The organism is Nitrospinota bacterium (assembly GCA_016208975.1).
In the GTDB taxonomy this organism is placed as follows: Bacteria; Nitrospinota_A; UBA7883; order UBA7883; family JACRLM01; genus JACQXA01.
The window spans coordinates 1,757,306-1,814,496 of record JACQXA010000004.1; the positions used below are offsets into that span (position 1 = coordinate 1,757,306).

Below are 57,191 nucleotides of genomic sequence, written 5' to 3' on the forward strand. Positions count from 1 at the left end.
CGTGCGGAGCAATTTCAGCTACGCTTCGTTCAGGAAAAAGCTGGAAGAAGCCTATAAACACATCCGGTAACGCGCCGGGGTAAACAATTGGAGGGGGCCGGTTAAAGGCCCCCTGTTTTTTTAGTTGCATGGCCCTTTTCACGCAAGCGATAAACCTGGCCCGGTTCAAACTGGGCGCAACACGCCCCATCTGCGGCCCAATGAAGGCTCAGTGGGAGCTGACGTACCATTGCAACCTGAAATGCCTCCATTGCCAGATATGGAAAATACCTTATTCCCAGATACGGCAGAACACCCTGTCGCTGGAACAACAGAAAAGGATACTTGACGACCTGGCCGCCAACGGCGTACGGCACGTTTCGTTCTCCGGCGGGGAGATGTTCCTGCAAAAAACCGTTTACGAGCTTATCGCCCACGCCAAATCCCGGGGAATGAAAGTGGGAGGCAACTCCAACGCGTTCCTGATAAATCCCATGATCGCCGGGAAAATCGCCGATAGCGGGCTGGATATGCTTTATATCTCCATGGATGGCGACAACGCGGCCACTCACGACCATATCCGGGGCGTTCCCGGCGCGTTCGGCCGGGTTTTCGAGGCGGTCAAGAACCTTAAAAGCGCCAAGCCGGGCATAAAAGTTTTTTTCAACACCACCATAAACGCCATGAACGTGGGCCAGCTTACGGGCATAGCCAGGCTGGCCAGGAAAGCCGGGGTGAACGGGCTGACCATCGAGATGACCAACACGTTCGACAAATATTCCCCCAACCGGGAGCTTATATTGCCCGATGAAAAACTGCCGCTTCTAAAGAGCCAGATAAAGGAGCTGTTCGGGAATTACCGGGAACTGCTTCCCCATCCCCCCGGCTATTTCGACGAGTTTGAGACCTATCTGCACAACCCGGACGAGTTGTATAAATACCGTTGCGTCGCCGGGTACACCACGGCGCAGATACACCCGAACGGCGATCTGTACCCGTGCCCTGTGGCGTTCAAAAAGATAGGCAACCTGGCGGAGAAACCTTTCAAGGAGCTGTGGTTTTCCAGGGAAGCCGATGAAATACGGCTGGACATAAAGGAAAACCGGCACCCTATCTGCTGGGTGACCTGCGTAAGTCCTTTGAACCAGTATCTAAGCTATCTGTCGCCAACCAGGTTCCACAAGCTTCTGCGGCCCGAAACGGTGGCGCACATACTAAAAAAGATATAATCATGAAAACCTTCATGGGCGCGGTGGAAAGCCTCGGGCGGGTATATCTTTCATACATCCGCCGGGCCGAGCGCGTAAACCAGCTTCCCACCCGGGTATGGATAGAGCCCACCGCCGCGTGCAACTTCTCGTGCGGCCATTGCCCCCACGGGACCGGCGCCGACATACCCAAGGGGCTCATGAAAATGGAGCTATTCACCCGGATAATAGACGAGCTTGCCGGCTCGCTGAACGACGTTAACCTTTTCCACCGGGGGGAGTCGCTCATCCATCCGCGCCTTGCGGACATGGTGGAGTATTGCTCGGCCCGGGGGCTTCACACCAGGCTTCACACCAACGCGGGGCTTCTTACGGAGGAGCGGGCCATGGCCCTCATCGAGGCGGGGCTTTCATACATCTCCTTCTCGGTGGACGGATACAGCCGGGATGTTTACAACAAGAACCGAATCGGCGGCGATTTTGACGAGACCGTGGCCAACATCCGGCGGCTTCTGGAACTGAAGAAGGAAAAGGGGCGGGGCCCGTTCACCATAGTGCAGGTGATGGAGATAGGGGAAGACGAGCCTGGCAAGGAGGAACGCCGCGAGGATTTCGTCAAGAATTTCGCGGGGCTGGGGCTGGACCGGTTCGTGGTGCGCACGCCCCATAACTGGGCGGGTGATTTTGAACAGTTCGGCCATGGCCTTAACGGGCGTAGCGCCCGGTTCACACCATGCACGTTCCTCTGGTATTCGATGACAATAATGTTTGACGGGCTGGTGGCGGCGTGCCCGCAGGATTTCTTCCGCAAGATAGAAGTGGGCTCCGTGGCGGACAAGTCCGTGGCCGAGGTGTGGAACAACGAGGTCCTGCGCGGCCTTCGCCGCCGGATGGGCCAGCGGAACGTGGCGGGCCTTTCCCCTTGCGACCAGTGCGACATGCTCACACGCAAAACTTTCATGGGCGCGCCTGTCAATTATCTGTCAACGTTCCTCCGGGACAACCTGCTGGTGCGCCAGAGGTGAGTGGCCAGGAGGATTCCTGCCCGGTGGGAAAGCCGCTCTCCGATGAGCAGGCCTTGCGGCGGATGCCACGGGATCCGGCGGACCGCGTTGTTATCACCGGCGCCACCGGATTCGTTGGGAAACGGTTAGCTAAAGCCCTCCATCAACGAGGCTATAAACTGCGTGTGCTGGCCCGGAGTAGCAAGGATGACGCTTACTTCCAGTCGCTGGGCGCCCAGATATATCACGGTGACATTAAAGACCCGGCGGTTCCCGGTTGGCTTATGGACGGCGCCTGCGGGCTTTTTCACCTGGCCTCTATAGTCCAACAGGCCGGTCTGCCCGACGAAGAGTTTTGGGATGTGCATGTCCACGCAGTCAAACGGCTGATGGAAGAGTCCGCCAGACATGGGGTAAAACGGATTGTCCACTGCTCCACAACGGGCGTGTTGGGGGATATCACAAACCCGCCGGCGGACGAAACTTTTCCTTACAGCGCCAAAGATATTTATCAGGTCACCAAGGCGGAGGGGGAAAAGACAGCGTTAGCTTTCAACGGAGTGGACGGGCTGGAGGTAACGGTAATTCGCCCTGCCATGGTGTATGGCCCAGGCGATACGCGGCTATTAAAACTGTTCAGGCTCATCGCCAGCGGGTCGTTCCGCATGATAGGCGCCGGTAGTGCGCTGGCCCACCCGGTTTATGTGGATGATTTAGTTGATGGGATGATACTGGCCTACGAGTCCCCCAAAGCGCCCGGCTCCGTTTATATTCTGGGTGGTGACAGGTATGTGACACTGTGGGAATGGGCTAAAACCATCGCAACCGCCTCGGGCGTGAGCCTATCCGGCAGATCGATACCCTATTTGCCCGTAATGATAGCCGCTGTCTTGTGCGAAGGCATATGCAAACCATTCGGCATAGAGCCGCCCCTTTTCCGCAGAAGGGTGGATTTCTTTGTGAAGAACCGGGCTTTTTCCATAGACCGGGCTAGGCGGGAATTGGGTTACAGCCCGAAAACCGGCTTGCCGGAAGGCGCGGCGGCCACCATAAGGTGGTACAGGGAGAACGGGTTAATAAGGTGACGGGACCTTCAGGTTACATGCTATTTCCCTTGAAAACTTCCCCGCCCCGTTTATATACTTCCTTCACCGGTATGGGTTCCCCCTTCCGGGGGGATAATAGGGAAGGCCGTTAAAACCGGCCGCGGTCCCCGCCGCTGTATGTGGGTACGAAAACTTCATTTAGCCACTTTCCCTTTTCAAAAAGGGATGGGAAGGCGAAGCCAGTAGGGCGATCCACGAGCCAGAAGACCTGCCCAGCCGAAAGCGCGAAACGTTCCGCGGTTATGAACATCAGGCGCAAAGCTGGGCGGCCAAGCTAAACTGGGTGCAGTCCCCCGCATTCCTATCACATTAAGCGGAGACTGTGTTTATGCCCGATTTTCTTTCGATGCCTGTTCTTGCGGTACGCATTCAACATTCCTCAACCTCTTTACGCTCAGGAGCCGTGTTATGGACGGAATTGTAATCCTTGTCCGTCATGGGGCCACAGCGGCCACCGAAGAAGGAAAATTTTGTGGAAGGAGGGACCTCCCACTTTCAAACGAAGGGGAACACCAGGCCAAATCCATCGCCGGAATGATGGCGTTAGAGCGCCCCGGCAGGATTCTTTCCAGCCCCCTGGCAAGGGCGAGGCAGACCGCCGGCATCACCGCCCAGGGATTAGGGCTTCCGGTAGAGCTTGCGCCGGAGCTTTTCGAAGCGGATTTCGGAGAGTGGGACGGCCTTTCTTTTGATGAGGTCCAGAAACGTTACCCCGGCGAATATGGCCGGTTCCGCTCGCTTGACATTGGATTCGCATTTCCTGGCGGTGAACCTCTGGCCGATTTTTGTGACAGGGTCCGTTCCGCGGCGGAAATCATCCGGGGCGCGCTGGGCCCGAAACCTGTGGCCGTGTTCTCCCATGGTGGCGTTATCCGGCATCTTATCTGCGAGTTTATGGGACTGGATTTTTCCAAAAGCTCATCGTTTTATATTCCACCCGCCGGAGTGGCCCGGATAGTCATTTCCGGGTCTAAGGGCGCTTTAATGTCCTTGGGCCGCGCGGGAGACCATATATGAGTGGCGTAATTCTTGTCACCGGCGGGTGCCGGAGCGGTAAAAGCGCTTTTGCCAGGGGGCTTGCGGAGGCGAAGTCCGGCCAGAGATTTTTCATAGCCACCGGCGAGGCGCTGGATGACGAAATGAAACACCGTGTGGAGCTTCATAGAAAAGAGCGGGAGGGGAAAGGCTGGGCCACAATCGAAGAGCCTATCGAACTGGCCGGGGCCATCACGTCCGCACCGGGCGGAGCCGTGGCGCTGGTGGATTGTCTTTCAATGTGGGTAAGCAACCTGATGCATAAATCCCCCTCCATTACGGAGGATGATATATCCGCGCTTGTCACTCAAACGGTGGACTGCGCCCGGGAGACGGGGGCGTTTTCCATATTCGTCACCAGCGAGGTGGGCATGGGAGTGGTTCCCGAAACGCCCATGGGGCGAAGATACCGTGACCTTTTGGGGCGGGTTAACCAGACATTGGCCGCCGGGGCCGACGAGGTGTACCTGGTGGTGAGCGGGATCCATATGGCGTTGAAGAAAGGAAAAGTGTAGATGGGACTGTTGGAGGAGACGATACAAAAAATCAACCCCGCCAGCGCGGAAGGCAGAAGGCTGGCCCGGGAACGCATCGCAACCCTTACCATGCCCTATTGGGCTCTGGGCAGGGTGCTGGACCTGGCCGAATCTCTGGCGGGGATGGCTGGCGGGTTGTCGTTCAGCGTTAGCCGAAAAACCGTTGTGGTTATGGCCGGTGATCACGGAGTGTGCGCCGAAGGGGTTAGCAAATACCCGAAAGATGTTACCCCCCAGATGGTGGCCAATTTCATTCAAGGCGGCGCAGGGGTGAACGCCATCGCAAAGGTGAGCGGCGCCCGGGTTGTGGTGGTGGATATGGGAGTGGACGCGGATCTTGCCCCCATGGCAGAAGACGGGAAGCTGATAATAAAAAAGATCAGGAGGGGCACGTCCAACATCGCCACAGGTCCGGCTATGAGCCGGGAAGAGGCTGTGGCCAGCATCGAGGCGGGCATAGAAGTGGCCCGGTCGCTGGCCGGTTCCACCGACGTGTTCGGCACGGGGGACATGGGCATAGGCAACACCACGCCTAGCTCCGCCATTGTGTCGGCCATAACCGGCAGGAAACCGTCCGAAATAACCGGCCGGGGCACCGGCATTGATGACTCCCAGTTGCGTCACAAGGTTTCCGTGGTGGAGCGCGCCCTGGCCGTGAACCGGCCGGATCCGGCGGACGGGGTGGATGTGCTGGCCAAGGTGGGCGGCTTTGAGATAGGCGGGATAGCCGGGCTTATCCTTGGCGCGGCCTCCATGCGAAAGCCGGTGGTGATAGACGGGTTCATATCCACCGCCGGGGCGCTCATCGCCAAGGCCATAAAAAAGGAATCCTCCGATTACATGATAGCCGCCCACTTGAGCGTGGAACCGGGTCATCGCGCCATGCTGGAGCATCTTGGCGCAAAAGCGCATCTTGATCTGGACATGCGTTTGGGCGAGGGTAGCGGCGCGGCGCTGGCCATGTGCATCGTGGAGGCGGCGCAAAGGGTTCTTACCGAAATGGCCACTTTCGATTCGGCGGGAGTGTCCCAATCGGACGAATGAAAGCCTTTTTCGAATCCCTCGAGTTTCTAACCGTTATCCCCATCCCTTCTTCGTTGCGCGGAGGGGAGGGGGGATTGGGCCGGCTCGCGCCATGGTTCCCGCTAACGGGGCTTTTCATCGGGCTGATGGCTGTGGCGCTTAATTACGGCGCCACAAGCTTCCTGCCCCTTCTGCCCTCGGTGGCGATAACGGTTCTCTTCCTTTCGTGGATTTCCGGAGGACTGCACATGGACGGGCTGTCCGACACCGCCGACGGATTTTTAAGCGGAGCCGGGCGTGAACGGATAGTGGAAATAATGAAAGACAGCCGCGCCGGGGCCATGGGCGTTTTCGCCGTGGCCAGCGTGGTTCTGCTGAAAACCTGCGCGCTGGCTTCCGTTGCTCCGGCGCATGGGGCCGTGGCGGTGTTGTTGACACCGGTGGCTGGGCGTTGCGCCATGCTTTACGCGGTTGCCACCCAGCCGTATGTGTCCGGCCCAGGCGGGTTGGGGCACGCGTTGAACGCCGGCTATGGGAAAAGCCGCGCGCTGTGGGCCGTGGCCGCTCTGGCCGTAGCAGGACTTGCTGGTGTTGGATTATGGGGGCTCAGCTGGGCGGTGACTGTGTTAGTTGTGGTTTTATTGTTCGCAAGGTGGTGCGCAAAAAAGATCGGTGGCATGACCGGCGACAATTACGGCGCCCTGTGCGAGATATCGGAGACCGTATCCCTGCTTTTCTTCTCCGCGATGGTGTAGGAAAATGGTGAACAGCTCTTTCGGCCATGGCGGCGACATCAACAGGTACTCGCAGGAGTCCGGCCTGCGTCCATCGGAGATTCTGGATTTTTCCGCCAGCATAAACCCGCTGGGTCCGCCCCATTGGTTTAAAAACGTTATCGAAGAAACATTGCCGGAATTGTCCAGGTATCCCGATCCGTTCTGTTCGGTCTTTATCCGGGCGGCGGGGGAGGCGTTGGAGGTTCCTGAAAGCCAGGTTGTTCCCGGGAACGGCGCCACCGAGCTACTGCGCGCCATACCCATGGCCATTGCCGCGAAGCGGGGGGTGGTCCCCGTTCCCGCCTATACCGATTATGAGAGGGCGTTGTCTCTGGCCCGGCTTCACGTGGAGATGGTTCCCTGCGACATGGGAAACGGATTCTCCCTGAACGTTGATGTACTGCGGAAGGTTATCAAGCCTGGCGACATGGTTTACATCGGCAGGCCCAACAACCCTACAGGCCACGCGCCAGATGGCGACATCATAAGGGAAGTGGCGATGGAATGCCCGGAGGCCGTGTTCGTGGTGGACGAGTCTTTCGGCGGGTTTGTGGATGGGTTCGACACCCTGATAAACCGCAGGCCGGACAACGTGATTGTGGTGGTGTCGCTCACCAAACTTTTCGCCGTGCCAGGGTTGAGGATAGGTTACCTTGTGGCCGGTGAGGCCATGGCTAAAAAGATAAGGGATTATGTTCCACCATGGTCGGTAAATTCCCTGGCCCAGGCAGTGGGCGCCAAGGCCATGAAAGACTTCGATTATATGGAGCGGTCCCGAAAATTTGTCCGTGAAAATCGTGAAAAGCTGGCGGGCGCGCTTTCGCGCATCCGGAGTCTTTATATTTATCCAGCCGCCGCCAATTTCCTGCTGGGCCGCGTGGAAAAAGAGGGCGTTAACGCTACGGGTCTATATGCAAAACTTTTGCGGCGCGGAATCGCCATCCGAGTGTGCGGGGATTTCAAGCGGCTTGATGATCGCCATTTCCGTGTGGCCGTGCGGGATGAGGCGGAAAATAGAAGGCTGGTCGCGGATCTTGGCGAGGCGTTGAGATGAAACAAGGGCTGTACATCGCCGCCGCCCTGGCCATGGACGCGGCGTTGGGAGATCCCCGATGGGCGCCTCACCCGGTAAGGATCATCGGCAATCTGGCGGCAAAGCTGGAGGGGGCTACCCGCAAAGCAATCGGAAATCAAAAAACAGCCGGTGCGGTTACGGCCATCGCTATTGTTGGCGGCGCATGGTTTTTGTCGTGGGCTGTGGTGGCTGGGGCAAACAAGCTCTCTGTCTATATTGGCGCCGTAGCGTCGGTGTTCGTTATCTACACCACCATCGCCCTGCGGGACCTTTCGGATCACGCCATGAGGGTTTACAAGGCCCTTTGCGCCGGGGATATGGAGAAGGCCAGGGGCGCAGTGGCCATGATCGTGGGGAGGGACACCGCCGATCTCAGCGAGGAAGACGTGGCCCGGGCGTGCGTGGAAAGCGTGGCCGAAAGCATGGTGGACGGCGTCACCGCCCCTATATTCTACGCGGCGCTGGGGGGCGCTCCGCTGGCGATGGCTTACAGGGCCGTGAACACGCTGGATTCCATTTTTGGCCACAAGGACGAAAAATACATCCGTTTCGGATGGGCCTCCGCCCGGCTGGACGACGCGGCCAATTACATCCCGTCAAGGCTTACGGCGCCCTTGGTGGCGCTGGCGGCCCTGATTTTGAGGATGGACGCTTCCGGCGCCATGAGAACATGGCGGAGAGATGCGCGTAAACACGAAAGCCCCAACTCGGGCCATGCCGAATCGGCGGTGGCCGGGGCGCTGGGTTTGCGGTTGGGAGGGACGCGAAGCTACGATGGTGTTGAAGCCCGCTCACCGTTTATCGGCGAAGCTATAAATCCGCTAACAAGGGAAAGCATCCCAATGGTGTTGAAACTGGTTAACGCCACATCAGTTCTTTTCGCGGCCATGGTGATTGTTGTTTCAGTTTTAGCGGCGCGGCTACTGTTCTAAATACAGCGCGTTCAAACTTTCAAGCGCAACCGGCTATAAATTCAGGGGTTGCCTGAAAGCTCCAAAATCATGTTGAAAACAGGCCGCTGGTGGTTATACATTTAGCCTGTTAGCCGGTGGCCCTTTAGGGGCCGCTAAAAGGGAAGACGGTTAAAATCCGTCGCGGGTCCGCCGCTGTGACCGGGGACGAAAGCCCGAAAAAAAGCCACTGTTCGAGAGGACGGGAAGGCAGGGTGATTAGGACGAACCGGAAGCCAGAATACCTGCCGGCGAAGTTTGGGCAAGTTCAACCCTCGTGAATCAAGGGAGGCTGTCGGTGGATTTACGTCCGTCCTGTTTCTTTGGCGCCATTGGGCCGCGGAAAGCGGTTCCATCATTTTCCACGGCGCTGTCATCATGAGCCACCGTTTTCCTGTTGAATGGCGCGAAGGCGTTTACCAGGCTATTGAAAGCAGGCGCGACATGCGCCATTTCAAGGGCGACGCCGTGGACGCCAACGCCCTGGCCAGGATTCTATCCGCCGCGCATCACGCCGGTTCCGTGGGGTTTATGCAACCGTGGAACTTCATAATCATCGAAGACATTTCCATCCGTGGCGCCGTGCGCGCCCACGTGGAAAAAGAGCGGATACGCGCCGCCTCGGCCTTTGAAGGCGCCCGCAAGGAAACCTACCTGGGGTTAAAGTTGGAGGGAATACTGGACGCGGCGGTGAACATCTGCGTCACTTGCGACCGGGAGCGCTCCGGCCCGGCGGTGCTTGGCAGGAACACCATCCGCGACACCGACCTTTACAGCGTTTGCGCCGCCGTGCAGAACCTTTGGCTTGCGGCCCGCGCCGAGGGGCTGGGGGTGGGTTGGGTGAGCATACTTGAACCGGACGCTCTACGGGCGATTCTGGGCATACCGGAAAATATCCTGCCGGTGGCCTATCTGTGCGTGGGGCATGTGGAAAGCTTCCCGGAACGGCCAACGCTGGAAACATCGGGCTGGGCGCCAAGGATTCCGCTGGAGGAACTGGTGTTCAGCGACGTGTGGGGCCGCCCTTCCAACGGTGAGATGACAAACGCGTTGCGTCATTCGTGGAAGGAGCCGCGCCATGAATAACGGATTTGCCGCGTTGCTTGTGGCGGGAACCAATAGCGGGGTGGGGAAGACCACCATATCCCTGGCCCTCACATCCTTGCTTTGCAGGCGGGGTATAAAGACGCGGACGTTCAAGGTGGGGCCGGATTTTCTGGATCCCACGTACCTTTCATTGGCGTCTGGACAGCCATGTTACAACCTGGACGGATGGATGGCCGGGGAGGATTACACCCGGCGGCTGTTCGCGGAGAAATGCGAAGGGTTCGACGCGGCGGTGATAGAAGGTGTGATGGGGCTGTACGACGGCGCCTCGCCCGTTTCCATTGAAGGCGGTACGGCCCATACAGCGGCCATCACCGGGGCGCCGGTGGCGCTGGTGATGGACGCCAAGGGGATGGGCGGCAGTGTGGCGGCGCTGGTGAAAGGTTATTGCGGGTTCACTCCCGGTGTGAACGTTGCGGCGGTGATAGCCAACAATTGCGGGTCAACGCGGCATGGGGAGGTTTTAAGAGAAGCCCTGATGGCCGCTAACCTGCCGCCATTGGCCGGAGCCATACCCAGGGGGGCTTTCCCGCAGTTCTCCAGCAGGCATTTGGGGCTGGTAAGCGCCGACGGACGCGCCATTAACCGGGAAACGCTCGACCACATGGCCTCCGCCATCGAACAATATTGCGACGTGGAGCTTTTATTAAACCTGGGGCGGATGGCGCGGCCAAAGGTGGATGCGGATAAAAACCGGAAGCCGCCATTAATCCGCAAAACCCGCATTGGCGTGGCGTTCGACGAGGCGTTTCATTTCTATTACGCCGACACCCTTGAAGGGCTGGAACAGCGCGGTTGCGAGATCGTAAAGTTCTCACCCGTGACGGACGCTCACCTGCCGGAGGGGCTAAGCGGGATTTATATCGGCGGGGGATACCCGGAAGAGTACGCTGAACGCCTTTCCTCAAACCGGCCGATGCTGGAGGGTATCCGGGGTTTTAATGGGCCTATCTACGCCGAATGCGGGGGGCTGATGTACCTTTCGCGGGGAATTGTGGCGCTGGATGATAAACGGTATCCCATGGCTGGTCTTTTGCCTGCAGGCACGCGGATGAGGCAAGGCCGGAAGTCGCTGGGCTATGTGGAGGCGGAGCTGGCGGCGGACTCCGTTTTGGGCCGGGCCGGAGATGTTTTACGCGGCCACAGGTTCCACTATTCGGAACTGGATGGAGAAACGGCGCTGGATGACAACTGGATCCCGGCATATTCCATCCGCGCCCGGGCGGGCCGGGCCGCAGAGACTGAAGGGTTTTCCCGCCCTGGTTTAATGGCAAGTTATGTCCACGCTCATCTGGCGTCCCATCCTTCCGTGATGGACTCTTTTATTAAGACATGTTCGGGGGAACAAAAATGATTCAAGAAAACACCACCGGCGCCAGGAAAAAACGCGCGCTGATACACGCCTTGTACGAGTCGCCCATAGGCCCGGAAGAGATAGAGGCCATGTCTTTCGCCGCCATAGACCGGGAGGCTCCGAGCCATAATTTCCCGCCGGATGAATGGCTGATAGCGCGGCGTATGATTCATACCACCGCCAACTTCACCCTCGCCGGGGCGCTCCGTTTTTCGAAGGACGCCATATGTTCGGCTGTTAAGGCGTTGCGGGCCGGGGCGGCGATATACTCCGACTCCAACATGATAAAAAGCGGCGTGTCGGTGGCGCGGCTTCAATCGGTGAACGCAAATTACACGAAAGAAAAAATAGTTTGCCACGTGGCGGACGCGGACGTGGCGGCGGAGTCGAAAAATACAGGCCTGCCCCGCTCCCTTTTCGCCGCGCGCAAGGCGAAGGATATATTGAACGGCGGCGTGGCTCTTTTTGGGAACGCGCCGGTGGCGCTGATGGAGCTAAACAGGCTGATCCTGGAGGAAGGGGTAAGGCCCGCGCTGGTGGTGGCCATGCCCGTGGGGTTTGTGCACGTGGTGGAGAGCAAGGAAGAGCTTATGTCGCTGGGCGTTCCATATATTGCCCTGGAAGGTAGATTGGGGGGGAGCCCGCTGGCGGTGAGCGTAATCCACTCCCTATGCGCGCTGGCGGTGGCTGATAAGGAGGTGGCAAATTGAACGCGAATAATAAACAGGCGGTGATACTGATGGGGCATGGAAGCCGGGTGCCCGGCGCCGCCAACGGCATGGAGAAGGTCGCCCAGGCGTTAACCCAAAGCGGCGCCTACCACATGGTGGAGACCTGCTACATGTCCCGGCTTGGGCCACATTTCCCCGAAACGGTGGAAAAATGCGTGACAGGCGGAGCCAAGGTTGTTTCGCTTATCCCCTATTTCCTGCACATGGGTCTGCATACGCGGCTGGACATCCCGGAGATGATGAAGACGGAAGCGGCCAGGTATCCCGGCGTGAAGATAATCTTCGGCGAATGCATAGGGTTCGACGAGCTGATGATAGAGATAGTGAAAAAACGGGTGGAAGCCTCGTGGAAGCTTGCCGATGTGCGCGACATGGTTTTGGAGCCGCGCGAAAAATTCCCCCTTCCGCCAGGAGACTTGGAGTTTGTGCCCATGACCCCGGAGATGGCAGAAAAATTCCGGGAAGGAGGGCGTTGCGGCCATGACCATCATCACTAAAAGAGTTACAGCCATCGCGGGGATTGCGGCGCTGATAGTGGCCGCCGCGCCGGATCCCGCCTATGCCATGCACATTTCCGACGGCGTACTGCCCGCCGGATGGGCGGTTTTCTGGTGGGCGCTGGCGGCGCCTCTGGTGGCGTGGAGCGCCAAGGCGCTGGAGGCGAAAAACGGCGGCGTTTCGGAAAAACCTTTCGTGGGCCTGGTGGGATCTGCGGTTTTCATCATTTCGCTGATGCCTATCCCCGTGCCGGTGGCCGGTTCCTGTTCGCATCCTTGCGGCGTCGGCCTTGCGGCGTTGTTGATCGGGCCCAGGCGCGTTGTCGCTATCTCGGCGGTGGCGCTCGCCCTGCAAGCGGTTTTTCTGGCCCACGGGGGGTTGACCACCCTTGGGGCCAATATCATGTCCATGGGCGTGGCTGGGGCTTTGGCCGGATACGCCACGTTCACGGTGGCGCGGAAACTTGGCGCGCCAGCGGTTGCGGGAGCGTTCATGGCTGGGCTTGTTTCAGATTGGGCCACTTACTCCTTCACATCGCTGGAGCTGGCGTCGGGGCTGACTATTGACGGCTCCATCCTGCCCATGTTCGGGGCCATCATGGCGGCGTTTTCTCCCACGCAAATACCCCTCGGGATTTTAGAGGGGTTTGTAACCGCCGGAGCGTACCGGTTTGTCATGGAGCGGAGGCCGGAGTTGCTACCGGCCATGAGAGGCGCGGGAGAGCGGGCATGAAAACACTTATGGAACCCTATCTTTCCATGGCGATGGCCAATACATGGGAAGGGGTGGACAAAACCGTAGTCGAAAAATTCGCCGCCCAGTCTGGCAGGGAGCCCTTTGTCATATTCTCCTGGGTGGATGGCGACATATTACTGCTGATGTTCCTTCTTGCCGGCGTTACCGCCGGATTCATATCCGGTTACTATTACCGGGAACTGTTCCCGGCGAAAAAAAGCGAGACATCCCGTGACGCATGACATGTGGCGGGAAGGGGGCGCGGAACCCGAGGCATCCAGCAAGGTTGATCCCCGCGTGGGCCTGCTTCTTTCAGCCATCGCCATTTTCAGCGTCACCGCTTCGGCATCCGCGGCGTTCCCCCTGGCCTGCATGGCCATGTCGTGGGCGGCTCTCATATACATGGGCGCCAGGGTGAAAAAAACGCTCGCCGTAATGGCGGGCCCGCTGGCAATGGGAGCTATGGCGTTAGCGCTTCAATCGTTCATGTCCGGCTCAACGCCGCTATGGGGTATGGAGATTTCCGGTTTGCCGCTTACAATTAAGGCCGAAGGGGTCCGGGCGGGAGTCTTGACCGCCTCACGCATAGCCGGAGGCGTTTCGGTTTTCGCGCTACTTTGCCACGCCGCGCCAGCGCGGAAAATATTGGCCGCATGCCGCTGGCTTGGAGCCCCCCAGGCGCTGGTGGAGCTGGCCAACACAATGGTAAGGCAGGTTTTCAGCCTGCTGGACATGGCGAGGGACATGGCCATGGCGCAGAAAGCGCGGCTGGGCTACGCGGGCAGGCGCAGGGCTTTGACGTCCGCCGGGGCGTTGAGCGGCGCGGTATTGTTAAGGGCCGTGACCCGGGCGGAAAACGCCCACCTGGCGATGATGGCAAGGGGCTATAACGGCAGTATGCCGCTACCAGCTCTCAATCCGCTGGGCGCGAGGCAATGGATAACCTTGGCGTCGGGTGTTGCGGCCATCGCGGTTTCCTTCATATTGCTGGGAGGCGTGGCTTGAAAAGCGGAGCGGCAATGCAAGCCATAGGGCTTGGGTTCTCTTACGGCGACGGGCCGGACATCCTTCAAGGGCTGGATTTCCATCTGCCCCACGGAGGATTTACCGCCGTGCTGGGCGCCAACGGCTCGGGGAAAACCACTCTGTTGAAACTGCTGTCGGGGCTTGTCAGCCCCAAGAGCGGGGAAATAATGTTGCGCGGCCAGCCCATGGGCTCCATATCCCATGAAAAAAGATACACCTCGGTGGGGCTGGTGTTCCAGAACCCGGACGACCAGCTTTTCGCCCTTACCGTTGAGGAGGATGTGGCTTTCGGCCCCAGAAACATGGGGCTGGATGAATCCATGGCGCGGAAAAAAACCGTCGAGGCGTTGTGTCTTGTTGGCGCCGCGCATCTTGCGGACAGGCCGGTTTACGAGCTTAGCTTCGGGCAGAAAAAAAGAGTGGCCATAGCCGGGGCGCTGGCCATGGGCCCTTCCATCCTTTTGCTGGACGAACCCACCGCCGGGCTGGATCCTGCCGGGGAGCTGAACCTTATGCGCCTGCTGGGCGAACTTCACCGGGACCGGGGCGTGACGATAGTCATGGCCACCCATTCGGTGGACCTGCTTCCGCTTTTCGCCGACCGGATTATGATCCTCGAAGAGGGACGGTTGATGAAAGACGCCCCAATAAAAAACGCGCTGGCGGACGGGGGGCTCCTGGAACAGGCTGGTCTGCGCCTGCCGTATGTAACCCACCTGATGCGGGAACTTGAAACTAAAGACGGGCTGGAGATGGGAAGCCTGCCCCTTACCGTGGGGGAAGCCCGGCTCCGGATTCTGGATATCCTTGCCGGGAACGCTTCGAGCATAAAGGCGGTGGCGGACCGATGAGCGGAAAACTCAGGGAAGGTTACACCACCGGCGCCTGCGCGGCGGCTTCGGCCAAGGCGGCTGTGACGCTGTTGTTAGGCTCGCCCCCTCTAAGGGAGGTGGACATACCGATGCCCGGCGGTGGAAGAGTGGTTCTGCCGCTGGAATTGGCGGAGACCCGGGGCGCCAGCGCCATGGCCGCCGTCCGCAAAGACGCCGGGGACGACCCGGACATAACCAACGGCGCTCTTGTTATGGCCAGCGTTTCATTGGAAAACGGGGAGGATGTGACCTTCAGCGCCGGTGAAGGGGTGGGGGTGGTGACGAAGAAAGGGTTGCAGATCCCTCCGGGGGAGCCCGCCATAAATCCCGGCCCAAGGCAGATGATAACCAACGCCGTCCGGGAAGTGACCTCGAAAGGGGTGCGGGTGACCATATCCATCCCCGGCGGCCGGGAACTGGCGCAAAAAACCTTCAACCCCAGGCTGGGGGTGGAAGGGGGGCTTTCCATACTCGGCTCCACGGGCATTGTGAGGCCTTACAGCCATCCGGCGTTGCGCGAGTCGCTCAAATGCGCGCTGGAGGTGGCCTTGGCCGGCGGAAACGAGTTTTTGGTTTTCACCGCCGGTAACATAGGCTCTAAAACGGCGCTGGCGTTGCTGGATGTGAAACCCGAGGCCGTGGTGGAGGTGAGCAACGAATGGGGCTTCATGCTGGACACGGTGAGGGGAAAACCGGTAAAAGCCTTGCTGGTGGCTGGCCATCCGGGGAAACTGGCCAAGCTGGCCGGAGGTTATTGGGACACCCATTCGTCCCGTTCCGGTTCCGCCGTTCCAATTGTGTCGGCGCTGGCGTCGAAAACCCTGGGCGTCTCCATGGAGGGGCATTCCACGGTGGAAGGGATTTTTGAGACGCTTACGGGCGCTGAAATTAACACGGTGGCCTCTGCGCTGGCGGAGCGTGTGCGACAGGCTGTATTGGCGAAGGTGGAACAAAAATTCCCCGTGGCGGTGGCGTTGGTGGACATGAAAGGAAGGATTCTCGGAGACTCCGGGGATATGGGCCCATGGCCGAAAAAAGGATAACCATAATCGGCTTTGGTCCCGGTGGGGAGGATTATGTTTCCCCCGTGGCCCGGCGCAAGGCTTTGGAGGCGGATTGCGTCATAGGCTCACCGAGGCTGTTAAAGCTCCTGCCGGACAGTGGACAGGAAAAAATACCCTACGGGGCTGACACCCAAAAAGCGCTGGAGGCCATAGCCGAAAGGATTCCCTCCCGCCGTGTGGCGGTGCTGGTGAGCGGCGACCCGGGCATAAGTAGCCTGGCCACGCCGGTGATAAAAAAGTTCGGCTCCGGTATGTGCGAGGTGATACCCGGCGTAAGCTCGGTGCAGTGCGCATTTGCGGCGGTGGGGCTGGGCTGGGCGGACGCCCGGGTGGTTACGGCCCACGCCAGCGTTCCGGACTCGTTGCTACCATCGCTGATGGAAGAGCCGAAAATAGCGTTTTTGGCCGGTTCGGACGAGGCGGTAAGGTGGATAGCCGGGATGGCTGTGAAAGCGGGGGCAGGGCGCAGGCTGTTCGTTTGCGAGAACCTCACCCTGCCGGAGGAGCGGGTGAGGGAGTTTGGGCCGGAGGAATTGATGACTTACAAGGCGCCGTCCATGACGGTGGTTCTGCTTATAAGGAAGGAGTGTTTCAAATGACCTACGGCACACTGTACGGCATCGGCGTGGGGCCGGGCGACCCGGAGCTTGTCACCGTGAAGGGGGCGAGGCTTCTGGGGGAGTGCAAAAAACTTTTCGTGCCCAAGGCGCGGATAAAGGCCGAAAGCGTGGCGCTTGCCATCATCGAACGGTACGTGAACCCCCAGGCCGTCATTGAGGAACTGGTCTTCCCCATGGTGATGGACAAAAACGAGTTGGAACGGCAGTGGGCGGAGTCCGCCTCGAAAATAGCCTCGTGGCTTGCCACCGGGCAGGACGCATGTTTCGTTACCCTGGGGGATTCGTTGCTCTACTCCACATACATCTATCTTGTGCGGGCGCTGAAGAAAGCGGCGCCGGAGGCCAGGGTGTCCACCGTGCCGGGAGTAACGGCGTTTTCCGCCGCCGCGGCTCTCACGGATTTTCCGGTGGGGGAGGCCAAGGAGCCGGTGACCATCATTCCCGCCGCCGACGATCTGGGCTCTGTGCGGCAGGCCGTCCGGGGGGAAGGGACCGTGATACTGATGAAAGTGGGTAAAAGGCTTCACGGCATCCTGGACGCTCTGGAGGAGGCGGAGGTTATAGACAGCGCGGTGTTCACCGCCTACGCCGGGCTTGAGGGGGAGCGGGTAGAGACGAACCTGAGGAACCTGAAGAACGAGGATCCGCAGATTGGCTATCTTTCCACCATCCTCGTGCATTGCGGGAAGAGGAAGGAGGCGTGATGAAAGTCTATTTCGTGGGGGGCGGCCCCGGAGATCCGAAACTTCTCACCGTGCGGGCGAAAGAGTTGCTGGAGAACTGCAAATGTTGCGTGTACGCCGGGTCGCTGGTAAGCGACGAGGTGCTGGCGCTGATACCGGCGGAGGCCGAGAAATACGATTCGGCGGAGATGGACTTGGCTCAAACCGTGGCAGTGGCCGTGAAATGCGCCGCTAAAAATGTGGACATGGTGCGGTTACATTCGGGCGACCCGTCCATATTCGGCGCCATCAGGGAGCAGATGAACGAGTTGGACAGCCACGGGATAGCATATGAAGTGGTTCCTGGCGTAAGCTCGTTCCAGGCCGCCGCCGCCGCGCTGAACCTGGAGCTTACGGCGCCGGAAGTGGCGCAGGCGGTTATACTGGCCAGAACAGCGGGCCGAACGCCGGTTCCGGACGAGCAAGGCATTGACGAGCTGGGAAGGACTCGCTCCACCTTGTGCCTGTTCCTCTCCGTAGGCGACCTGGAGAACACCGCCACGCGCCTTTCAATCCATTATGGTGAAGACTGCCCCGCCGCCGTGGTAAGCCGGGCCTCATGGCCCGACCAGATGATTCTCACCGGAACACTGGCCGACATCGCCGGTAAAACCAAAGATGCGGGGATAAAGAAAACGGCCATGGTCATCGTGGGTTGGGCGCTTTCGCGGGACATTCCCGCCTCCCGGCTTTACGCCAGCGATTTTTCCCATGGATACCGTCAGGCCAGGTGACGCCGCCTGGGTGGCGGTGATAACCCTGTCGCCGGAAGGGGGGAAACTGGCCGGAGCGCTGTTAAACCGGCTTCCCGGCTCCCGGGGTTACATCCATGAAAAAGCCGCATACGGGGACGGAAGGTTTGAAAAATTTTCGAGGGTGGTGGACCTTACCGCCGAAATATTCGGGAAGGTTCGTGGGCTTGTGTACATCGCCCCCTGCGGAGCGGTGGTGCGCGCCATAGCGCCGCACCTGAGCGGGAAGAAGACCGACCCTGCGGTTGTGCAGGTGGACATCGGCGGGCGTTACGCCGTAAGCCTTCTGAGCGGCCACGAGGGGGGCGCCAACGACCTTGCCATGGAGGTGGCCAACGCCATCGGGGCCGAGCCGGTCATCTCCACATCCACGGAAGCGGCAAAAAATATAATTGTCGGTGTGGGATGCAGGAAAGGAAAATCCGCCGGGTCCATCAAGGCCGCCATCATGGACTCGCTGGAAATAACCGGGGTGTCGCTTGCAAAAGTACGTTTAATAGCCTCGGCGGACGTGAAGGAGAACGAGCCGGGGTTGATCGAGGCGGCCCGGGAGCTTGGATTGCCGGTGAGGTTCATCCCGTCGGAAGACATCCGCCGGGCGGACCTGCCGGTGGAGCGGTCTGATTTCGTTCAAGAAAAAGTTAACCTGCCAGCGGTCGCCGAACCTGCGGCCCTGCTGGCTGGAAGGAGGACATCATTAATACTGAAGAAACTCAAGCGCGACGGAGTGACGGTGGCGCTGGCAAAGGAAAACTGTTCGTCGTTGGAATAGGCCCCGGAGGGCCGCTGGACCGCACAAGACGGGCCGAGGCGGCCATCGCCCAGTGCTCGGTGGTGGCGGGGTATAAAAGGTATCTGGAAAACGTGGCGGACCTCACCGCCGGGAAGGAGCTGATCTCCTCCGGCATGACACAGGAGACCGAGCGGTGCCGTCAGGCTTTGGCCAAGGCGGCCGAGGGGCATACCGTGGCGCTCATCTCATCCGGCGACGCCGGGGTGTACGGGATGTCCGGCCTGGCCCTGGAGCTGATGGAAGAGGACAAGGTGGACGTGGCCGTGGAAATAATCCCCGGCGTGTCCGCCGCCAACGCCGCAGGAGCCAGGCTAGGGGCGCCGCTGATGCTGGATTACGCCACCATAAGCTTGAGCGACCTGCTGGTTCCATGGGAGTCCATAAAGATCCGGCTGGAGGCCGTGGCGGCGGCGGATATGGTTACGGCCCTGTACAACCCAAGAAGCAAGAAACGGGTGGAACAGCTGGCGGAGGCGGCGGAGATATTTAAACGCTACCGGCTTAACAGCACCCCTGTTGGCGTGTGCGACAGCGTGGGTTACGATGGGGAGGAGCGGATCATATTGACCGATCTTGATAACTTCCTGTCGGAAGATATAGGCATGATGTCTATCGTCATCATCGGCAACAGCCAGTCCCGCCGGATGGGGGAATGGTTCGTGACACCCCGCGGATACCGGGGAAAAAGGTTTTAGATGAAGGTACTGCTTCTGGGCGGCGCCAGCGAAACCATGCCCCTAGCCATGGCCCTGGCCACGCGAGGGCTGGAAGTAATAGCCTCCACCGCCACGGATAACGAGCTGGATGTGGGCGGCCACCCGAAGATCAAAAGGAGAATCGGGCGGCTCACCGCCGAAGAGATGGCGGCGTTCATCCGTGAAGAGGGGATAGGCGCTGTCCTGGACGCCACGCACCCTTTCGCCGTGGAAGCCCAAAAAAACGCCATGAGCGCCGCGAATACGGCTGGCTTGCCGTATCTGCGTTTTGAGCGCCCCGGGCTTACGATGGACTATGAACGGGTTCATTGGGCGGACGATCACGAGGAGGCGGCGCAAATCGCATTTTCATTCGGCAAGGCCGCGCTGTTGACCACAGGGTCCCGGAATCTTGCCCCATACGTCCGGCAATCTGTTGAAACCGGTGTCCCGTTGGTTGCCAGGGTTTTGCCCCATCCGGAATCGGAAGAGGCATGCCGGAAGAACGGGCTGGATTTCAGTTCCGTTATTTTCGCGCGCGGGCCGTTCTCGGTGGAGGAAAATCTTGAGACCATCAATAAATACTCCATAGGCGTCATGGTCACCAAGGAAAGCGGCCAGGCGGGCGGCGTTATGGAAAAGGTGGAATCGTGCCGGTTATCGGGCATTCCCCTTGTGGTGGTGCGAAGGCCCCGGGAAGAGGCGGGAGATTCTTTCGCCGATATGGAAAAGATAACGCAGGCGGTTATGGTTATCGCCGGAGGGAATGGCGCCAATGGGTAAGCCCGCCCGTTGCCTGGCGGTGTTCGGCTCCGGCTCCGACGTGGGTAAAAGCGTTACGGCGGCGGCATTGTGCCGTATATTTTACGGAATGGGCCTGCGGGTGGCGCCGTTCAAGGCCCAGAACATGTCCAACAACTCCAGCGTCACCATGGACGGCGGCGAGATAGGCCGCGCCCAAGCCGTGCAGGCCGAGTGTTGCGGCGTGGAGCCCTCGGTGCACATGAACCCGCTTCTGCTCAAACCCTCGGCGGAAAACAGGTCGCAGATGGTGCTATTGGGTAAAGTGGCCGGGGAAATGACCTCCGGCGATTTCAGGAAAGATAAAACCTGGCTGTTTTCCAGAACACAGGAGAGCCTAGACAAACTGCGCGCCGCGAACGACCTGGTGATAATCGAGGGCGCCGGGTCCTGCGCGGAGGTGAACCTGAGGGAGTTCGACCTGGCGAATTTCCGCACGGCAATATCTTGTGGCGCGCCGGTCCTGCTGGTGGCGGACATAGACCGGGGCGGGGTTTTCGCCCAGGTTATAGGAACATTGGAGCTTCTAACGCCGCAGGAGAGGGCGATGGTAAGGGGAATCATCATCAACCGGTTCCGAGGCGACCCGTCGCTTTTTACCGAAGGAGTTGGATTTATTGAGCGCCGGACGGGCCTGCCGGTGCTGGGGGTGATACCCCAATTCACCCATATAACCATAGACCACGAAGACAGCGTGTCGCTGGAAAAACTTACCGACCCTCAAACCGTCGCCTTGCCGGACAAGATAAACATCGCGGTGGTGAAACTCCCCCGCATATCGAATTTCACCGATTTCGCGCCGCTGGCGGCGGAGCCTTCGGCGAAGGTTTCGTATCTTTCCAAACCCCGGGCGCTGGATGGCATGGATCTTCTGCTGATACCCGGAAGCAAAGCCACCATAGCGGATCTGCGGTGGCTCAAGGAAACCGGCTGGGCGGATATCATAAAAACCTACGCCGCTGGTGGCGGCAGAGTGGGCGGTATCTGCGGCGGCTACCAGATGATGGGGTTGAAAATGGAGGACCCTCACGGGGTGGAGGGCGTTCCGGGCGAAGAGGAGGAGGGGCTTGGTCTGTTGGAAGCCAGAACGGTAATGGGGGCCGAAAAAAGAGTTGCCAGGGTAATGGGCCGGTGGGTTGACGGTGGACACAGGCTGAGCGGGTACGAGATACACATGGGAATCACCATCACCGGGAACGGAGTTTTAAAACCTCTTGAGATGATGGATGAAGATGGCGCATATAGGCCGGAGGGCGCCATGTCCCATGGCGGAAAGGTTTGGGGGGGCTATGTGCATGGCCTGTTCGACGAACCCTCTTTCCGCGTCCCGTTCCTGAAGGGCCTCAAATCGATGGATATGGCTGGCGCCTTCGATTCCGGGCCATCAAGGCAGGGGCAGTATGATCTGCTGGCGGAGCATTTCAAACGGCATCTGGATATGGATAAATTGCTGGAGATAGCTGGCGTGGCCGCATATCAGCCCCCGGAGGAGAGATAAGATGGACAAACAGGAAACGCGCGGCCTAACGGTGATATTCACCGGCGACGGCAAGGGTAAAACCTCCGCCATGCTGGGGGCGGTCATGCGGGCGCTGGGGCATGGCATGAAATGCAAGGTTATCCAGTTCATCAAGGCCAACAGCGCCACGGGGGAGCTTGAGACGGCGAAAAGGCTGGCTCCCCAGCTTGAGATAGTCCAGGCCGGGCTTGGCTTCACTTGGCTCCCCGGCCACGGTATTGATGAACATGAGAAAGCCGCTCAAGCTGGATTGGCTTTGGCAATGGAAGCCCTTGCCTCCGCCGATTACGGGCTGGTGGCGATGGACGAGGCGCTTTACGCCTTGAAAAAGGGGCTTGTATCGCTGGATCAGTTAAAACAGGCTGTACTCGCCAAACCGGCCCACACCCACCTCATTCTCACGGGGCGGGGCGCGCCCCAGGAGCTTGTGGAACTGGCCGATATGGTGACCAGTATGGAATCTGTTAAACATCCCATGAGCAAAGGCATCCCCGCCCAGCCAGGGCTGGATTATTGATTAGATAATCAACCCTCCCTTTACGCGCGAATGGCGTGATATCCCCTTTTCGGAATACGGCTTTTTACATCCATTATTAAAGCCCCGATCTCTTTCCACTGCCATGTGGAACGTAATGTTCCTTATTTGTTCTTTTAGTATCATTTAGATGTCATTAAAAAATAAAAGCTTATAAGCATAATTGTTGGGCGCATAAATAAAATTTATATGGACTGATTCGTCCCACAATGGTATAAAATGCCCGTTGAATGCCTCTAATTCATTCATTCTAGTTTTAAACCTCAGTCCGGAAATTGTAATGGGTCTTGATGATAGCGAGCTGTTAAACGAAATAATCCTGGAGTCCAAGGAGCATCTTTCCAGAATAGAGCCGGACCTGCTCAGCCTGGAAAAAAACCTTGGCGATATTTCGGCGGACCTGGTGAACCGGCTTTTCCGCACCATGCACAGCATCAAGGGCGGTTTTGCGTTCATGGGCCTGCTCAACATTTCAAGCCTCGCCCATTCCATGGAGAACGCCCTGGCCCGTCTGCGCGACGGCCAGATACAGCCCACGCCGGAATTGGTGGACGCGTTGCTGGCCGGTGTGGACAAGACCTCCGAGCTACTGGACAACGCCACAGAGTCGGAATCCATATCCACTGAAGAGATAAAACGCAAGCTTGCGCCGTTCACGGAAGGGATGGGGGAGGAAACTTCCCACATCGAGATTCCGTCCGCCCAGGCCGCCACGCAAGTGACCCCGCCGGTAGCGGCCCCTGCGGCGGTGGCCCTGGAGGAAACCGCTGTGCCACTGCAGGCAGGCCAGGCTGGCGACGGATCCGCCAAGGACAAGCCGGGCCAGTCTAAAGCCCAGGACGCGGTGCGGGTGAAGGTTAGCGTGCTGGACCGGCTTATGAACCTGGCGGCGGAAATGGTGTTCGCCCGGAACCAGATGATGAGCGCGCTGAACATAAAAACCCTGGAAGCGCTCGACAGGGGCCGGACCATGGAGATCATCGACTGCTCCATGGACGAGGCCAGAAGGAACATGATGACGGCCTTTTCAAAGCTGGGCGGCGGTCTTGTGGACAATGGCGCCGCGCGGGATACGCTGGGGCAGATAGTGGGAAAAGAGCTGGACAAGCTCAAGCAAAAGTTCCTTGCCGCAGTGTCGGCCCCCTTGAATGAATCGCCCCATGTAAAAAAGGCGGCCCGGCAGGTTAATTTTGTCACATCCGAACTGCAAGAGAGCGTGATGGGCACCCGGCTCCAGCCGGTGGGCGCGGTGTTCGGCAAACTTCCCCGCATAATCCGGGACCTTACCCGTTCCCTGAAAAAAGAGATAAATATCGAAGTGGTGGGTGAAGAGGTGGAGCTGGACAAATCCATCATCGAAGCGCTGTCCGACCCGTTGACCCACATCATCCGCAACTGCGCCGACCATGGGATCGAAATGCCCGAGGCCCGGGAAAAGGCCGGTAAGAATCCCGCAGGGCACGTGCGCGTGGCGGCCTATCACGAGGGTGGCCAGGTTTATATAGAAATAGAGGATGACGGCAAGGGGATAGACCCCGGCGTGGTGAAACGCAAAGCCCTGGAAAAGGGGTTGATAACCCCTGAGCAGGCTGGCGCCATGAGCGACACCGAGGCGCAACGGCTTATATTCGCCCCCGGTTTCTCCACCGCCCAGGCCGTTACGGACGTGTCGGGCAGAGGGGTTGGGATGGACGTGGTAAGAACCAACATAGAAGACCTCGGCGGCTCTGTGGAGCTTGGCTCTTCTCCTGGACGCGGCACGAAACTCATATTGAAACTGCCCCTAACCATGGCCATAATGCCGGCGCTTATCGTGGTGTCCGAGGGGAGGCGGTACGCCATTCCCCAGGCCAATATAGACGAGCTTGTGAGGGTTCGCGGGGTGGACTCGGCCCGCGTGATAGAAAAACTGGGGGACGCGGCGGTGATCCGCAGACAGGGGAGGTTGCTACCGCTGGTATATCTAACAGACCTGTTCGGCCTTAAGAGGACCTTTCCGGATTACAGGGAACACGCGAGAAAAGACGACCGCCGGGCCACGCTGGTGGACCGCCGGAAAAAGCCCCTTTCCATAGACGAGTTTGCCGGGGAGTTTGATGAAACGGACGTGGACGGGGATGTTTCCATGGAGCTAAGGAAGCAGGAGATGGAGCGCCGGGCGGAACGGGACAGGCGCAAGAGCCTTTATAACGCCCTTCAGATAATCGTGTTGAAGGTGGAGAGCCACCGGTTCGGCCTGATAGTGGACAGCCTGCTGGACACCGAGGAGATCGTGGTTAAGCCCCTCTCCGCTTACCTGAAAGGATGCGGGTGCTATTCTGGCGCCACCATCATGGGGGACGGCAAGGTTGTGATGATACTGGACCCTTCCGGAATAGCGGCCCACACCAAAATGAAGTTCGACGCGGTGGACATGGCCCACGAGGCGGCTCAGAAAGCCAGGAAAACGCTTGTAGCGGCCGAGAAACAGAGCCTCCTGCTTTTCAGGGCGGGGCGCGAAGAGGTGTTCGCCATAAATATCGACCTTGTGGGCAGGATAGAGGAGATTTCCGCAGGCAAGATAAAATCAGTCGGCGACAAGGAGTTCCTCAATTACGCGGACCACTCCATGCGAATCCTCAGGCTGGAGAATTTCCTGCCCATCAACAGGCCGCAGAGCGCGCCGGAGAAGTTTTCCGTGATCATTCCCAAACTGGTCAGGAGCCCCATGGGCATTGTCGCCTCCGAGATCCTGGACGTGGTGAAAAGCGACGCCAGGATTGACCGGGACAAGGTGAAGGGTATTGGAATATTCGGCTCCGGGGTCATAGACGAACGGCTGGTGATATTCATGGACATTTATTCCCTGTACGAAACGGCGGAGCCTGAAATTTACAAAAACCTCGCATCGCACGGGAAGCTTACGGGCAAGAAAATACTTCTGGCGGAGGACACCGCCTTTTTCCGCATGGTAACCACAAAATATCTGGAGGAGCAGGGGCTTGTGGTGAAAGCCGTAACCGACGGGCAATACGCATGGGAAACCCTTTGCGCCGGAGAGCGGTTCGACCTGCTGATAACCGACGTGAACATGCCCAGGATGAACGGCATAGAGCTTACAAGGAAAGTCCGTTCCTCCGGCAAGTTCGCGGACATGCCCATAGTGGCCCTCACATCCATGGGGCTGGACCGCGACAAGAAAACAGGGCTGGACGCCGGGGTGGATTATTACGAGCTGAAGCTGGACAAGGAGCGGCTCCTTCACGCCCTGCGGAAGGTCTTCGGAGAGGAGAGGTAGAAAATGGCGAACAGATTGCTTCTTTCCTTCCGGCTGGGCGCAAACCTTTTCGGGATAGATGTGCTTCTGGTGCGGGAAGTTATCCACCAGTTCGACCAGACGCCGGTGGAGCACGCCCCGGAGTTCGTGCGCGGCCTTATAAATCTCCGCGGCCAGATCGTTACATTGCTGGACCTGGGGGAGCGCATCTGCTCCCAGAAGCGCGAAGGGGCCGGTTACACCCATTGCATAATCCTCAAAACCGCCGGGGAGATAGCCGGCAAACATGACGGTGGCCCGGGAACGTGGCTTCCGGAAGAGACGGTTGGCCTTGTGGTGGACGGTATTGGCGACGTGGTGGAAGCGCCCTTGGAAGGCGTCACTCCCCCTCCCGCCAATTTGAGGGGAGTAAATGAAGAATACGTCGAGGGCGTTGTGGCGCTGGAAGGCGATTTGATGATGCTTGTTGACCCGGAAAACGCGTTGCGGCTGGAATGAAAACATTCATGGGTAAAGGACAAAGGTGAAACCATGGCGCTTATAGAATGGGAAGAGAAGTACAGCGTTGACGTAAAAGAGTTCGACGACCAGCATAAAAGGCTTTTTGACATCATAAACGAGCTTCACGCCGCCATGAAGGCGGGGCAGAGCGTTGAAGGTCTTAATGTCATCCTTGGCGAATTGCTGGAGTACACCCAGTCTCATTTCAAGGAGGAGGAGACGAAAATGTCCTCCCGGGGGTATCCTGATTTCCAGCGGCACAAGGGGGAGCACGAGAAGCTCATCGCCGACGCCGTGGCTTTCGCCACCCGGTTCAAGGAGGGGCATGTCTCCGTGGGGGTGGAGCTTATGAATTTCCTCGTGGACTGGCTCCAGAACCACATAATGCAGACGGACAAGAGATACTCCTCTTTCTTCAACGAAGGCGTGGCCAAACCGGCCCCCCAACAGGCCGCATCCGCCGGTACAGACCCGGGCGCGCCGCAGGCCGCCAGGTTATCCAAGGCTCCTGAAGCGTCTGGTGGTGGATGGACCATCCGCAAGAAGATGATGGTCAACTGCGCGCTGGTTTCGGCCTTGATGGTGTTCGTGGCCGTGGCCGGGTTCTGGATGACATCACGCATAAAAAGCTTCGCCAGCGCGGACATAGTCAATGCCTGGAAAGCCGCCGACGGCGCCATGGAAAGCAGGATCAATTTTCTTACCATCGTTTGGGGCGTGCTTTCGTCCACCACGGATGTTTCAGATGAAGGGCGCAAGGCGTCCATGGATAGGTTTGAGAAAGGGGCCTCTGGTCTTGCGGAGTCCCTGAAGGACCTGAAGGAAAGCGGCGTGGCCAATCCTGCGGCGGTGGAAAAAGTGTCGGCCAAGCTGGAAGCGGTTAAAGCCAAGGGTAAGGAGATAATAGAAATCTCCGGCCATGTGTTTGAGCTGATGAACAAGACAGACTCCGCCGTGGGAAGCCTTGCTGGCAATGGCGGCCTTTCGGGGATCCAGACAAACCTGGTATGGAGCGCGGCCATGGCCGCCAACGATTACGCCTCGTATGGAGACGACGGCGCCAGGGAGGAGTTCGAGAAACTGTACGGCAGGGTTGAGGGCTCAATCCCGGCCTCCGCCGGCAAGGCGGAGTTCTTGAAAAACTCCAGGGAGCTTGTGGACCTGGCCGTGAAGAGGGTTTCCCTGCGGACGGAGCTTAACAAGGATGTTAAGGAGATAGACAGCGAGCTTGTCCGCATTGAGGATGGGGGCGAGGGTGTGGACGGCACCGACGGCCACACCGCCAAACTGTTGGAGGGCTTGATGGGAATGGCCACCCTGGCCCAGGTTGTCACGGTGTCGGTACTGCTAATTGGCGCCATCGTGTCGGTAGTGTTCAGCCTGAGGATGACCAAGAGCATCACCGGGAACATAAACCAGACCGTGGCGGCCCTAAGAGACCTTTCAGAGGGCAGGGGAGACCTGACCGCCCGCCTGGACGTGACTTCCCATGATGAGCTGGGGGATATGGCCAGGTGGGTAAACTCTTTCATCGCCAAACTGCAGTCCCTCATCCGCGACGTTTCCAAATCTTCGGAGTCTCTTTCAGGCTCCGCCAACGCCATGACCTCCGTGTCAACCCAGCTTGCCAAGGGGGCGGACCAGATGTCCACCAAGTCCGGCAGTGTGGCCGCCGCCATGGAGCAGATGACCGCCAACATAGGCGCCATCAACGTTTCGGCGGAGAGCATGTCCTCCTCGGTGAACACCGTGGCCGCGGCCATAGAGGAAATGAACTCCTCCCTGTCCGAGGTGGCCAAGAACTGCTCGCAGGCGTCCAATATCGCCTCCAACGCCGACAACAAGGCCAAGCTGGCCTCCGAAACCATGCGCGACCTGGACGTTTCGTCGGAGGAGATCGGCAAGGTGCTGGAGACCATCAAGGATATCGCCGACCAAACGAAGCTGTTGGCCCTCAACGCCACCATAGAAGCCGCCAGCGCCGGCGAGGCTGGCAAGGGCTTCGCCGTGGTTGCCGACGAGGTTAAGGAACTGGCAAAGCAGACAGCCGTGGCCACAGAGGAGATAGAGCGGCAGGTGGAGATGATCCAGGGCAAGACCTCCGGGGCCGTGCAGTCCATTTCCCATATCGCGTCGGTGATAGAGGAGATGAACTCCATTTCAAGGATGATAGCCAACGCGGTTGACCAGCAGTCGGAAACGGTGAGGGAGATAGCCAGGAGCGTTGTGGGCGCTTCCCACTCGGCCAAAGAGATAGCGGGGAACATCCACGAGTTGTCCACCGGCGCGGGGGACGTGTCCGGCTCCATAAAGGAAGTAAGCAAGGCGGCGCAGGACACGGCTTCCGGCGCGGCCAAGTCCAACGCCGCCGCCATGGAGCTTGCCCAGCTGGCGTCACGGTTGCAGGCGATAGTCAGGCAGTTCAGGGTTTAAGGTTTTTCCGGAGTGTTGCAGATGAAGCTAAAAGCGCGTTTGATATTGTTTGCGGCGGTTCCCACGGCGGCCCTGCTTGCGGTAGTGGCCGTGGGCATGTCCGTTTCGGCGCCTGGCGCCGCCGGATGGGTTGGAATTGCCGGGGCGCTGGGCCTTGCGGCGGGCGTAGGATGTTCGTTTTACGCGGCGTATTACGGCGGCCAGCTTTCCGCCCGGCTGGAAGGGGTGAACAGGATAGTCACCAGTTTCGCCAGCGGCGACCTGACCGAGCGTGTGAACCTGGGGCCGCTGACCGATGAGATAGACCACAACGCCCACGGGGTGAACAGCCTGGGCTCCGGGCTGGCCGAGATCGTCGCCGGGATAAACCGGGAAAGCGACGCCATAGCCAACTCTTCATCGCAGTTCTGCCATGTGTCCACCCAGCTTATAAGCCGGGTGGAGGACATCAACAAGCGCTCCATGAACATAGCCGCCGCCAGCGAACAGCTCTCCAGCAACGTCAATACCATCGCGTCGGCGTCCAAGGGTGTGTCCGAGTCCGTCACGTCGGTGGCGGCTTCCATCGAAGAGATGAGCGCCTCGCTTGCCGATGTGGCCAAAAACTGCCAGCGGGAATCCCGGATCGCCGCCGAGGCTAACGACCAGTCCCGCAGGATACACGAGATAATGAACCGTCTCCTGTTATCCTCCAGGGAAATAGGAAAAGTGCTGGACGTGGTTATGGACATCGCCAGCCAGACCAATCTTTTGGCGCTAAACGCCACCATAGAGGCCGCCAGCGCGGGCGAGGCGGGCAAAGGCTTCGCCGTGGTGGCCGGAGAGGTAAAAGAGCTTTCAAGGCAGACATCGTCGGCCACCGGCGAGATTGGCAGGAAGATATCCGAGATGCAGGCCAACGCAAAAGAGGCCGTGGCCGCCATTGAAAGCATCTCCGGGGTCATAAGCGAGGTAAGCGCCATCTCCGAGAGCATCGCCGCTTCGGTGGCCCAGCAGTCCGCCGCCACCAGCGGGATATCCGGCTCCATATCCGCCACCTCCCAGGGCACGTTCGAGATATCTCACAACATCGGCGAGGCGGCCCGGGCCTCGGTGGAAGTGGCCAGGAACATCCTTGCGGTAAGCGAGCAGGCCAAGGTTATTTCCAACGGGGTGGTGGAATCCAACAACGCCGCTTATGACCTGGCGAACATGGCCGACAGGCTCAGGGAGATAGCCAGCAAGTTCAAGACAAGCCACAAGGTTTTCGACAGCACCATGGTGAAAGTGGCGCACAATTACTGGAAAACACGCCTCAACAGCGCCCTGTTCAAAAACCAGACGCTAAACCCATCGGAGATATCCGACCATACCCAGTGCAAGTTCGGTAAGTGGTATTTCGGCGACGGTGTCCAGAAGTTCGGGCATAGCGGCTCGTTCCAGGAGATAAACGTGTGGCACGAAAAAATCCACAAGCACGCCAGGGAAATCGCCCAGTTGTTAATCGATGGCCGCCGGGAGCAGGCGATTGAAAAGTACGAGGGTTTCCACTCCCTCACCAGCCACATGTTCAAACTTTTAGACAGGCTGGAAGCTGAGGTAAACTAGGAGGCCTATCCAGGGCCCGGGTCTTTTGATATGCAGGCATTGGGGTAGCCCAATGCCTTTTTTTTCTATTATCCATTGGAAGCAGTCATGAAGTTGAAAGCCATAATCGCCGATGACATGGTGCTGTTCCGGCGGCTGTTGTCGGACGCCATGTCCAGCCTGCCGGACGTTGAAGTGGCGGGTGTCGCCGCCAATGGGGCCATAGCCCTGCGCCTGCTTGAGGAGAAGAAAGCGGATGTGGTGTTCATGGACGTTTACATGCCCGAGATGGACGGCCTGGAGGCGCTGAAGCGTATCAGGATATCCAACCCGGCCACGCAGGTGATAATGGTGAGCGGCGTGGCCGACCGGGAGGCGGACGTGGTAATAGGCGCCCTCAGGATGGGCGCGCTGGATTTCATAAGAAAACCCGCGGGCCCCAACGCCACGGCGAACCTTATGACACTCCGGAAGGATGTGGAGCGGGCGCTGGATGTCGTGAGGGCCAGGCTTGCGCCCGGATATAAACCCAGGGCGCGCCTGTCAACCACGGCGCAGGCGCCAGGCAAGGCCACCGCCGCGGCACCCGTGGCGGCCAGGCCGAAAGTGGAGCCCGGCCAGTTTTCCTTACTGGCCATCGGCTCATCCACGGGAGGACCCGAAGCGCTGGCGAAAATAATACCCCTTCTGCCAGCGGGGTTCCCACTGCCAGTGGTTATCGTTCAACACATGCCCCCGGTGTTCACCGCCGTTCTTGCGGAAAACCTCGCCAGGCAGTCGCGCATAAGGGTGCGGGAGGCCGCCGATGGCGACCGGCTTGAAAGCGGCCTGGCGCTTATAGCCCCGGGAGGGCGGCATATGACCGTGAAAAAAAACGGCGGCGGTTACCTGGTGGAACTGAACGACGGCCAGCCGGAGAACAGTTGCAGGCCCTCGGTGGATGTGCTTTTCAGGTCCCTGGCGGAAACTTTCGCCGACAAATGGGTGCTTTCGCTGGTGCTCACCGGCATGGGGCAGGACGGAATGAAAGGGGTGGAAATCCTGAGAAAGAAGAATAAATGCCTGTCGCTGGTCCAGTCGCGCGAGACATGCGTAATATATGGCATGCCCCGGGCGGTGGAGGAAAACGGGTTGGCGGACAGGGCCGTGCATTTAGACGAGATAGCCAGGGAGCTTGCGGCCCTGGCCAGCAAGAATAACAGCATATGAAACAGGTCCATTTAAGCGACAGCGAGTTTTCGTTGCTGGCCCAGCTTATTGACAGGGAGATGGGAATATTCCTTGAGAAGGACAAGAAATATTTCGTTGAGACCAAGCTCAAACCGTTACTGCATGAAATGGGGCTTCACAGTTTCCTCGATCTTTATCACAAAGCCGCTAGCGCCCCAGGCCACCATCTGGCGCAGGCAATGGCCGAGGCCCTAACCACCAACGAGACAAGCTGGTTCAGGGACGGCGGGCCGTACAAAGCCCTGGAGAAAGAAATTTTCCCAAAGACCGCCCGGACCGTCCATGACCACCGGCGTGGCAAAATACGCGTATGGTCGGCGGCCTGCTCCACCGGGCAGGAGCCTTACTCCATCGCCATGGCGTTTCTGGAGTCATTGGACGGCGGGCATATAACGGACCATGTGGGATTGGAGATAACGGCCACCGATATTAGCAAGGACGCGTTGGCGGCCGCCCAAAAGGGAAGGTACGACCAGCTGGCCATCGAGCGTGGCATGCCCAAGGACCGGCTGGAAAAATATTTCAGCCCTGACGGAAAAGAGTATGAACTGTCTGGCGATGTGAAAAAATTGGTTCACTTCAAGCATTTCAATCTGAAAAAAAGCCTCCACGAGCTAGGCATGTTCGACATAATATTCCTCCGGAACGTGGCTATTTATTTTTCAGCGGAATTCAAGAAAGACCTTATGGCCAGAACAGCCGGGGCGCTACGGCAAGAAGGCTACCTTTTTCTGGGCTCGTCCGAGTCCGCCGCAGGTTACAAAAACCTTTTTGCGCTCCATCATGGACATGGAGCCATCTATTATCAGAAGATTTAATCCCCTTTGGCTTAGGTAAGTGACAAGAGGACGGGCAGTAACAGTTTTTCATCGTAATACGGGCCGCTTTGCTCGCTTATAAGTGGGGTGTCTATGACGGTGATCCCCATTTCCCTTACATGCTCCAGCTCCAGCGGCCACGGATATGAGCCGTTAACTGTGTCCACCACAACATAATTTAACAACCGGTCAATTTTACCCCCGCCGCTTCTGGCAAGATATTTAACCAGCGTCTCCACGCAATCGCCCACGGTCATGCCCACCTGCTCCGGGTCGTGCCCCGAATTGGGGATGTAAACTTTGGGGCATTCGTTCATCGTTACGCAACGCCCCACGCCGGAGGGCAGCAGGTTGGCCACCACGCTGGAGTAAAAACTGCCCATGGGGTAGCAGATAAGCTCCGCCTGGCCGATCATCTCCTCGGTCTTTCTGCGTATGCCAACATCCACAGGCTCTTCGGATGCCAGGTTGCGGGTGGTGTACATGTTCCTGATGGGGAAAAGGATGGGGCCGTTTTCCTTGCCTGTGAAAAGGTGCTGGCCTACTATCACGTCCCCATTCTCCAGCTCCACGGCCAGATGGCGGCTTTTATTTACCGTAGGGCGCACAACACCTCTGGCTTCCACCAGCCGGGAAAATAGGAATATAACGGGATCCAGATGCCTGCCGTTGTTCAAGTAGCCGCCGGTGAGAATAAGATTCCCCACCGAGGCCCCCTTCAGGTCGAACCCGTCTGGCATAACGGAGCGAAAATAACCCAGGTGGTTCCGTATTATCTTGCGCATGGGGTCGTTTATGGCGGCCACCATTGGGTCATGACCGGCTATCAACCGCTCCAGTGTGGTGAAAAGGGCGTTGTTGTCCGAGTCTTTGGGCATGCGCCTCGCGAAAAGCTTGTAAACCTCCGGCGCTCCCAACGCCGACTGGTCGGCCAGCGCCATAAGCCTGTTGCGCACGTCCCCAACGGCTGGCATGTGGAACGCTTTACGGAGCGCGGCGGAGCTTCCGCCGGAATCGAAAGGCGTTACCAGATGGATGGAGTTGTGGGTGTAACGCGCCAGTTCGCGGCTGAGCCCGGAGAGGGCGGAGCCGCCACTGAAAAATAATATCCGGGGCCCAAGCTCCGGAGCCCTGGCGTACCGGGCCACGCGAATAGGGTCGGGTATGGAAACCTTCCGCGTGACCTTTACCGAAAAAGCCACGTCCGCTTATTGTCCTCCGAGTATGTCCAGACATACTCCGGTGGCCTGGTCGAAATCCACCCCGCCGGTGATCTCATATACATCCGTTCGTTCCAGAACGTCCAGGTATTGCTCCTCCGATGGCGGCGTATCGCTTCCATCGCCATCAGGCAGGTAGAAAAGACCGGCGGATTTCATGAAGGCGGCCAGCAGGTCCCGCCTTTCCCGCGGGTCCACCCGGCGTGCGTCGAAGCTTTCCACTCCCCGGCTCCAGTTAAGTATAACCAGGCTGGACATCACCCCGGCCAGGGTGAACCTGCCTTTGCCGTATAGGTCGTCTATGAACACGTCGTACTTATGCTCCAGCCGCCACAACTCGTCGGGCCCCAATGACGAGAAACGGTCACGATCCTCGGGAGTCATCACGGCTTTCAGTTTTTCGTTGTTGAGGGCCGTGCCGGGATTAATGCGGGGAAGCTTGGCTACCCCTTTCATTACCGCCACATTCCCTTCCCGTCTTACCATCAGCCGGTCGTTGCTTATAAAGTCCAGCCCATGCCCTAGCAAATGGAGGGCAAGGGTGCTTTTTCCCATGCCGGAGAAACCGGCTACCGCCAGCCCCCGGCCGCCCGCCGCCACGCCAGCGGCATGGGCCAACAGGCTACCCGCGGAAAGCTCCGCCTGGATAAACCGGCTGTTGATAAAGTTGACCACCTGGTTGTCGTTGTCCAGCGAGGGCCCAACCGCCAGGTTTAACCCCGGGCCGAACGCGAACACCATACCGGTGAGCCTTTTGCGCACAACGCGGCCGTCGGCGAATTCGATATACTCTTCCTTTATCCTGGTTTTTCCAGGGTCAGGTTGTTTTATGGTTAACGACTCGCCGGGGAATTCCGGGGCGGGGCCGTCTATGGCGTATATCCTTATACCCTCCCTCCCGGTTCCGCTTACGATGAATCCGTCGAAATAGCGTTTAAGCTTTTCCAGCAAAGAGGCGGAATTGGAAAAAATGGTCATCCGTATCCCGTCGAACGCAAGATCCATCCGCTCGCTGGCGGGGTTCCGGGAAAGTGTCTCTTCGGCCACGCCCATTACCGATCCGGTTTTAATCGCCATTGCCTACCTTTCGAATAACGTAATCCGCGTATAACTGGGCCGCGTCCACGCCGCAACCTTCCAATAATCCCCGGAACCCTCCGAACGCCGACACCTCGAACACCACCGGGCCATCACTGGTTTCGGCGATGTCCACTCCCGTGAAATCCAGCCCGAACAGTGACTGCGCGCGCCCGGCCATATCTATCATTTCCTTGGGCGGGGAGAATTTCTCGTATTTACCGCCACTATTGATAGTGGTGTTCCACGAGCCCCGGCTCACCCTGGCGTACGCCGCCAGGTATTCGCCGCCAAGGAACGCAAGGCCCAAGTCCCTTCCCGGCAGGCTGATTTTTTTCTGAATGTACATGACGGGGTTCCCGGCTATCTTGAACCTCTCCACCTCATCCCTTGCTCCGGAGCCGCTACTTATTAGCGCCATTCCCCTGGCCTTGGTGGAGAACATGGGTTTGAACACCGCCTCTCCAAAGCGCTCAACCGCGTCCACGGCATCCTCGACGCCTTCTGTGATAACTGTGGGTGGCATTGGGATACCACCCAGGGCCAGCGTGGCCGTGCAACTGGCCCGGTTGAGCATCCTGCCTATATTCTCCGGGCTGGAGAAAAAGCGCGTACCCGCCTTACCAGCGGCGCGCAGGATTTCCAGCCTATCCATGGCGTTGGGCGAGTACACCTCGCCGATTTTCTTTACTATCACCCCGTCAAGCGCGCCCATGTCCGCCCCGGCGCATTTAATGCGCCCCGTGCCCATGTCCACCGACATCCTCTCAACGTCTATCACAGCCGAAAATCCCGTCCGGCGCTCCACCGCCTGGGCCAGCCTTTCGGTGGACCAGCCACCAGGTATTCCCGCTACAGCAATTCTTTTCATACGTCCTGTCCTTAAAAAACCACAGCTTCAAGAGGTATCTCAAACTCCTCCCAGGGTTTGCCCTCATGACCCAGGAGTTTCTCCAGGAAATAAACGCCTCTCATGTACATGATCTTGGCGAAATCTTTCTTCGCCACGAACCGTGTGGATGTGATGAAAGAGCGGGCCAGGCCAAGGGTAAGCCTGGCGTTAAACGACGCGTCGCCCATTTGTCCGGCGTATTCGGTGGCGAACCGGTAAAAATCCAGCACCCTCTCATTGATGAGCTGGCGCCGCTCGAAATCGGGCGTCGGGAGCCGGAAATGGGACACCATGAACACCGACACGTCCTGCAGGTAGTCCGATTCCTTGGACCTGTAAAGGTCTATAAAATGGATTCGCTTCTCGCGATGGTCGTAAAGGATGTTGTTGACGTTGAAATCGCCGTGGATGAAAACGGAGAAGGGGGCGCTTAAAGCCGCGTCCAAGTCTTCGGCCCGCCGGATAATTTCATTTAACGACATCACCCTCACCGCGCCGATCTGCTTGGCGGTGGAGCCGAAATAAGGATGGAGCCTGCGGGTTTCGGTCAGGCGCTCTGACAACTGGCGCACATACCCGGCGCTGGCTTTGCTAGGCTTCATGGTTTTAGCCCATACGCGGCTTAAAAGCTCCTTTAAGGCATCATAGGCTTCTTTCTCCTCTTCGCCATCCCCCTTGGTGGCAATCTCCTCGAATGAGTGTCCACCAAGATACTCCAGCAGAAGCGCGCCCTCGGCACTGCCGTTTTGAAACCCGACTATCTCCGGCGTCAGGCCCGGCTCGATTTCTTTCCAGCGGGCAATGTTCTCCCGCTCCATTGCGAGTTTGCGGAGCCTGCCGTGTTTGAAAATGACCTCTTTATCCTTGCCAGGCCCTTCTTTCCTGTGAACCTTGCTTATCCTGCACCCGGAGCGGGTTCCCCAGATGGATTCCACCTCCACATCGGCGATCGCTCCGGAAATATCCGAGGAGGCCAGCGTTTCCTCCAGCACGCGGTATTCGTGGATCTTGAACTTGTCACCCAAAATGGAGAAGATCACCGCCTCGCCGATGTTAAGAAGTGAGTCACCGGCGCGTTCCAGATAGCGGAGTATAAAGAGGGTGGTTATTAGGTCCCCCACGTTCCTGCCGGAGCCCAGTTCCTTCAATATCCTTTCGAAGCTTATTTTGTAAAGCTTGTCTAGCGACATCTCGCTCCGGCATATCTTGAGCGCCAGGGAGATGTCCCGCCCGGCCATGGCCGCCTCCACCCCTTCTATGGCGGAACCCAGTTCGTCAAAAAACGACTCATAGTCATAACGCTTGATGAAATCCTGGGCGGAGAAGTGGCTCATCTGATCGAGGATGTTTATCATGAAGTCGGCGATGCGCTCCAGGTTGGAGGCTATTGTGAGCGTAGCGCGCACGGAATCCGCCGTTCTTTTGTCCGGCGGCTGGCCTCCGACCATCACAGAAAAACATTTGTTCTCGATGACGCTCTTGAGGTTGTCTATGTAATCCTCCCGCTCCCGGATACGCTCCCCAATGCGCGCGTCTCCGCCCTCGATGGCGGCCATGGTGTTTTCAATCTGGCGGATTACCTCGATCACCAGCAGTTTGAACTGCTCGTTTATGCCGGGCTCAACAATCATTCGCTCACGCCAGTACCCGCGCTAGGCTCGGGCCTGCCTCTCTTTCCACTCCAGTTTCACTTTGAGCCGGTAGAAGCCCTCTTTCGGGCTTCCTTCAGCCTTAACCTTCACCATGTCCGCCAATTCCAGGTAAATGTGGCTCTTTTTGGAGCCCAGGAACAGAAGACCCGCTGAAAGGCCATCCACAATTTCCTTGAGGAGCTTGGCTATGGCCTCCCGGTCCTGATACGACTCAAACTCGAACTCGCCTTGCTCTTCCATGGCCATCGGCCGTTCTTTCACTCAACCGCGCCGCTCTTTATGAAAATGCCGTCTTCCGCCGAGGGCTTTTTCTCGTCCCTCCAGGAGAACGAGAGTTTTAGCTTGGCCTTGCCGTCTTTGCGCTTGGCTTCCACCTCCACCTTGATCAAACCGGCCGGCTCCATGCTCAACTGCCTGTCCTTGGATCCCATGGTAAGCTTGCCGCTTCCAAACCCTTCCACCAGCGCGCCCAGGTAGCGCACCACAGCGTCTTTGTGAAGTTCAGCGTCGTAGTTAAACTCGTTTTCCTTTGACATGTTCCCCCCTCTCACGAAAGCCTGTTTTTGTACTCTTCAATCACCCGCCGACGGCTTGCGTTAGCCGCGATGAGCGTTTTGCTGATCGAATGATCGTCCCATGCGGTTTGCACGCCTATCTCCCGCCCGGCCTTCTCCGGGTTCTGGAAACGCGGCTCCTTGGCCTTCTCGCTCATGTGGGTGTCGTCCCCCATGAATATGAGAAGTTGCCTTTGCTTGCCTTTCCTTGTCTTGTTCTGCCGCAGGACAACCTGGATAAGAAACTCAGTGTATTCGTTGGACTGCGGATTCCACACCTCGTATCCGTCCAGGTCGTAGTCGGCCAGCAGGATAGGCCAGAACTGCTCCGGGTGAGGCACAACGACGCCAGCGCCCAGCGACCTGGCCTCCTCTATCACCTCCTCTGTGGAGTAGAAATACGAAAGAGAGAAGTTGGCTTTCACAACCTTTTTAACGGCTCCCACGAAAAGCTGTACACGGTTTATCAGCCGGTCGTCAAGGTGGGCGCGGCATTCGTCTATATAATCGGTCAGCAGTTTGTTTTTCATGGCCACCTGCGGGGTGACCTGCTCTTTGGCGTAAATAATGGCAAGAAGCTTGCCCGCCAGTGTCCTGGCCAGCGCCACAATCTCCTCATTGGCGCCAGTCTCTTGGGCGGGCACGGCCAGCCTGTGCTCAAGCGACGGGTCAACGAGGGTCTCCAGGAACTCCAGCAACTGCCCGGAGCGGTATTTGAAAGTATGCTCCAGCATGGCTTTCAGGGTGTCCGCTCCCTCCACTTTATCCTCGCGCATGTGGAGCAACAGCTGTACCTTCCGGTTGAAACCTTTCGAGTAACAGTCCACCTCCACTCCAGCGAAGCCGTCCATGGCCATGATGATGTTATGCTGGGTCGGGATGACCAGCTCGCGCCGCCTGCTGGGAAACATGTTGTTCACCCTCTCGCGGATGAGGTCCAGCGGGATGTGCTCCGGGTGCCAGTGGACGGCCAGCACAGACTCCTGCCTGGGATAGATCCTGGAAGGCTGGGTAAGCGCCAGCCTTTGCTGGGGCGTAAGCTCCGTGGAGATAACGCGCAGATAGGCCTTCTCGTCCCACTCTGTTATTTCCCGGGAGCTTTGGGCCGCGGAAGGCCGGGGCCGGAGCTGGCGTGGTGGCTTGGGGGCTTCTAATGTCATTGTTCTCTCAGACATCCTGTTTCACTGGCTAAAATACCTCTTCAATTTCATGATAATCCTCCGCGCCTCCGCTCGCCGTTAGGAAGAGGTTAATTCCACTCTTGCAACCTGGCGCTAAACGCAATCCATTCTTACGTAAAACGAAAGACGGCTTGCGGTAACGCGGCTTTTACCGGTGTAGAAGAACGCGGCAAGCCATATTGACTGCAGGAACAGGATCACCCACGGGTCCCATAAAGTCAGAAGGCCCCGGGCCGCGTCTATATTCCCCACATCAGGGGGCTGGCCGATAAGCCACATTACCAGGGCCGCGTAAAACGGCGCCACTATACCCATGATCTGGTAGGCCGATATCTTCCCGCCGCCCCGGTAGTCGGCCCGTAGGGTTTCCGAAAAGACCCGCCAAAACTGGGTGACGGTTATGGATACTATGAACGCCTCCATGAAATAGGCGTTGAGGAACAGCCAGGAGGAAAGGACAGCCTGGGTCATGTAAATCACCGAGGTCATTGCCTGCACTGGAGCCACGGGGACGCCTTCCAGCCCGCCCTCATAGGCGATCTTCTTGGTTTTACCGTGGAAGATCATGCCCAGCCCTTTCAGTGTCTTTTGGCTCCATGGACTTAGCGAAGACAAGGATACCCCGTAACAGCACCCGAAACTCAAACAGGCCAGCCTGCCTATCCCCTCGCCGAAGGAATAGGCCACCGCCGCCGCTGAAATAGCGGGCAGGACCGGCAAACCACCAGCGGGAGTTTCACTGAACAGCCTGTCCACCCCCACGGCAAGCCAGGGGCAAACGATGATACCGGTGAACACCGCCCCGCCCACCGTGAAGGTGTGGAGTTTCCCTTCCACAATTCTGGCCACTATTTTTGAGGCCGGGGCGCACACAAGAAGCGTAAGTATTATGAAGACCACGGCCCCGGTGAACGAGGCGCCAAGAGAGCCGTAGAGGATTATAAAAAGAGCCACGGCGGAGGCGTACGCCGTGGCTGTAAGGAAACCGTACCAGGTGAAATTGACCCCTTCCCACTGCCCCTCGCCTATCTTGCGCGCCGGGGCCGAGGCGATCATCTGCCAGCGTTCGCCGGGAAGGTTGCGGAAGCCCCATGCCAGGGCCATACCCGAAACCAGCGCCAGCCCGGCTATGAACACGCCATTCATGCGTGCCCTCCCCGTTTGAGGTATTCGGGCCAGGCTGTGGCGATAAGGGAACGGGCCCTAAGGTCGGTTTCTATAAGGGGCTGGTCAAAACCCTTGGAGAACCGGCTCTCCACGCCCGGCAGGCGCATGTTGTGGACTATGTCTTCCGCGAACACCGTCCGGCTATGCTCGAAAAGGAGCACTACCGTGCTAGAGCCAGGCCTGAAAAGGCTTTTGGGCATCCCTTTTCGAAGGAACATGCCCGGCTTGATATCCTGCGGGTTTTCGTATTGGCTCTCGCTGTAAACCTGTTTGATCTCGCCTATCATCAGCGCCACCACTTCTATCATTATCACGTGCCCGGCGTTGGCGCCTCCCTCCACGTCGGTATCTATCACGGTCACCACCCGCTTGTTTTTCGAGTACGGCGTAACCTCGGCCACCACTGCTCCGGGATTGCACGAATGGTAGCCGCCGTCTATCTCGTAGATGTCCACTACCCTTCCGGATACCGGCACATGGTTGTAGTGATACTTTTCCGGAGTCAGGCGGAAGATGGCGAAATCCCCGTCCACCATCTTTTCAAGCCAATGGGTTTTGTCATACCCCACCAGATCTTCCATCTCGAAATATTTGCCTTTCAGGTAGATATAAGAGTTCTCCCTGAACGAGCCGATTATCACCCGCGCGTCCGAAGGGGCGACTATGGCGTAAGGGTCGTCAGGCATGGGGCGGGTTTCCCAGTAGCGTATTTTGCGTTCGAAAAGCTTTCTGTAAGTGGTGAAGGTCTCCGGGTCTTCCAGGCATTCCGAAAGGTCTATCTCCCCCTCATCCAGAAACGATTTGCCGCCGAAAAGCCTGTGGCCGAAAGGCATGTCGAAATTGAGATACCCCAGTACCGAGGAACTCCAGGAACTGGTGAGCGCCCGGAACAGCGCCGGGGCGTTTTCCCGGGCGTTGGCGTAAAGATACCGCACGGCGGCGTCACCGAACAGTTTCTCCGTTTTTATCTCGCCACTGTCGCGGTCTATGTACTGATGTTGCGTGGTTTTCATAAATCTGTCCTCCCGTAACGCCGTTTCCGGCGGTCAATCCTTGCCATTCCCATGAATCACCGCCAGGAAAAGCCCGGCAAGCCTTACGATGTCCCCAAGCCTCGCCTTCTCGTCCATGACGCTCTCCTTCACCGAATGGGCGAACTCGGCGGTCTCGGCGGCTATGTCTTTTCCCAGCGCATCCAGAAAAAGGTTGTAGCCTTCTTCCATGTTTTTTCTTCTCAGCCCTTCGCGGTAATACCGCTCCATCGCCGCGTTAAACTCCTCGGCTCCCATTCTCATAGGGGCCTTCGCTCCGGCCTCGCCGGTGGCGGCCTTGGCCATCCGGCCCCAGGCCGACCGTTCCCAAGGCTTGTCAATCCCTTCCATCAGAGACTTTAAGGCTTCGCCCATTCCGAAGGCCTCCACAAGCTCGGCCCCTTCCCTTGCGATAAGGGAAAGGAGCGCCCTGCGGTATTCGCTGTTGTGGATCCGCATATAACCCTGGTACCTGCCGCTGAGTCTTGTGCTATTGGCATGGGATAACACACGAGTCAGGAAACGGTTCGCCGTGCCGGTTTTTACATAAAATGTGGGAAGTCCTATGGCGGAGCCGAAAAATATCTGCCGCCGCTCGCTTTCCATAAATGGGTTGTCGGGGATATGGGAATGATCCACGGCCCCCTCCGCCACAAGTTTGAAGGCCAGCGCGGTTACCAGGGATTGCAGGCTGGCCGCCGCCCCCATGTCCTCCTCGATGTTTTCGAACACGCTGTAATGGCGCCCCTCGAAGCCGAAATATCCCGCTTTGTGGAACTCCCGGAGTTTGTATAGAAGATAGAGCGACATCCGCTCGTCGAACACCCCAAGACTGGCCAGGTCTTTTTTTAACCGCCGGTCGTTATCCAGCCTGCCGTCCAGCGCCGGGCTGGACTCCGTTGAAAGCAGGCACACAAGATAGTCGATGAGTCTGAAATCCGGCACAAAGTCCCCTTTTAACCCGAAGGCGGAACTTACAAGATTGTCCAGCCACAACGGCCCGAAAGGGGTTATGGGAAGCCCGAATACGTTGAGCCTGGCCTTCTTTTTCCACCGGCGCCACAGCATCCGCAGATGGGTAAAATCCAGCTCGTGGGAAAGAAACCCAAGCGCCCGCTCCGGATGGAAGTCGGAAAACGCCAGCCGGTAGGGCGCGGCGCTGTATGTACCCACGAACAACGGCAGGAAATGCTCCACTATCTTTATGACCAGGTCGCCCACCAGTTTTTCGCCGGCCCTTCCGAATCCGCTGTTCTTGTCGGCCCTGGCGGCCGTAAGCCTTTTGCTCCCGATGCTGATGTGGGTACCATTATTGGCCAGGCTTATGTTGGAAACGTTGGGGAGCACAACCAGGTTGCTAGTGATAATCCCGGCGCTCCGGAGCTTAAGCACTGCGTTCAGCTGGCTCCGGGAAAGGGTTTGGTGGCAAAGCCGCATATAGTCGTGCTTGTCCTCACCCCTGTCCCACCCGGAAAGGCATGGGCTCATGTAAAGCTCCCGATAAAACTCGTCGGACACCAGGTCGTTCAACTTCTTCTGCCGGATGGGCGGGTGAGGGGCGAAATACACCATTACCCTCTGCCCGTTGGCGGCCAGGCCGAACCGCTCGTTGGCGTACTGGGCCAACAACTGGATGAACATGTAGCGGAGCGCAGTTTCACGGGCAAGCGCCTTGCCCACGCCGTTTTCCCGGGTAAGGGTGGGGACGTAGAAAGAGCAAATCTCCGGAGACGTGTTATCCGACGAGAAATGCCCCAGCAGTTTTTCGGCCATATCCAGCGCGGGCAGGCTCATCCGCGAGCGAAGGGCTCCAATAAGGTCGGCCAGCGCCAGTTTTAACAGATAGCTAATGGGAACCCTTACTATCTGCTCGCCGCTCTCGGTTAGCAGGAACCTGTCCGAATCGCTCCGGCGCGGCCCGTCGGGAACCCGCTTGTCCTCAAGCATATCCTGCGCCAGCGCCATGTCGGCGTAGTTGTTCAGTAACCTGCGGGGAAACCGGGCCCAGCTGTTCTCCCATACCCCCTGCTTGTTATCGCCCAAAAACTCTTCCAGCTCTGAAAGCCGCTTTTTGGGAGTGTCGCCGGACGCGGCCCTTCTTTCAACATTAGCGAAATAACTGGACGCGGCTATGGTACGGGGAAGGTCCACGCGCTCTTTATCTCCAACCACCACCGCTAAAAGCTCGTTCTCGGCTCCTGCGGTGATATCACCAGGGGTGAAAGGCAACGATTCTATGAACGCGTCCCGCCCGGCATTGGCGTTAACGCCCAGGGATTCCAATATGGTCCCGATGGACGGAAGCCACGAACCGTCATCGCGGACGGCTTCGGGCGCGGGCATTTGAAGCTCTTCCAGACGGCTCATGGTTTACTGCTCCAAGTGTTCGGTTGTTTTCATAACCTGTTAAAATTTTAAGGAAATAAAGTTTTTTCCGGGGTTAGATTACGATTAGTATTTCGTTAGGAGCGCGTCTTTCGTGGCTTTTCCCTTTTGTTTCCCATGCGTTACAAAGGGGACCGTTCATCGCTGAATCCTGCCATGGTGATTTAACCGAAAGTTAAAATCCGGCGGACCCCGCTTCCAATACAATCTCCCATGGGGAAGCCCTGCAAGCGGGCAGAGGCTTTTCCGCATGGCTCATGGCTGGCGAATAATAAAACCGGCCATCTGCTTGCGGGCCGCCAGGCCGGATTGGTGGGCCGGTTGGGCCGATGGGGCTTAAAGTCAGACAGAAAAAAGGAGACCTGACATGAGCAAGAAGGAAGTGGAAGTTAAAGGCAACATGGATCTGAAAACCGCCATAGGCCATTTGGAGGAACTTGTGGCCAGCTTCAAGGCGGGGACGGTATGCATCCAGAACGGGAGCGAGTTTGTAACCCTGAAGCCAAAGCCTGCGGTGACTTTCGAGATGGAAGCGTCCCGGAAAAAGGGCAAGGAGAAACTGTCGCTGGAAATCGGCTGGATGATCGAGAAAATGCCCGTGGAGGAGAACCCCTCTCTCAAAATATCCTCCAAGGAGCCGGAGCAAGTAAAGGTGGAGACGCTCGCCGGCGAGGGTTCCAAGGGTGGAGAAAAGCCTGGCGCGGCCGCAAAACCCGCCCGCTAACCTTTAATACAGGGTTATAGAGCGTCGGCGAAGGCCGGCGCTTTTTTATTTTGATTTTTTATGCGCGGGGGGGATCAAGCTCGTGTCGCCCTATACCTTAAGGCATATGTCACAGAAAGCGGTTACGCTACTGGCCCTCAACGGGCCGGAAGCCGGGATGCCGTTGCAATTGGCGGACAACGACGCCACCACCACCTTGTCCGCCGAATGTTTCGCCTGTTTTTTCAGCTCGGCCAGGATACAGCTTATGTCGTCCACGTTATGCCTGTTGCGTTCCTGCGGCAGAACCAGCGCTCCGGCGGAAACGGTTAGCAACGGGAACCGGCGCGTGTTCCCCTCCCGGTCTTGCGCGGTGAAAAAATCGTTGGCGATATCTTCCGCGGCATACAGGCTTATGGCCTCCGCGGAGAATTTATTCACCAGAGTCTTTACCGTTTCAATAGCGGTATGGCACTTGTCGCCTCGGATTCGGATGGCGGTGAAAAAATCGTCTCCGCCGATGTGCCCTGCGAAAACGTCGTTACCGGCTATCTCCTTTAACAACCCGCCGAAAAGCAGGATGGCCTCGTCCCCTTTCTTGAAACCGTAAGCGTCGTTGAACGGCTTGAAATTGTCGAAATCGAAATAGACCAGCATGTAGGTGGCGCCGTGGGATTCGGCCACCCTGGACATGAAGGCGCTAACCTGCACGTTGCCGGGAAGTTTGGTGAGAGGGTTTTGGTCCCTGGCCACCTGCAAGTTCTTTTCGTAGATGACCCGCAGGATGGACCGCGCGCCAAGCACGCCGATATACTTCCCGTTATTGGTGATAAGCAACCCCTCGGCCTCCTTCTCCAGCGAGAATATCTCCAGGATCCTCTCGGCGCTGGAGCTAAGCTCCGCCACGGGGCACCGGCTTATGAGGCTGTTTATGTTCACCCCCTTTTTTTGAAGGAGGGCCATGCCGTAAAAGTTGTACACGAAGTCCTTTATGTTCTTTTCCCTTATTATCCCCACCGGCTCGTAATCGTCGTTCACCACGGGGATGAAGCTAATGTCCTTGTTGCTTCTGAATGTGTCGAATATCTCCGGAAGGCAAGCCCTGGCGAGGGTGGGCTTGTCCCCCATCAGCCGCACCGGAGCCACCTCCTCCAGCATGGAGAACACCAGCCGGTTGTCGGGCAGGGCAGTGCGCTTGTCTTTTTTGCTGAGCGCCTCGATGTGAGGGTAATGGCGTTGCATGTCCAGGATTATTCCCGAAGGGCTTTGCACCAGGAAACCCTGGATAAGGTCGCACCCCAGGTCCTTGCACAGGTAAAACTCCTCCTTGGTCTCCACCCCCTCGGCTATCACATGGGCGCCTAGTGTATGCACCAGGTTTATGAGGTTGGAGACGAACACCTTCTTCTTCTCGTCATGGTTTATGCCGGAGATGAAAAAACGGTCAATCTTTATATAGTTGGGCTCGGAGTTGTAAAGCAGTTGCATCCCGGAAAAACCCGTTCCAAAATCGTCCAGGGCAATTTTAAAACCGGCCGACTTTATCCTGGAAAATAAGCGGCGCGCCCCGTCCATGGGGCATATCTCGTATTTTTCGGATATTTCCACGCACAGGTCATGTTTGTGGAGCTCGTGTTTGTCCAGGGACGCCTCGATGCCCTCAAGAACCTGTTCGAAGCTGAAGAGCATCCTGTTGTCGAAATTGACGAACAGCTTCGTACGCTTATGGCATTCCGACTGTTTGAATTTGGCCATTACGCTGTCTATGAGCATCAGGTTCAGTCTTACCAGCGAGCCCTGTTCCAGGGCCGTGTCGAACACTTCGCTTATGGAGCCGAACCCCGCGCGCTCGTAACCCCTCAACAGGGCTTCGTAACCCACGCAATAACCCGTGCTTATATTTACTATCGGCTGGAAGGCGAAATCCATGGACTTTACGGCTTCCGTCCAGTCCACATTCACAACTCGCCTGATTTTTCTGAGCATAACGTCGCTACCGTGCGCATCGCGGATATCGTTCATCTCTCCCTTTCTGCGTCAGGGCGCTGATGGATACTCTTGCTGTAAACATAGGGCATCCAGAGGCGGCGGTACGTAAGGATTTAGTTAATTTTGGAGAGGATTTAAACAGGCTGATTTCATTAATCCAGGGCGGCATCAGTTATAATAGACACCCATGAAAAATGAAATTAACGCCGCCAGCTCAACCGCCCCGGCCAAAAGAGCCTTGAAACTTGGCGTTATCGGCCATCCCGTAGGGCACTCCCTCTCACCGGCGTTACATAAAGTGTTCGCCGAGGCAAAGGGGGTGGAGATCACTTACGAAAAATTCGATGTGCCGCCCGCGAAGCTTCCGGAGTTTATGAAAAACGCCGCTTTAGCCCTGGACGGGTTCAGCGTTACCATCCCCCACAAGCTTTCGGTAATGGGATATTTGAGCTCCGCGGACGCCAACTCCACAGCCATAGGCGCGGTGAACACGGTGCTACGCCGCGATAAGGATTTTTTCGGCTATAACACGGACATAGACGGATTCGCCCAGTCTCTGGCGCGGGCCGGTGAGCGGGGCTCCCCCGCCGGTAAAAAGGTTTTCATGTGGGGCGCGGGCGGCGCGGCCAGGGCTGTGGCCAAGGCCATGGGGGCGCAAAAAGCCGGATTGATAACGGTGGCGAACCGGGATCCAGGCAAGGCCGAAGACTTTTGCGGCCTCACGGGGGATACGCCGTGTCTGGTGATGGGAATAGGCGACGAGAAAAAGCTGATTGAATCAATAGTCGCCGCGGATATAATTGTGAATGCCACGTCGGTGGGTATGGCCGGGGGGCCGGATCCGGAGGGTCTGCCGCCCGGGGCTTCGGCCATACGCGCCGGCCAGCTGGTGGTGGACATAGTTTACAAGCCGCTTGTGACGCCTCTGCTAAAGGCGGCGGGAGAGGCAGGGGCGGGAACGCTGGACGGGCTTTGGATGCTTATATACCAGGGCGCCGTGGCGTTCGACATCTGGCTGGGAAACCGGCCTGTGCCGGGCGGTTACCCTGCGCAAAAGGCCAGGGACGCGTTGCTGATGGAACTGGGCGAAAAAAGGGATCAACCAGGGGTTTAAGTGACCTATGGCTAAAATAGACGCGTTTTTCAAATTGATGGCCGAGCAGAACGCCTCGGACCTTCACATGGTCTCGGGCCAGCAACCGGTTCTCCGCATCCATGGCGAGATGGAACGGGTGAAGTACAAGACCCTGGAGAACGAAGAGCTGAAATCCATGCTCTACGAGATATGCCCAGAAGACAAGGTGAAGCATTTCGAGGAAACCGGGGATTTGGACTTCGGTTACGAGATTCCCGGTCTGGCCCGTTACCGCGCCAACTTCTTCATGCAGAAATACGGCATCGCGGCGGTGTTCAGGCAGATCCCGTCGGAGATCCTTACGGCGGACCAGCTGGGCCTGCCGCCGGTGTTCAAGAAGCTGTCCACATTGAACAAGGGGCTGGTGCTGGTTACGGGGCCCACAGGGTCCGGTAAATCCACCACGCTGGCGGCCATTGTGGATCACGCCAACAAAGTGAGGAAAGACCACATCCTCACCGTGGAAGATCCTATCGAGTTCGTGCACAAGTCACAGGGTTGCATAGTCAACCACCGCGAGGTAAGCACCCATACAAAATCGTTCTCGGCGGCGTTGCGCGGCGCTTTGCGCGAAGACCCGGACATTATCCTCGTCGGCGAAATGCGCGACCTGGAGACCATACAGCTGGCGCTGGAGGCGGCCTCCACGGGGCACCTGGTGTTCGGCACGCTTCATACCCAGTCCGCCGCAAAAACGGTGGATCGCGTTATAGACGTGTTCCCCGCCAACCAGCAGGGGCAGATCCGCACCACCCTTTCGGAAACGCTGAAGGCGGTGATAGCGCAGAACCTGTTCCGCAGAATAGACAAAAAGGGAAGGTGCGCGGCGCTGGAGATCCTCATATGCACTCCGGCGGTGGGCAACCTTATCCGCGAAAGCAAAACTTTCCAGATCCCATCGGTTATACAGACCGGGAAAAAGTTCGGCATGATGTCGCTGGATGACGCCATACTGGAGATACTGCAAAAAGGCTGGATATCCCCCGAAGACGCTTATACCAAATCTGTGGAGAAAGCGCGGTTCCTTCCCTTCCTCAAAGAGGCTCCGGACGTTTTCGGTTAATAGATGTCAACTAAGCCGTACAAAATTGAAACGCCCCGGGAGGCGTTGGAGTTCATCGCCGCCCACGACAGTTTCCTGATCTCCAGCCACGTCAACCCCGACGGGGACGGGCTGGGGGCCGTGATGGGCATAAAATGGGCGCTCCTCAAGTTGGGAAAACAGGCGGAGATAGTTATAGACTCCGACCCGCCGGAGATGTTCTCGTTTTTCGAGAACTACGGCTGGATAAAATCCCCGGCGCAATGGCCACAGGGCGCGCCAAAAGCCACCGCCGTCATCACCGCCGACGCGCCCAACCTGGAGCGGCTTGGCGCCGTGGGGGGGCTTATCGCCGATGGGGCCGCGATACTGGCCATAGACCATCACATATCCAGCGAGACTTTCGGGACCGTCAATTTTATTGACGAGCGGGCCGCCGCCTCCAGCGAGATGGTTGTGGCCCTTGTAAAAAGCCTGGGATTATCGCCGGACAAAGCCTGCGCCGAATATCTTTATTCCGGAATCCTCATAGACACGGGGCGGTTCCGGTTCTCCAACACTTCCCCGGCGGTGCTAAACACTGCGGCGGAACTGGTGGCGGCGGGCGTTAAGCCGGACAAAGTATCGGAACGCATTTTTTACCACAACACGCTGGAGACCACCCGCGCCCTGGGCAGGATGATAAACACCATAGCGCTCCACGCCGGGGGCAGGATAGCCACCGCCTATTTCGACCTGCCGTTCATCCAGAGCGACGAGTGGAAGAGTGTGGACACCGAGGGTTTCGTGAACCACGCCCTGGCTATCCGTGGGGTGGAGGTGGCCGTGCTGTTCAAAGAGACAAAAGCCGGCGTCACCCGCGCCAGCCTGCGGGCGAAAAACGATTACGACGTGAACCGTGTGGCTGGCGTTTTCGGCGGCGGCGGCCACGCCAAAGCCTCCGGATGCACCATCAACCAGCCGCTGGAAGACGCCATCAAGACACTGGTGGCGGAGATAGGGAAGGGGCTTTAACCTTTGCGGGCATAACGCGCGTAGCGTTGTTGCAATGATGCCGTAAGCGTTCTCCCGGCTTCGGGAATTCCATTATTCCAGCTTGCGTTTCCATCCGCCGGTGACGCTTTGAGCGTTAACGTCCACCCATATTTCCGCAAAATGTTGACATTTGGGATACAATGTAATCATATTGTGCCGTGAAACGATTTGCTTGGGATGCAAGAAAAAACGCGCTTTTAAGTTCGAGCCGTGGTGTCACTTTTGAGGACGCGCTCATTGAGATATCGGAAGGCCGGTTGCTGGCCGTCCTTAAAAACAAAAAATATCCAGGCCAGCTGATTTACGTCATCAGCTTAAAAAAGTATGTCCATTGTGTTCCGGCCGTCGAGGAAAGGGGCTGTATCAGGCTGATTACCATTTTCCCCTCACGGAAACTGAACGCCAAGCACGGAGAGAGCTTCAAATGAAACGGAAAGCGCCAAGACTTTCAAGGGAAGAAAGCAAAATCGAAAAAACGCTGGATGAAGGCGAATGGACAAGCGCCCCCGAGGCGGAAATCGGCAGGTATGTGAAAATGGCGAAGGCGTTTACGCGCGCGGCCATAAAAGAAGGGCGCGTAAACATCAGGATCGCTGAAAAAGATATCACCAGGCTAAAGAAAATCGCCGACTCCGAGGGCCTTCCTTATCAGACTTTGATGGCTAGCGTTATACATAAGTACGTCAACGGTTTGCTGGTTGACAGGAAACTGCTATCAGAACTGAAGGCCATTGTTCGAACGGGGAGATAGCGGGCCCCCTTTACGCCAGCGGGTCCTGCTGGTCGTAGATTATCTGGTAGCGGATGGGCCGGGCGGAGGTCTCCGACGTTTTGGGTATCAACAGCTGGTTCCTGATCCTCAGCCACGCCACGTCGCTTTTTAAATCCCTCAATTTTCCATCGGCGGGCGGTTTGCTATGCTCGTTGTGGGCGTACACCACCGCGAAAGCCGCCACGCCGAAATCTTTTGTCTCGTGGATCAAAAAATGTTTGCGGAAATCCGGGTCTCCATTTGGGTGGCGCTCGATGTTTTCCATGTCCCGGTTGTCCAGCCGCACCAGGGTGTATTTGGTCACCCCGTTTTCCGAAAGTTTTGTGAACGTCCTGCTCTCCGACGACGACACGAACACCGTGCTGTAAAAAGGCGCCTGCCGAAGGAACTGCGCGGCCATCATGGCCGCCGTGCGCCTGCCCGACACGGTGTGGTGGAACGAGTAGAATTCGAACAGTTTCTCCACCATGTCCAGCGCGTATTCCTCCCCCTTCTCGTAAAGGTCCTTGGAGATGTAGCGAAGCTCTTTGCCCAGCAGTTCGGCGGCGCTGTCCAGCATCCAGTCCACCCGCACATGGTAATGGCTCATGGAGAACCTGGTCTTGTGCTTTATGGAGGCGTCGCGCTGGATAAGCAGGGCATAGTCCACCGGCAGAAGGGCGCGGAGCAGGTCGTAAAACCCGTTGGTCTCGAAATATTTCTGCTTGGTCTGGAACCTGTCGGAAATGTTCAGCCCGGTAAGTTTCAACTCACCCAGGTTTTCTTTCGTGACCTTGTTGTTGTCGAAGAACCGGATGTTCTTTTTCATCTCCGGCGGCATGGCGTCTTCGGAGAAAATGACGATGAAGCTGTTCACAAGCTGGTTCTCCTGCTCCACCACCTTGGAGCGGGGCTTTAGCTCGCGCTTCTCAACGAAGGGGAATTCCGCGCCCGCGTCCAGGAAATTCTGGTAGCTGTCCACCAGCGCGAAATCCATCAGGTACTGTTCCATGTCGTCGCGCAGGAACTTGTACACGGCGCGGCTTCGCTTTTCTTCCCGGCTAAGCTCGTTTTTATGCAACCACATTATTGATTACCTGCCGCTACACCTTTTAGACTGCCAGTAACTTATTGATTTCATAAATTTAACATTATTCCAGAAGCTCTTCAAGGTAAAGGCTTCCGTTTAAGCGCTCAAACTTGCCCGGACGTCATATCTGCGGCATGGTGTGGGCGCCAAACCACGAACCGGGGACTCCGTGTATAAGCCCATCCGGCGCGGATACTTAAGGTGAGATCGTCCCACCCGCCAAAGCGGCTAGATGGGGCGATTCAAAGAAGACGAGTATTATCCCCTCCACCAATGGCTCGTCCATGGAGAAATGGGCGACAGCCAGCGCAAGAGCCCCATCGCCGAAAAAACCGGCGGCCAGTTCCGCAGGGGTCTCCTCGTGATAGGCCGGAACGGAGAAAATGGCCCTCAGCTGAACGGCGTTTGTTATGGAGCCCACCAGGCTGTTTATCATGATGTTCCCCAACTCGCTTAAGGCGCTGGAGCCGGCCTGGCTCAAACCGTTGGCAAGCGGCGGTTCCCCCGTGAGCGCCACAGCCATGTTGGAGGCGGAACCTGGTGGAAATAGTATGGCCGCGGCCCCGGCTATCTGGCCGTGGAACCGCATGGTGATGGCGGAAACGGCGCCAGAGCCCGGAAGGCCCATGAGATTGGCGGCTTCCCGGGCCGTGACCACATCCAGCCTGACGGGGGTTAGCCGGGCCGTTCCTCCGGTCATGGCGTTGAGCGCGGCGATGCCGCTGTTTATGCCGATGCGGACCATCCCGGTGATGGCGCTCTTATGCTCCGGTGTCAGCGTTACGGTCATGCCATCCCTTTAAGCATGCGTACACCCCATGAGCTGGTATTTTGGTGCCGGAAGCGGGAATCGAACCCGCACAGCGCTAAGCGCCGGGGGATTTTAAGTCCCCTGCGTCTACCAATTCCGCCATCCCGGCACAGGTTGGATTTTATCACGCAAGGGTGGGGGAGTTCACCAGTATGTTAAGTCTAAACGCCGGTTATTCCTTCAGAAAATCCGGTTTTCCACCCCGGGAAGGCAGTCCCATGTCGCCGATGATCTTGGATCTGTCTATGGGAACTATTTTCTCCGGCTCCGGCGCAGGTTGCGGAGCGGATGGCGCGGGCTCTGTTGGTATTATGGAGAAACTCTTGGCGCCTTCCGCCTCGGGCTTTGGAGTTTCCGGGATCACCAACAGGCTGATCCGGCGGTTTCGCGGGTCGAAAAGGTCGTCCTTTATCAGCGGATCCCTGTCCGACATGCCCACTATCTTCGCAAACCGGCCCGGATCCAGCCCGTTTCCCTCCAGTTCCCTGCGGGCGGCCGAAGCGCGGTCTGTGGAAAGTTCCCAGTTGGTTATCATCCCGCCCTTGAACGGCGACGAGTCGGTGTGCCCCTCGATTATTATCTGGTTGGGGATGTCTTTCAGGTTTTCCGACACCACCTTGAGGATATCCCTGCCTCGGCTTGTTAGCGAGTCCGACCCTAGGTCGAAAATGGGTTTCCCGGCCATGTCCACGATCTGGATTTTAAGCCCGCTGTCGGTGATCTCCACCAGTATCTGCTCCTTTAGCCCCTTAAGCTTCTCCTTTATTTCCTTCTCCAGCTTTTCCTTGAGCATCTCCGCGGGGGCCTCGTACATCCCCTTCACCCGGATGTTTTTTTGTGACGTGCCAAGCCCAGTCTCTTTGAGCACACTTTCGGTGCCCGGCATGAACGACTGGCCGTGCTCGAACACGGAGAAATGCTTGAAGAAGTCCGCCAGCACCACCTTACGGTCTGGAGAGACCATGGAGATGAGCCACAGCAGAAGAAACAGGGCCATCATGGCGGTGACGAAATCGGCGTAGGCCACCTTCCAGCTTCCGCCGTGGTGGCCTCCGTGGCCCTTCTTTTTCTTCTTGATGATGAAGATCTTGGGCTTTTCGCCCCCCTTTTCGGCCATGTTACTTCTTGTGCCTTAGGGCTTCCTCCACCTGGGCGAAAGGCGGCCTGGCGGTGGTTGGGATGACGCGCCGGCCGAACTCCACCGAAATTTGCGGAGGGGCGCCGCGGATGAAGGCCATAATGGCCACCTTCAACACTGTTATGTATTCAAAATCCTCCTTGGCCACCATCTCCAGGGCGCGCGCCAGCGGCCCCATAAATCCGTAGGACAGCAAGACGCCAAGGAACGTGCCCACCAGCGCCGAACCAATGGAATGGCCCAGCACTTCCGGCGGCTCGCCCATCTTCTGCATGGTGAGCACTATGCCCAGCACCGCCGCCACTATCCCAAGGCCCGGCAGGGCGTCCGCCACGGTGTTCACGCTGGCCGACGGCGTAAGCGCCTCCTCATGGTGGGCCTCAAGCTCGGTGTCCAGCAGGGCTTCCAGCTCGTGCGATTCTATGGTGGTGGTCATGACCGTGCGCAGGGTGTCGGTTACGAAATCCAGGGCGTGGTGGCGCGCAAGGAAACGGGGGTATTTGGAGAATATCTTGCTTTTCGCGGGGCTGTCCACGTCGGACTCTATGGATATAAGCCCGTCCTTCCTTATCTTGCTGAAGATGTCGTTCAACAGCAGGAGAAGCTCCATGTAGTCGTCCTTGGAATAGGCCGCCTTGTTGGTTATCACCCTCATGAAAAAATCCAGGACCGCCTTGTGCACCTTTAACGGGTAGCCGATGATAAAGGCCCCCACCGACGCGCCGCCGATGATCACAAGCTCCGCCGGTTGCCACAGGACGGAAAGGTTCCCGTGTTCCATCAGGTACCCGCCTATTACCGCCACGGCGACTACGACGGATCCGATTATGGCGAACATTTTTTAACCTCTAATACCCTTCTTCATGTTTTTCGCGGAGGATGTCCCGCTCGCGCCGGAAAACAAAGTCCACTATCTTGTCACGCACGGTTTCGTCCATGGAGATGAACTCCACGCCTACACGGTTACCGCTCTCCAATTTCTCCACCGACTCGACTTTCCCGTAAATGTATAAGGCCAAAGGCGACACCGATGGCAGGACAAGCTTGATCTCCAGCGTGTCTCCCGGCTGGTATTCGGTCCTGGTGATAAAAGATATCCCCCCGCCGCTGATGAGCACATGCCGCATGGGCAACGAGGAAAATCCTTCCCGCTGTAGGGTGAGGATGTGCAAAATGGCGTCCAGTTTGGAGTTTATCAGCGTCATCCATTCCGACAGCGCCTCGTTTTCCACCACAGGCGGCTCCGCAAACTCCGCCACCACAGCGTCTTCGACAGTGCGTGAGGTGAGGTTTTCCAAAACGTCTGGCGGCACGGCCTTGGCCGACAGGGGTATGTGCGCCTCCACGTGTGAAAATTGTCTCATTTCAAACTCTCTCAACCAATGAAAGTGTCCAAATTTTGGCGCTATAAACTGAACGCCGCCAGTAAAAATACAATGCAATACGGATGCCGGATGGGCGATGGTCGCTTTAAACACTTCCCGCCGGGGGCAGGAAACGCCATTGCCGGTATTATGGGCCTGACAGCGGACGGCGCCTATCGCCGGCGGTGGCGCGGACGAGTTGGCCGGAGACAATATTTTGACGGCGGATTTACTCGACGGCAAAAACCTCCGCGTCCGAGGTGGACTGTTTGAGCGTCACCAGCCTCTCCTGCGCGGAAGCGTGGTTTAATGACCCTCCTGGCGACATAAGCCCCAGTATCTCGAACACCAGGTTCGCCCCTTCCTGCGAATATCCTGTTTCGCGCAACGCTTCGGCGGCGAAAAGGTCGGCCCTGGTCTCCTCATCTTCCAACGGGGCATATTCACCCAATGGGGTTTGTTGTCGCGCCAGTTGCGAATGGCCCAGCTCGTGATAAGTGACGAAGGCAAGCGCGGAGGCGAAAAGGGCGCCAGCCTCGCCGGTCATGGTTTCATTTTGTGTGGAGTCAATCGGGGAATTGTAAATCCCGGCTTCGGCGTCCATTGCTATTTTCAATAGCGCCCCGTCATAGGCCGCGCCGGAGCCATACAAAACCTTGGCCGTGGCCGCGTCGTTTAATAAGGAAAGCAAACCCTCATGGAGCACAACAAGGGAATCATACGAATACGCGGCCACTTTGGAGCCTGCGCACACCCGCACCGCAACGCCGTTTTCCGGCGCGTCCGGATGCCCCACGGGAACCGGCCAGGGCGCCCCGTCGGCTACCAGGCCGTTGAACCGCGCCACCACGTCGTCCAAAACCATTCCGGCCTGGCCCGTGGCGGCGGCGCAACCGGGGTCGGCCAGCAGGGCCTGTTCTTCTTCCATGGCCCTGGCGTTTGGATTTGCTGTATAGGGCTGATCAACGCTGGATTGGGCCTCGTTTGCGCCAGCCAAAGCGTTTCCAGCGGAGCCCGGCGCCGAGCCGCAGGCGGAGAGCATTAGCATGCCCGCAAAGGTTAATATCCCGGAAACCGCCCTGAACCTGTTTCTTCTCATAACGTTTAATGATAACAGGGAAAAGCCAAATCCGGCAAACCGGGGTTGATGGAGAGTGGCGGCCCAGTTTGAAAGCACAGGAGAGATTCTTCGTTTCCGCTCAGGATGACGACATAAAAGCCGTTTAAAGTTGTCATACTGAACGAAGCGCAAGCGAAGTGGAGGACCTGTTTGTTAATTGGGATTCAAGCTGAAACACTATCCTGGCGGGCGGATGGCGACGCCTCTACTCGATTATCTCCAGCCGCCCGGTGTCCATATTCAAACGGCGGTAGAAACATGAATGGCGGGCCTGGCCGGTCCTTTGGCTTTTGGTGTGGCATGCCCCGCCGCCCTGCGGCTCCACAAGATATATGATTGCGTCCTGGTCACAATCCACATATATCTCCATCGTCTTCAGGTAATCGCCGGAGGTCTCCCCCTTCTTCCATAACGCGTTGCGGGATGTGGAATAGAAAGTGGCCATGCGGGAGCGCACCGTTTCCTCCACAGCTTCCCGGTTTGCGTAGCCTAGCATGAGGACCTGTCCGTTGCGGGCGTCCTGCGCGATGGCGGGGATGAGCCCGCCCCGTTTTTCAAACTCCAGCGACAGGGTTTCCCCCTCCTCCAGCTCGTTAAAACTCATCGCTTCGAGCCCATTCCCCGCACCTCGCGCCAGGTGAAAGTGGATTCCACGGTTTCCAGCCTCTTCTCCGCCTTGTCCAGCCATTGCCGCTGGGCCGAAAGCCTGGCCTCTGTCTGGGCAATCTGGCTGGCGGTTTCCCGGGCCATGCGCGTTTTCGACGCTATCCTGCCAAGGATGGCCGTCTCATCCAATCGGAGTTTTTTTGTGCGCTCCCCGGTGGCCGAAGCCATTTTCTCCCGCATGATGGAAAGTTTTTTTGCGGCCAGCTTTTCGGATAGCGAAAGCCCCTTCAGGTTTTCCCTAAGCTTGGCGAGGCTCTGCTCCATTTTCAGGTTGGTCTCGGTGAACTTCACTTTCAGCTCGTAAAGCTCTTCCGCCGTCAACCCCTCCGGATCAGGAAACTTCACCGCCCCAGCCATTGTCCTACCGTATGCCCTTGGAGTTTAGAAACATCCCGTAATCCTTGTCGGCGATACGGATGTGCTCCATCAGCCAGTCCGTAAGCACCGCTATGATCTCGATAAGCATTTTCCTGCCTGTCTCCCGGCCCACATGGAACCTCACGTGATACTCCCGCACAGCGGCCACAAGCTTGTCGTGGGCCTCTTTGTGTTTAAGATAGCCGGGATAGCCGCTTTTGGAAAGCTCCACCTCCTCTTCAAGGAAATGGTTCAGGGTGTAATCGGTGAGCTTGTTGAGCACTTTGCCCACCACTTCCTTCTCGCTTTTATCCCTCATGGCGTCGTACAGCTCGTTGAGATATTCGAACAGCACCTTGTGTTGGTCGTCGAACCTGGATACGCCAACGCTGAAACTTTCGTCCCAAGCAAGCTTCTGCCTCATTTTGACGGCGGCGGTCATTCAGTAACATTCCCCCAGGTAGAGTGGATAAGCCACATGCAATATATAAAAGGCGTCACGGGGAGAGGG

The 57,191-nt window shown here is 57.8% G+C and carries 56 protein-coding genes, 1 tRNA gene, 1 pseudogene and 2 riboswitches (1 of these 60 cut by a window edge); of the genes and pseudogenes, 37 read left to right on the forward strand and 21 right to left on the reverse strand.

Annotation, left to right across the window (positions count from 1 at the left end):
* The 32 genes and pseudogenes from HY751_12145 to HY751_12300 form a co-directional block, all read left to right on the forward strand.
* A protein-coding gene (locus HY751_12145; protein MBI4667146.1) for a glycosyltransferase family 4 protein crosses the window boundary here: on the forward strand, window positions 1–70 show its final stretch. 1,094 nt of this gene lie to the left of the window's left edge; only the last 70 of its 1,164 coding nucleotides appear in the window; the start codon falls outside the window, past its left edge; the stop codon is at window positions 68–70.
* 58 nt (window positions 71–128) lie between these two features.
* Window positions 129–1,208: a radical SAM protein gene (locus HY751_12150; GenBank protein MBI4667147.1), complete on the forward strand. Its 1,080-nt coding sequence runs from the start codon at window positions 129–131 to the stop codon at window positions 1,206–1,208.
* A gap of 2 nt (window positions 1,209–1,210) precedes the next feature.
* On the forward strand, window positions 1,211–2,212 hold the full coding sequence (locus tag HY751_12155; protein MBI4667148.1) for a radical SAM protein: 1,002 nt from the start codon (window positions 1,211–1,213) through the stop codon (window positions 2,210–2,212).
* Window positions 2,209–3,276: an NAD-dependent epimerase/dehydratase family protein gene (locus HY751_12160; protein ID MBI4667149.1), complete on the forward strand. Its 1,068-nt coding sequence runs from the start codon at window positions 2,209–2,211 to the stop codon at window positions 3,274–3,276. Before HY751_12155 ends, HY751_12160 begins: the two co-directional genes overlap by 4 nt.
* Window positions 3,277–3,332: 56 nt before the next feature.
* Window positions 3,333–3,528: riboswitch (cobalamin riboswitch) on the forward strand.
* A gap of 177 nt (window positions 3,529–3,705) precedes the next feature.
* Complete coding sequence (locus HY751_12165; protein MBI4667150.1) at window positions 3,706–4,314, forward strand: histidine phosphatase family protein; 609 nt, start codon at window positions 3,706–3,708, stop codon at window positions 4,312–4,314.
* Complete coding sequence (gene cobU / locus HY751_12170) at window positions 4,311–4,847, forward strand: bifunctional adenosylcobinamide kinase/adenosylcobinamide-phosphate guanylyltransferase (GenBank protein MBI4667151.1); 537 nt, start codon at window positions 4,311–4,313, stop codon at window positions 4,845–4,847. The genes HY751_12165 and cobU overlap by 4 nt, the downstream gene beginning before the upstream one ends.
* Entirely contained in the window at window positions 4,848–5,912 is a 1,065-nt protein-coding gene (gene cobT, locus HY751_12175) for a nicotinate-nucleotide--dimethylbenzimidazole phosphoribosyltransferase (GenBank protein ID MBI4667152.1), read from the forward strand.
* Window positions 5,909–6,646: an adenosylcobinamide-GDP ribazoletransferase gene (gene cobS / locus HY751_12180; GenBank protein ID MBI4667153.1), complete on the forward strand. Its 738-nt coding sequence runs from the start codon at window positions 5,909–5,911 to the stop codon at window positions 6,644–6,646. The genes cobT and cobS overlap by 4 nt, the downstream gene beginning before the upstream one ends.
* Before the next feature lie 4 nt (window positions 6,647–6,650).
* On the forward strand, window positions 6,651–7,721 hold the full coding sequence (locus HY751_12185) for a threonine-phosphate decarboxylase (GenBank protein MBI4667154.1): 1,071 nt from the start codon (window positions 6,651–6,653) through the stop codon (window positions 7,719–7,721).
* Window positions 7,718–8,674 carry a cobalamin biosynthesis protein CobD gene (gene cobD / locus HY751_12190; protein ID MBI4667155.1) on the forward strand — a complete coding sequence of 319 codons (957 nt, stop codon included), beginning with the start codon at window positions 7,718–7,720 and terminating at the stop codon, window positions 8,672–8,674. The genes HY751_12185 and cobD overlap by 4 nt, the downstream gene beginning before the upstream one ends.
* A 97-nt stretch (window positions 8,675–8,771) precedes the next feature.
* Window positions 8,772–8,960: riboswitch (cobalamin riboswitch) on the forward strand.
* A 110-nt stretch (window positions 8,961–9,070) separates the two neighbouring features.
* Window positions 9,071–9,778 carry a 5,6-dimethylbenzimidazole synthase gene (bluB, locus tag HY751_12195; GenBank protein MBI4667156.1) on the forward strand — a complete coding sequence of 236 codons (708 nt, stop codon included), beginning with the start codon at window positions 9,071–9,073 and terminating at the stop codon, window positions 9,776–9,778.
* The gene (locus HY751_12200; GenBank protein ID MBI4667157.1) at window positions 9,771–11,153 is read left to right on the forward strand and encodes a cobyrinate a,c-diamide synthase; all 1,383 of its coding nucleotides are present in this window, start codon (window positions 9,771–9,773) and stop codon (window positions 11,151–11,153) included. Before bluB ends, HY751_12200 begins: the two co-directional genes overlap by 8 nt.
* On the forward strand, window positions 11,150–11,863 hold the full coding sequence (locus tag HY751_12205; protein ID MBI4667158.1) for a precorrin-8X methylmutase: 714 nt from the start codon (window positions 11,150–11,152) through the stop codon (window positions 11,861–11,863). Before HY751_12200 ends, HY751_12205 begins: the two co-directional genes overlap by 4 nt.
* A 29-nt stretch (window positions 11,864–11,892) precedes the next feature.
* Window positions 11,893–12,381, forward strand: coding sequence for a CbiX/SirB N-terminal domain-containing protein (locus HY751_12210; protein MBI4667159.1), 489 nt, complete (start codon window positions 11,893–11,895; stop codon window positions 12,379–12,381).
* Window positions 12,365–13,359 (forward strand): annotated as a pseudogene (locus HY751_12215) (energy-coupling factor ABC transporter permease). The gene HY751_12210 and the pseudogene HY751_12215 overlap by 17 nt, the downstream one beginning before the upstream one ends.
* Window positions 13,349–14,122 (forward strand): hypothetical protein, encoded by a 774-nt coding sequence (locus HY751_12220; GenBank protein ID MBI4667160.1) that lies wholly within the window; start codon window positions 13,349–13,351, stop codon window positions 14,120–14,122. The pseudogene HY751_12215 and the gene HY751_12220 overlap by 11 nt, the downstream one beginning before the upstream one ends.
* Window positions 14,119–14,994 (forward strand): ABC transporter ATP-binding protein, encoded by an 876-nt coding sequence (locus HY751_12225; protein ID MBI4667161.1) that lies wholly within the window; start codon window positions 14,119–14,121, stop codon window positions 14,992–14,994. The genes HY751_12220 and HY751_12225 overlap by 4 nt, the downstream gene beginning before the upstream one ends.
* Window positions 14,991–16,058 (forward strand): cobalamin biosynthesis protein CbiD, encoded by a 1,068-nt coding sequence (gene cbiD, locus HY751_12230; GenBank protein MBI4667162.1) that lies wholly within the window; start codon window positions 14,991–14,993, stop codon window positions 16,056–16,058. Before HY751_12225 ends, cbiD begins: the two co-directional genes overlap by 4 nt.
* Entirely contained in the window at window positions 16,040–16,678 is a 639-nt protein-coding gene (gene cbiE / locus HY751_12235) for a precorrin-6y C5,15-methyltransferase (decarboxylating) subunit CbiE (protein MBI4667163.1), read from the forward strand. The genes cbiD and cbiE overlap by 19 nt, the downstream gene beginning before the upstream one ends.
* Window positions 16,675–17,403 carry a precorrin-2 C(20)-methyltransferase gene (gene cobI, locus HY751_12240; protein ID MBI4667164.1) on the forward strand — a complete coding sequence of 243 codons (729 nt, stop codon included), beginning with the start codon at window positions 16,675–16,677 and terminating at the stop codon, window positions 17,401–17,403. The genes cbiE and cobI overlap by 4 nt, the downstream gene beginning before the upstream one ends.
* Window positions 17,403–18,155 (forward strand): precorrin-4 C(11)-methyltransferase, encoded by a 753-nt coding sequence (gene cobM / locus HY751_12245; GenBank protein MBI4667165.1) that lies wholly within the window; start codon window positions 17,403–17,405, stop codon window positions 18,153–18,155. The genes cobI and cobM overlap by 1 nt, the downstream gene beginning before the upstream one ends.
* Window positions 18,133–18,945 carry a cobalamin biosynthesis protein gene (locus HY751_12250; GenBank protein ID MBI4667166.1) on the forward strand — a complete coding sequence of 271 codons (813 nt, stop codon included), beginning with the start codon at window positions 18,133–18,135 and terminating at the stop codon, window positions 18,943–18,945. The genes cobM and HY751_12250 overlap by 23 nt, the downstream gene beginning before the upstream one ends.
* Window positions 18,870–19,661, forward strand: coding sequence for a precorrin-3B C(17)-methyltransferase (cobJ, locus tag HY751_12255; protein ID MBI4667167.1), 792 nt, complete (start codon window positions 18,870–18,872; stop codon window positions 19,659–19,661). The genes HY751_12250 and cobJ overlap by 76 nt, the downstream gene beginning before the upstream one ends.
* Window positions 19,662–20,444 (forward strand): precorrin-6A reductase, encoded by a 783-nt coding sequence (gene cobK, locus HY751_12260; protein ID MBI4667168.1) that lies wholly within the window; start codon window positions 19,662–19,664, stop codon window positions 20,442–20,444.
* Entirely contained in the window at window positions 20,437–21,960 is a 1,524-nt protein-coding gene (locus HY751_12265) for a cobyric acid synthase (GenBank protein MBI4667169.1), read from the forward strand. Before cobK ends, HY751_12265 begins: the two co-directional genes overlap by 8 nt.
* A gap of 1 nt (window position 21,961) precedes the next feature.
* Window positions 21,962–22,498 carry a cob(I)yrinic acid a,c-diamide adenosyltransferase gene (cobO, locus tag HY751_12270; protein ID MBI4667170.1) on the forward strand — a complete coding sequence of 179 codons (537 nt, stop codon included), beginning with the start codon at window positions 21,962–21,964 and terminating at the stop codon, window positions 22,496–22,498.
* Window positions 22,499–22,796: 298 nt separating this feature from the next.
* Window positions 22,797–25,793, forward strand: coding sequence for a chemotaxis protein CheW (locus HY751_12275; protein MBI4667171.1), 2,997 nt, complete (start codon window positions 22,797–22,799; stop codon window positions 25,791–25,793).
* A gap of 3 nt (window positions 25,794–25,796) precedes the next feature.
* Complete coding sequence (locus tag HY751_12280; protein MBI4667172.1) at window positions 25,797–26,270, forward strand: chemotaxis protein CheW; 474 nt, start codon at window positions 25,797–25,799, stop codon at window positions 26,268–26,270.
* Between the two features lie 33 nt (window positions 26,271–26,303).
* Window positions 26,304–28,706: a bacteriohemerythrin gene (locus tag HY751_12285; protein ID MBI4667173.1), complete on the forward strand. Its 2,403-nt coding sequence runs from the start codon at window positions 26,304–26,306 to the stop codon at window positions 28,704–28,706.
* 21 nt (window positions 28,707–28,727) lie between these two features.
* Window positions 28,728–30,293 (forward strand): CZB domain-containing protein, encoded by a 1,566-nt coding sequence (locus HY751_12290; GenBank protein ID MBI4667174.1) that lies wholly within the window; start codon window positions 28,728–28,730, stop codon window positions 30,291–30,293.
* Between the two features lie 87 nt (window positions 30,294–30,380).
* Window positions 30,381–31,481: a chemotaxis-specific protein-glutamate methyltransferase CheB gene (cheB, locus tag HY751_12295; protein MBI4667175.1), complete on the forward strand. Its 1,101-nt coding sequence runs from the start codon at window positions 30,381–30,383 to the stop codon at window positions 31,479–31,481.
* On the forward strand, window positions 31,478–32,320 hold the full coding sequence (locus HY751_12300) for a protein-glutamate O-methyltransferase CheR (protein ID MBI4667176.1): 843 nt from the start codon (window positions 31,478–31,480) through the stop codon (window positions 32,318–32,320). Before cheB ends, HY751_12300 begins: the two co-directional genes overlap by 4 nt.
* Window positions 32,321–32,331: 11 nt before the next feature.
* Here HY751_12300 and HY751_12305 read toward each other — a convergent pair whose 3' ends face one another.
* The 10 genes from HY751_12305 to HY751_12350 all read right to left on the reverse strand — a co-directional run bounded on the left by HY751_12305 (window position 32,332) and on the right by HY751_12350 (window position 43,461).
* Window positions 32,332–33,522 carry a GAK system CofD-like protein gene (locus HY751_12305; protein ID MBI4667177.1) on the reverse strand — a complete coding sequence of 397 codons (1,191 nt, stop codon included), beginning with the start codon at window positions 33,520–33,522 and terminating at the stop codon, window positions 32,332–32,334.
* Window positions 33,523–33,528: 6 nt separating this feature from the next.
* On the reverse strand, window positions 33,529–34,593 hold the full coding sequence (locus tag HY751_12310) for an HprK-related kinase B (protein MBI4667178.1): 1,065 nt from the start codon (window positions 34,591–34,593) through the stop codon (window positions 33,529–33,531).
* 13 nt (window positions 34,594–34,606) lie between these two features.
* Window positions 34,607–35,488 (reverse strand): GAK system ATP-grasp enzyme, encoded by an 882-nt coding sequence (locus HY751_12315; protein MBI4667179.1) that lies wholly within the window; start codon window positions 35,486–35,488, stop codon window positions 34,607–34,609.
* Window positions 35,489–35,499: 11 nt separating this feature from the next.
* Window positions 35,500–37,140 carry a phosphotransferase gene (locus HY751_12320; GenBank protein ID MBI4667180.1) on the reverse strand — a complete coding sequence of 547 codons (1,641 nt, stop codon included), beginning with the start codon at window positions 37,138–37,140 and terminating at the stop codon, window positions 35,500–35,502.
* 21 nt (window positions 37,141–37,161) lie between these two features.
* The gene (locus tag HY751_12325) at window positions 37,162–37,422 is read right to left on the reverse strand and encodes an amphi-Trp domain-containing protein (GenBank protein MBI4667181.1); all 261 of its coding nucleotides are present in this window, start codon (window positions 37,420–37,422) and stop codon (window positions 37,162–37,164) included.
* Window positions 37,419–37,697, reverse strand: a complete 279-nt coding sequence (locus tag HY751_12330; protein ID MBI4667182.1) for an amphi-Trp domain-containing protein — start codon at window positions 37,695–37,697, stop codon at window positions 37,419–37,421. The genes HY751_12325 and HY751_12330 overlap by 4 nt, the downstream gene beginning before the upstream one ends.
* A gap of 11 nt (window positions 37,698–37,708) precedes the next feature.
* Window positions 37,709–38,890: a hypothetical protein gene (locus HY751_12335; GenBank protein MBI4667183.1), complete on the reverse strand. Its 1,182-nt coding sequence runs from the start codon at window positions 38,888–38,890 to the stop codon at window positions 37,709–37,711.
* Window positions 38,891–38,989: 99 nt separating this feature from the next.
* Entirely contained in the window at window positions 38,990–40,042 is a 1,053-nt protein-coding gene (locus tag HY751_12340; protein MBI4667184.1) for a prolipoprotein diacylglyceryl transferase, read from the reverse strand.
* Entirely contained in the window at window positions 40,039–41,076 is a 1,038-nt protein-coding gene (locus tag HY751_12345; GenBank protein ID MBI4667185.1) for a phosphatidylserine decarboxylase, read from the reverse strand. Before HY751_12345 ends, HY751_12340 begins: the two co-directional genes overlap by 4 nt.
* A 33-nt stretch (window positions 41,077–41,109) precedes the next feature.
* Window positions 41,110–43,461 (reverse strand): hypothetical protein, encoded by a 2,352-nt coding sequence (locus HY751_12350; protein MBI4667186.1) that lies wholly within the window; start codon window positions 43,459–43,461, stop codon window positions 41,110–41,112.
* A 385-nt stretch (window positions 43,462–43,846) separates the two neighbouring features.
* Here HY751_12350 and HY751_12355 point away from each other — a divergent pair, with 385 nt between their 5' ends.
* Window positions 43,847–44,203 (forward strand): amphi-Trp domain-containing protein, encoded by a 357-nt coding sequence (locus tag HY751_12355; GenBank protein ID MBI4667187.1) that lies wholly within the window; start codon window positions 43,847–43,849, stop codon window positions 44,201–44,203.
* A 90-nt stretch (window positions 44,204–44,293) separates the two neighbouring features.
* On the opposite strand, the gene HY751_12360 is transcribed toward HY751_12355, so the two are convergent.
* Window positions 44,294–46,204 carry a GGDEF domain-containing protein gene (locus HY751_12360; GenBank protein MBI4667188.1) on the reverse strand — a complete coding sequence of 637 codons (1,911 nt, stop codon included), beginning with the start codon at window positions 46,202–46,204 and terminating at the stop codon, window positions 44,294–44,296.
* 154 nt (window positions 46,205–46,358) lie between these two features.
* Between HY751_12360 and aroE the strand changes: the two genes are divergently transcribed.
* From aroE to HY751_12380, 4 genes are all read left to right on the forward strand, one after another.
* Window positions 46,359–47,285: a shikimate dehydrogenase gene (gene aroE / locus HY751_12365; GenBank protein ID MBI4667189.1), complete on the forward strand. Its 927-nt coding sequence runs from the start codon at window positions 46,359–46,361 to the stop codon at window positions 47,283–47,285.
* Between the two features lie 7 nt (window positions 47,286–47,292).
* Window positions 47,293–48,369, forward strand: coding sequence for a type IV pilus twitching motility protein PilT (locus HY751_12370; protein MBI4667190.1), 1,077 nt, complete (start codon window positions 47,293–47,295; stop codon window positions 48,367–48,369).
* 429 nt (window positions 48,370–48,798) lie between these two features.
* Window positions 48,799–49,362, forward strand: a complete 564-nt coding sequence (locus tag HY751_12375) for a hypothetical protein (protein ID MBI4667191.1) — start codon at window positions 48,799–48,801, stop codon at window positions 49,360–49,362.
* 445 nt (window positions 49,363–49,807) lie between these two features.
* Complete coding sequence (locus tag HY751_12380) at window positions 49,808–50,134, forward strand: antitoxin (GenBank protein MBI4667192.1); 327 nt, start codon at window positions 49,808–49,810, stop codon at window positions 50,132–50,134.
* Window positions 50,135–50,144: 10 nt separating this feature from the next.
* Here the strand turns inward: HY751_12380 and HY751_12385 are convergent, their stop codons facing one another.
* The 10 genes from HY751_12385 to HY751_12430 all read right to left on the reverse strand — a co-directional run bounded on the left by HY751_12385 (window position 50,145) and on the right by HY751_12430 (window position 57,122).
* Window positions 50,145–51,221 carry a hypothetical protein gene (locus HY751_12385; protein ID MBI4667193.1) on the reverse strand — a complete coding sequence of 359 codons (1,077 nt, stop codon included), beginning with the start codon at window positions 51,219–51,221 and terminating at the stop codon, window positions 50,145–50,147.
* 199 nt (window positions 51,222–51,420) lie between these two features.
* Window positions 51,421–52,014: a hypothetical protein gene (locus HY751_12390; protein MBI4667194.1), complete on the reverse strand. Its 594-nt coding sequence runs from the start codon at window positions 52,012–52,014 to the stop codon at window positions 51,421–51,423.
* 42 nt (window positions 52,015–52,056) lie between these two features.
* A tRNA-Leu gene (locus HY751_12395) sits at window positions 52,057–52,144 on the reverse strand.
* Between the two features lie 63 nt (window positions 52,145–52,207).
* Window positions 52,208–53,152 carry an OmpA family protein gene (locus HY751_12400; GenBank protein MBI4667195.1) on the reverse strand — a complete coding sequence of 315 codons (945 nt, stop codon included), beginning with the start codon at window positions 53,150–53,152 and terminating at the stop codon, window positions 52,208–52,210.
* A 1-nt stretch (window position 53,153) separates the two neighbouring features.
* Window positions 53,154–54,011 carry a flagellar motor stator protein MotA gene (motA, locus tag HY751_12405; protein ID MBI4667196.1) on the reverse strand — a complete coding sequence of 286 codons (858 nt, stop codon included), beginning with the start codon at window positions 54,009–54,011 and terminating at the stop codon, window positions 53,154–53,156.
* A 10-nt stretch (window positions 54,012–54,021) separates the two neighbouring features.
* Window positions 54,022–54,537, reverse strand: a complete 516-nt coding sequence (locus tag HY751_12410) for a PilZ domain-containing protein (GenBank protein ID MBI4667197.1) — start codon at window positions 54,535–54,537, stop codon at window positions 54,022–54,024.
* Between the two features lie 229 nt (window positions 54,538–54,766).
* Complete coding sequence (locus HY751_12415; GenBank protein ID MBI4667198.1) at window positions 54,767–55,636, reverse strand: hypothetical protein; 870 nt, start codon at window positions 55,634–55,636, stop codon at window positions 54,767–54,769.
* Between the two features lie 226 nt (window positions 55,637–55,862).
* Window positions 55,863–56,261: a phosphoribosyl-AMP cyclohydrolase gene (locus HY751_12420; protein ID MBI4667199.1), complete on the reverse strand. Its 399-nt coding sequence runs from the start codon at window positions 56,259–56,261 to the stop codon at window positions 55,863–55,865.
* Entirely contained in the window at window positions 56,258–56,668 is a 411-nt protein-coding gene (locus tag HY751_12425; protein MBI4667200.1) for a hypothetical protein, read from the reverse strand. The genes HY751_12420 and HY751_12425 overlap by 4 nt, the downstream gene beginning before the upstream one ends.
* Window positions 56,669–56,684: 16 nt before the next feature.
* Complete coding sequence (locus HY751_12430) at window positions 56,685–57,122, reverse strand: hemerythrin family protein (protein ID MBI4667201.1); 438 nt, start codon at window positions 57,120–57,122, stop codon at window positions 56,685–56,687.
* Between the last annotated feature and the right edge of the window lie 69 nt (window positions 57,123–57,191).

Coding starts and splice junctions, on each gene's coding strand:
- HY751_12150 (MBI4667147.1), top strand. CDS start 129: ATGGCCCTTTTCACGCAAGCGATAAACCTGGCCCGGTTCAAACTGGGC.
- HY751_12155 (MBI4667148.1), top strand. CDS start 1,211: ATGAAAACCTTCATGGGCGCGGTGGAAAGCCTCGGGCGGGTATATCTT.
- HY751_12165 (MBI4667150.1), top strand. CDS start 3,706: ATGGACGGAATTGTAATCCTTGTCCGTCATGGGGCCACAGCGGCCACC.
- cobU (MBI4667151.1), top strand. CDS start 4,311: ATGAGTGGCGTAATTCTTGTCACCGGCGGGTGCCGGAGCGGTAAAAGC.
- cobT (MBI4667152.1), top strand. CDS start 4,848: ATGGGACTGTTGGAGGAGACGATACAAAAAATCAACCCCGCCAGCGCG.
- cobS (MBI4667153.1), top strand. CDS start 5,909: ATGAAAGCCTTTTTCGAATCCCTCGAGTTTCTAACCGTTATCCCCATC.
- HY751_12185 (MBI4667154.1), top strand. CDS start 6,651: ATGGTGAACAGCTCTTTCGGCCATGGCGGCGACATCAACAGGTACTCG.
- cobD (MBI4667155.1), top strand. CDS start 7,718: ATGAAACAAGGGCTGTACATCGCCGCCGCCCTGGCCATGGACGCGGCG.
- bluB (MBI4667156.1), top strand. CDS start 9,071: ATGAGCCACCGTTTTCCTGTTGAATGGCGCGAAGGCGTTTACCAGGCT.
- HY751_12200 (MBI4667157.1), top strand. CDS start 9,771: ATGAATAACGGATTTGCCGCGTTGCTTGTGGCGGGAACCAATAGCGGG.
- HY751_12205 (MBI4667158.1), top strand. CDS start 11,150: ATGATTCAAGAAAACACCACCGGCGCCAGGAAAAAACGCGCGCTGATA.
- HY751_12210 (MBI4667159.1), top strand. CDS start 11,893: ATGGGGCATGGAAGCCGGGTGCCCGGCGCCGCCAACGGCATGGAGAAG.
- cbiD (MBI4667162.1), top strand. CDS start 14,991: ATGAGCGGAAAACTCAGGGAAGGTTACACCACCGGCGCCTGCGCGGCG.
- cbiE (MBI4667163.1), top strand. CDS start 16,040: ATGGCCGAAAAAAGGATAACCATAATCGGCTTTGGTCCCGGTGGGGAG.
- cobI (MBI4667164.1), top strand. CDS start 16,675: ATGACCTACGGCACACTGTACGGCATCGGCGTGGGGCCGGGCGACCCG.
- cobM (MBI4667165.1), top strand. CDS start 17,403: ATGAAAGTCTATTTCGTGGGGGGCGGCCCCGGAGATCCGAAACTTCTC.
- HY751_12250 (MBI4667166.1), top strand. CDS start 18,133: ATGGATACCGTCAGGCCAGGTGACGCCGCCTGGGTGGCGGTGATAACC.
- cobK (MBI4667168.1), top strand. CDS start 19,662: ATGAAGGTACTGCTTCTGGGCGGCGCCAGCGAAACCATGCCCCTAGCC.
- HY751_12265 (MBI4667169.1), top strand. CDS start 20,437: ATGGGTAAGCCCGCCCGTTGCCTGGCGGTGTTCGGCTCCGGCTCCGAC.
- cobO (MBI4667170.1), top strand. CDS start 21,962: ATGGACAAACAGGAAACGCGCGGCCTAACGGTGATATTCACCGGCGAC.
- HY751_12275 (MBI4667171.1), top strand. CDS start 22,797: ATGGGTCTTGATGATAGCGAGCTGTTAAACGAAATAATCCTGGAGTCC.
- HY751_12280 (MBI4667172.1), top strand. CDS start 25,797: ATGGCGAACAGATTGCTTCTTTCCTTCCGGCTGGGCGCAAACCTTTTC.
- HY751_12285 (MBI4667173.1), top strand. CDS start 26,304: ATGGCGCTTATAGAATGGGAAGAGAAGTACAGCGTTGACGTAAAAGAG.
- HY751_12290 (MBI4667174.1), top strand. CDS start 28,728: ATGAAGCTAAAAGCGCGTTTGATATTGTTTGCGGCGGTTCCCACGGCG.
- cheB (MBI4667175.1), top strand. CDS start 30,381: ATGAAGTTGAAAGCCATAATCGCCGATGACATGGTGCTGTTCCGGCGG.
- HY751_12300 (MBI4667176.1), top strand. CDS start 31,478: ATGAAACAGGTCCATTTAAGCGACAGCGAGTTTTCGTTGCTGGCCCAG.
- HY751_12310 (MBI4667178.1), bottom strand. CDS start 34,593: ATGGGCGTGGCCGAAGAGACACTTTCCCGGAACCCCGCCAGCGAGCGG.
- HY751_12315 (MBI4667179.1), bottom strand. CDS start 35,488: ATGAAAAGAATTGCTGTAGCGGGAATACCTGGTGGCTGGTCCACCGAA.
- HY751_12320 (MBI4667180.1), bottom strand. CDS start 37,140: ATGATTGTTGAGCCCGGCATAAACGAGCAGTTCAAACTGCTGGTGATC.
- HY751_12330 (MBI4667182.1), bottom strand. CDS start 37,697: ATGTCAAAGGAAAACGAGTTTAACTACGACGCTGAACTTCACAAAGAC.
- HY751_12335 (MBI4667183.1), bottom strand. CDS start 38,890: ATGTCTGAGAGAACAATGACATTAGAAGCCCCCAAGCCACCACGCCAG.
- HY751_12340 (MBI4667184.1), bottom strand. CDS start 40,042: ATGAATGGCGTGTTCATAGCCGGGCTGGCGCTGGTTTCGGGTATGGCC.
- HY751_12345 (MBI4667185.1), bottom strand. CDS start 41,076: ATGAAAACCACGCAACATCAGTACATAGACCGCGACAGTGGCGAGATA.
- HY751_12350 (MBI4667186.1), bottom strand. CDS start 43,461: ATGAGCCGTCTGGAAGAGCTTCAAATGCCCGCGCCCGAAGCCGTCCGC.
- HY751_12355 (MBI4667187.1), top strand. CDS start 43,847: ATGAGCAAGAAGGAAGTGGAAGTTAAAGGCAACATGGATCTGAAAACC.
- HY751_12360 (MBI4667188.1), bottom strand. CDS start 46,204: ATGAACGATATCCGCGATGCGCACGGTAGCGACGTTATGCTCAGAAAA.
- aroE (MBI4667189.1), top strand. CDS start 46,359: ATGAAAAATGAAATTAACGCCGCCAGCTCAACCGCCCCGGCCAAAAGA.
- HY751_12370 (MBI4667190.1), top strand. CDS start 47,293: ATGGCTAAAATAGACGCGTTTTTCAAATTGATGGCCGAGCAGAACGCC.
- HY751_12375 (MBI4667191.1), top strand. CDS start 48,799: ATGGTTGTGGCCCTTGTAAAAAGCCTGGGATTATCGCCGGACAAAGCC.
- HY751_12380 (MBI4667192.1), top strand. CDS start 49,808: ATGAAACGGAAAGCGCCAAGACTTTCAAGGGAAGAAAGCAAAATCGAA.
- HY751_12385 (MBI4667193.1), bottom strand. CDS start 51,221: ATGTGGTTGCATAAAAACGAGCTTAGCCGGGAAGAAAAGCGAAGCCGC.
- HY751_12390 (MBI4667194.1), bottom strand. CDS start 52,014: ATGACCGTAACGCTGACACCGGAGCATAAGAGCGCCATCACCGGGATG.
- HY751_12400 (MBI4667195.1), bottom strand. CDS start 53,152: ATGGCCGAAAAGGGGGGCGAAAAGCCCAAGATCTTCATCATCAAGAAG.
- motA (MBI4667196.1), bottom strand. CDS start 54,011: ATGTTCGCCATAATCGGATCCGTCGTAGTCGCCGTGGCGGTAATAGGC.
- HY751_12410 (MBI4667197.1), bottom strand. CDS start 54,537: ATGAGACAATTTTCACACGTGGAGGCGCACATACCCCTGTCGGCCAAG.
- HY751_12415 (MBI4667198.1), bottom strand. CDS start 55,636: ATGAGAAGAAACAGGTTCAGGGCGGTTTCCGGGATATTAACCTTTGCG.
- HY751_12420 (MBI4667199.1), bottom strand. CDS start 56,261: ATGAGTTTTAACGAGCTGGAGGAGGGGGAAACCCTGTCGCTGGAGTTT.
- HY751_12430 (MBI4667201.1), bottom strand. CDS start 57,122: ATGACCGCCGCCGTCAAAATGAGGCAGAAGCTTGCTTGGGACGAAAGT.